The 56782-nt window shown below is 59.4% G+C and carries 57 protein-coding genes, 1 tRNA gene and 3 pseudogenes (1 of these 61 cut by a window edge); 18 read left to right on the forward strand and 43 right to left on the reverse strand.

Features of this window, described 5'->3' with window-relative positions; genetic code table 11:
* The 3 genes from iscR to trmJ all read right to left on the reverse strand — a co-directional run.
* Positions 1-391 (reverse strand): Fe-S cluster assembly transcriptional regulator IscR (gene iscR / locus UW3_RS27120; protein WP_036995730.1); only part of this gene is annotated, 391 nt, incomplete at its 3' end.
* Between the two features lie 153 nt (positions 392-544).
* Entirely contained in the window at positions 545-1327 is a 783-nt protein-coding gene (cysE, locus tag UW3_RS0115715; RefSeq protein ID WP_010223467.1) for a serine O-acetyltransferase, read from the reverse strand.
* Positions 1328-2101 carry a tRNA (cytosine(32)/uridine(32)-2'-O)-methyltransferase TrmJ gene (gene trmJ, locus UW3_RS0115720; protein ID WP_010223468.1) on the reverse strand — a complete coding sequence of 258 codons (774 nt, stop codon included), beginning with the start codon at positions 2099-2101 and terminating at the stop codon, positions 1328-1330.
* Positions 2102-2246: 145 nt separating this feature from the next.
* On the opposite strand from trmJ, the gene suhB reads away from it, so the two are divergent.
* Complete coding sequence (gene suhB / locus UW3_RS0115725) at positions 2247-3065, forward strand: type III secretion system regulator SuhB (RefSeq protein WP_010223469.1); 819 nt, start codon at positions 2247-2249, stop codon at positions 3063-3065.
* A 186-nt stretch (positions 3066-3251) separates the two neighbouring features.
* Here suhB and UW3_RS0115730 read toward each other — a convergent pair whose 3' ends face one another.
* The 6 genes from UW3_RS0115730 to queA form a co-directional block, all read right to left on the reverse strand.
* Positions 3252-3800 (reverse strand): glycine zipper 2TM domain-containing protein, encoded by a 549-nt coding sequence (locus UW3_RS0115730; RefSeq protein ID WP_010223470.1) that lies wholly within the window; start codon positions 3798-3800, stop codon positions 3252-3254.
* 119 nt (positions 3801-3919) lie between these two features.
* Positions 3920-4831 carry a protein translocase subunit SecF gene (secF, locus tag UW3_RS0115735; protein ID WP_010223471.1) on the reverse strand — a complete coding sequence of 304 codons (912 nt, stop codon included), beginning with the start codon at positions 4829-4831 and terminating at the stop codon, positions 3920-3922.
* Positions 4832-4840: 9 nt separating this feature from the next.
* Entirely contained in the window at positions 4841-6706 is a 1866-nt protein-coding gene (gene secD, locus UW3_RS0115740; RefSeq protein WP_010223472.1) for a protein translocase subunit SecD, read from the reverse strand.
* 63 nt (positions 6707-6769) lie between these two features.
* A complete protein-coding gene (yajC, locus tag UW3_RS0115745; protein ID WP_010223473.1) occupies positions 6770-7105 on the reverse strand; it encodes a preprotein translocase subunit YajC in 336 nt (111 codons plus the stop codon).
* Positions 7106-7152: 47 nt separating this feature from the next.
* The gene (gene tgt / locus UW3_RS0115750) at positions 7153-8268 is read right to left on the reverse strand and encodes a tRNA guanosine(34) transglycosylase Tgt (protein WP_010223474.1); all 1116 of its coding nucleotides are present in this window, start codon (positions 8266-8268) and stop codon (positions 7153-7155) included.
* A 14-nt stretch (positions 8269-8282) separates the two neighbouring features.
* Positions 8283-9332, reverse strand: coding sequence for a tRNA preQ1(34) S-adenosylmethionine ribosyltransferase-isomerase QueA (queA, locus tag UW3_RS0115755; protein ID WP_010223475.1), 1050 nt, complete (start codon positions 9330-9332; stop codon positions 8283-8285).
* A 108-nt stretch (positions 9333-9440) separates the two neighbouring features.
* On the opposite strand from queA, the gene UW3_RS0115760 reads away from it, so the two are divergent.
* The 4 genes and pseudogenes from UW3_RS0115760 to UW3_RS29660 form a co-directional block, all read left to right on the forward strand.
* Positions 9441-9525: transfer RNA gene (locus UW3_RS0115760), tRNA-Leu, on the forward strand.
* A gap of 166 nt (positions 9526-9691) precedes the next feature.
* Positions 9692-10324: pseudogene (locus UW3_RS27125) on the forward strand (tyrosine-type recombinase/integrase); the annotation flags it as partial.
* A gap of 91 nt (positions 10325-10415) precedes the next feature.
* A protein-coding gene (locus tag UW3_RS28255; protein ID WP_085989524.1) for an IS5 family transposase occupies positions 10416-11272 on the forward strand; the annotation gives its coding sequence in 2 pieces (ribosomal slippage) (positions 10416-10764 and positions 10764-11272; 858 coding nt in all).
* Positions 11273-11337: 65 nt separating this feature from the next.
* Positions 11338-11463 (forward strand): annotated as a pseudogene (locus UW3_RS29660) (transcriptional regulator); the annotation flags it as partial.
* Positions 11464-11507: 44 nt separating this feature from the next.
* Here UW3_RS29660 and UW3_RS28740 read toward each other — a convergent pair.
* From UW3_RS28740 to UW3_RS0115795, 5 genes are all read right to left on the reverse strand, one after another.
* Positions 11508-12980: a DNA/RNA helicase domain-containing protein gene (locus tag UW3_RS28740; protein WP_010223479.1), complete on the reverse strand. Its 1473-nt coding sequence runs from the start codon at positions 12978-12980 to the stop codon at positions 11508-11510.
* A 162-nt stretch (positions 12981-13142) separates the two neighbouring features.
* Complete coding sequence (locus tag UW3_RS0115780) at positions 13143-14909, reverse strand: ATP-binding protein (protein ID WP_010223480.1); 1767 nt, start codon at positions 14907-14909, stop codon at positions 13143-13145.
* The gene (locus UW3_RS0115785) at positions 14899-16077 is read right to left on the reverse strand and encodes a hypothetical protein (protein ID WP_010223481.1); all 1179 of its coding nucleotides are present in this window, start codon (positions 16075-16077) and stop codon (positions 14899-14901) included. Before UW3_RS0115785 ends, UW3_RS0115780 begins: the two co-directional genes overlap by 11 nt.
* 19 nt (positions 16078-16096) lie before the next feature.
* On the reverse strand, positions 16097-16516 hold the full coding sequence (locus UW3_RS0115790) for a hypothetical protein (RefSeq protein ID WP_010223482.1): 420 nt from the start codon (positions 16514-16516) through the stop codon (positions 16097-16099).
* A gap of 669 nt (positions 16517-17185) precedes the next feature.
* Positions 17186-17815, reverse strand: coding sequence for a hypothetical protein (locus UW3_RS0115795; RefSeq protein ID WP_010223483.1), 630 nt, complete (start codon positions 17813-17815; stop codon positions 17186-17188).
* A 119-nt stretch (positions 17816-17934) separates the two neighbouring features.
* On the opposite strand from UW3_RS0115795, the gene UW3_RS0115800 reads away from it, so the two are divergent.
* Complete coding sequence (locus tag UW3_RS0115800; RefSeq protein WP_026001346.1) at positions 17935-18618, forward strand: AbiV family abortive infection protein; 684 nt, start codon at positions 17935-17937, stop codon at positions 18616-18618.
* Positions 18619-18802: 184 nt separating this feature from the next.
* On the opposite strand, the gene UW3_RS0115805 is transcribed toward UW3_RS0115800, so the two are convergent.
* Together UW3_RS0115805 and sodC are read right to left on the reverse strand one after the other, a co-directional pair.
* Positions 18803-19108, reverse strand: a complete 306-nt coding sequence (locus UW3_RS0115805; RefSeq protein ID WP_026001347.1) for a HigA family addiction module antitoxin — start codon at positions 19106-19108, stop codon at positions 18803-18805.
* Between the two features lie 72 nt (positions 19109-19180).
* A complete protein-coding gene (gene sodC, locus UW3_RS0115810; protein ID WP_010223486.1) occupies positions 19181-19693 on the reverse strand; it encodes a superoxide dismutase family protein in 513 nt (170 codons plus the stop codon).
* A gap of 139 nt (positions 19694-19832) precedes the next feature.
* On the opposite strand from sodC, the gene UW3_RS0115815 reads away from it, so the two are divergent.
* Positions 19833-20309, forward strand: coding sequence for a GNAT family N-acetyltransferase (locus tag UW3_RS0115815; protein ID WP_010223487.1), 477 nt, complete (start codon positions 19833-19835; stop codon positions 20307-20309).
* Positions 20310-20361: 52 nt separating this feature from the next.
* Positions 20362-20988 (forward strand): annotated as a pseudogene (locus UW3_RS27130) (bestrophin family ion channel); the annotation flags it as partial.
* Between the two features lie 22 nt (positions 20989-21010).
* Here UW3_RS27130 and UW3_RS0115825 read toward each other — a convergent pair.
* Both UW3_RS0115825 and UW3_RS0115830 read right to left on the reverse strand, forming a co-directional pair.
* Entirely contained in the window at positions 21011-21310 is a 300-nt protein-coding gene (locus UW3_RS0115825; RefSeq protein WP_010223489.1) for an addiction module antidote protein, read from the reverse strand.
* 1 nt (position 21311) lies between these two features.
* A complete protein-coding gene (locus tag UW3_RS0115830) occupies positions 21312-21605 on the reverse strand; it encodes a type II toxin-antitoxin system RelE/ParE family toxin (RefSeq protein WP_026001349.1) in 294 nt (97 codons plus the stop codon).
* A gap of 425 nt (positions 21606-22030) precedes the next feature.
* Between UW3_RS0115830 and UW3_RS28260 the strand changes: the two genes are divergently transcribed.
* The 5 genes from UW3_RS28260 (at position 22031) to UW3_RS0115855 (ending at position 27387) form a co-directional block, all read left to right on the forward strand.
* Positions 22031-22267 carry a hypothetical protein gene (locus UW3_RS28260; protein ID WP_081492801.1) on the forward strand — a complete coding sequence of 79 codons (237 nt, stop codon included), beginning with the start codon at positions 22031-22033 and terminating at the stop codon, positions 22265-22267.
* 334 nt (positions 22268-22601) lie between these two features.
* Positions 22602-23282 (forward strand): hypothetical protein, encoded by a 681-nt coding sequence (locus tag UW3_RS0115840; RefSeq protein ID WP_145959264.1) that lies wholly within the window; start codon positions 22602-22604, stop codon positions 23280-23282.
* Between the two features lie 64 nt (positions 23283-23346).
* Positions 23347-23874 (forward strand): RNA polymerase sigma factor, encoded by a 528-nt coding sequence (locus UW3_RS0115845; protein ID WP_026001351.1) that lies wholly within the window; start codon positions 23347-23349, stop codon positions 23872-23874.
* Complete coding sequence (locus UW3_RS0115850; protein ID WP_010223493.1) at positions 23867-24838, forward strand: FecR family protein; 972 nt, start codon at positions 23867-23869, stop codon at positions 24836-24838. The genes UW3_RS0115845 and UW3_RS0115850 overlap by 8 nt, the downstream gene beginning before the upstream one ends.
* Positions 24839-24945: 107 nt before the next feature.
* Positions 24946-27387 (forward strand): TonB-dependent siderophore receptor, encoded by a 2442-nt coding sequence (locus tag UW3_RS0115855; RefSeq protein WP_010223494.1) that lies wholly within the window; start codon positions 24946-24948, stop codon positions 27385-27387.
* Positions 27388-27424: 37 nt separating this feature from the next.
* Here the strand turns inward: UW3_RS0115855 and phnE are convergent, their stop codons facing one another.
* From phnE to UW3_RS0115875, 4 genes are read right to left on the reverse strand one after another with little or no spacing between them, the layout of a single operon-like run.
* Entirely contained in the window at positions 27425-28192 is a 768-nt protein-coding gene (phnE, locus tag UW3_RS0115860; protein WP_010223495.1) for a phosphonate ABC transporter, permease protein PhnE, read from the reverse strand.
* On the reverse strand, positions 28189-29016 hold the full coding sequence (locus UW3_RS0115865) for a PhnE/PtxC family ABC transporter permease (protein WP_010223496.1): 828 nt from the start codon (positions 29014-29016) through the stop codon (positions 28189-28191). The genes phnE and UW3_RS0115865 overlap by 4 nt, the downstream gene beginning before the upstream one ends.
* Entirely contained in the window at positions 29010-29804 is a 795-nt protein-coding gene (locus UW3_RS0115870) for a phosphonate ABC transporter ATP-binding protein (protein WP_010223497.1), read from the reverse strand. Before UW3_RS0115870 ends, UW3_RS0115865 begins: the two co-directional genes overlap by 7 nt.
* Positions 29801-30652, reverse strand: coding sequence for a putative selenate ABC transporter substrate-binding protein (locus tag UW3_RS0115875; RefSeq protein WP_010223498.1), 852 nt, complete (start codon positions 30650-30652; stop codon positions 29801-29803). The genes UW3_RS0115870 and UW3_RS0115875 overlap by 4 nt, the downstream gene beginning before the upstream one ends.
* A 122-nt stretch (positions 30653-30774) precedes the next feature.
* Here UW3_RS0115875 and selD point away from each other — a divergent pair, with 122 nt between their 5' ends.
* Both selD and mnmH read left to right on the forward strand, forming a co-directional pair.
* Positions 30775-31809, forward strand: a complete 1035-nt coding sequence (gene selD / locus UW3_RS0115880) for a selenide, water dikinase SelD (protein WP_010223499.1) — start codon at positions 30775-30777, stop codon at positions 31807-31809.
* Complete coding sequence (gene mnmH / locus UW3_RS0115885; RefSeq protein WP_010223500.1) at positions 31809-32912, forward strand: tRNA 2-selenouridine(34) synthase MnmH; 1104 nt, start codon at positions 31809-31811, stop codon at positions 32910-32912. The genes selD and mnmH overlap by 1 nt, the downstream gene beginning before the upstream one ends.
* Before the next feature lie 2 nt (positions 32913-32914).
* Here the strand turns inward: mnmH and UW3_RS0115890 are convergent, their stop codons facing one another.
* The 6 genes from UW3_RS0115890 to alaC all read right to left on the reverse strand — a co-directional run bounded on the left by UW3_RS0115890 (position 32915) and on the right by alaC (position 36895).
* The gene (locus tag UW3_RS0115890; protein WP_010223501.1) at positions 32915-33298 is read right to left on the reverse strand and encodes a lysozyme inhibitor LprI family protein; all 384 of its coding nucleotides are present in this window, start codon (positions 33296-33298) and stop codon (positions 32915-32917) included.
* Between the two features lie 48 nt (positions 33299-33346).
* Complete coding sequence (locus UW3_RS0115895; protein ID WP_010223502.1) at positions 33347-33898, reverse strand: hypothetical protein; 552 nt, start codon at positions 33896-33898, stop codon at positions 33347-33349.
* Positions 33898-34425 carry a hypothetical protein gene (locus UW3_RS0115900; RefSeq protein ID WP_148276801.1) on the reverse strand — a complete coding sequence of 176 codons (528 nt, stop codon included), beginning with the start codon at positions 34423-34425 and terminating at the stop codon, positions 33898-33900. Before UW3_RS0115900 ends, UW3_RS0115895 begins: the two co-directional genes overlap by 1 nt.
* Positions 34426-34494: 69 nt before the next feature.
* Complete coding sequence (locus UW3_RS0115905) at positions 34495-35064, reverse strand: GNAT family N-acetyltransferase (RefSeq protein WP_026001352.1); 570 nt, start codon at positions 35062-35064, stop codon at positions 34495-34497.
* 54 nt (positions 35065-35118) lie between these two features.
* Positions 35119-35493, reverse strand: a complete 375-nt coding sequence (locus UW3_RS0115910) for a YkgJ family cysteine cluster protein (protein ID WP_010223505.1) — start codon at positions 35491-35493, stop codon at positions 35119-35121.
* 181 nt (positions 35494-35674) lie between these two features.
* A complete protein-coding gene (gene alaC / locus UW3_RS0115915; RefSeq protein WP_010223506.1) occupies positions 35675-36895 on the reverse strand; it encodes an alanine transaminase in 1221 nt (406 codons plus the stop codon).
* A 211-nt stretch (positions 36896-37106) separates the two neighbouring features.
* On the opposite strand from alaC, the gene UW3_RS0115920 reads away from it, so the two are divergent.
* The gene (locus UW3_RS0115920) at positions 37107-39293 is read left to right on the forward strand and encodes a TonB-dependent siderophore receptor (protein ID WP_081492802.1); all 2187 of its coding nucleotides are present in this window, start codon (positions 37107-37109) and stop codon (positions 39291-39293) included.
* Positions 39294-39301: 8 nt separating this feature from the next.
* Here the strand turns inward: UW3_RS0115920 and UW3_RS0115925 are convergent, their stop codons facing one another.
* From UW3_RS0115925 to UW3_RS0115970, 10 genes are all read right to left on the reverse strand, one after another.
* Complete coding sequence (locus UW3_RS0115925; protein WP_010223508.1) at positions 39302-40435, reverse strand: hypothetical protein; 1134 nt, start codon at positions 40433-40435, stop codon at positions 39302-39304.
* Between the two features lie 109 nt (positions 40436-40544).
* The gene (locus UW3_RS0115930; protein WP_010223509.1) at positions 40545-42305 is read right to left on the reverse strand and encodes an isocyanide synthase family protein; all 1761 of its coding nucleotides are present in this window, start codon (positions 42303-42305) and stop codon (positions 40545-40547) included.
* Between the two features lie 27 nt (positions 42306-42332).
* Positions 42333-43037 (reverse strand): HAD family hydrolase, encoded by a 705-nt coding sequence (locus tag UW3_RS0115935; RefSeq protein ID WP_036993883.1) that lies wholly within the window; start codon positions 43035-43037, stop codon positions 42333-42335.
* Positions 43037-44032 carry an isocyanide synthase family protein gene (locus tag UW3_RS0115940; protein ID WP_010223511.1) on the reverse strand — a complete coding sequence of 332 codons (996 nt, stop codon included), beginning with the start codon at positions 44030-44032 and terminating at the stop codon, positions 43037-43039. The genes UW3_RS0115935 and UW3_RS0115940 overlap by 1 nt, the downstream gene beginning before the upstream one ends.
* Positions 44033-44306: 274 nt before the next feature.
* Positions 44307-45194: a heme o synthase gene (gene cyoE, locus UW3_RS0115945; RefSeq protein WP_010223512.1), complete on the reverse strand. Its 888-nt coding sequence runs from the start codon at positions 45192-45194 to the stop codon at positions 44307-44309.
* An 11-nt stretch (positions 45195-45205) separates the two neighbouring features.
* Entirely contained in the window at positions 45206-45538 is a 333-nt protein-coding gene (cyoD, locus tag UW3_RS0115950; protein ID WP_010223513.1) for a cytochrome o ubiquinol oxidase subunit IV, read from the reverse strand.
* A complete protein-coding gene (locus UW3_RS0115955; RefSeq protein ID WP_026001353.1) occupies positions 45539-46168 on the reverse strand; it encodes a cytochrome o ubiquinol oxidase subunit III in 630 nt (209 codons plus the stop codon). It lies immediately after the preceding gene.
* 3 nt (positions 46169-46171) lie between these two features.
* Positions 46172-48190: a cytochrome o ubiquinol oxidase subunit I gene (cyoB, locus tag UW3_RS0115960; protein ID WP_010223515.1), complete on the reverse strand. Its 2019-nt coding sequence runs from the start codon at positions 48188-48190 to the stop codon at positions 46172-46174.
* 3 nt (positions 48191-48193) lie between these two features.
* Positions 48194-49138, reverse strand: coding sequence for a ubiquinol oxidase subunit II (gene cyoA / locus UW3_RS0115965; protein WP_010223516.1), 945 nt, complete (start codon positions 49136-49138; stop codon positions 48194-48196).
* Between the two features lie 563 nt (positions 49139-49701).
* Entirely contained in the window at positions 49702-50208 is a 507-nt protein-coding gene (locus UW3_RS0115970) for a disulfide bond formation protein B (protein WP_010223517.1), read from the reverse strand.
* A 226-nt stretch (positions 50209-50434) separates the two neighbouring features.
* Between UW3_RS0115970 and UW3_RS0115975 the strand changes: the two genes are divergently transcribed.
* Positions 50435-50698 carry a YebG family protein gene (locus tag UW3_RS0115975; RefSeq protein ID WP_010223518.1) on the forward strand — a complete coding sequence of 88 codons (264 nt, stop codon included), beginning with the start codon at positions 50435-50437 and terminating at the stop codon, positions 50696-50698.
* Between the two features lie 6 nt (positions 50699-50704).
* Here UW3_RS0115975 and UW3_RS0115980 read toward each other — a convergent pair whose 3' ends face one another.
* Positions 50705-51724 (reverse strand): Leu/Phe/Val dehydrogenase, encoded by a 1020-nt coding sequence (locus UW3_RS0115980; protein WP_010223519.1) that lies wholly within the window; start codon positions 51722-51724, stop codon positions 50705-50707.
* A gap of 125 nt (positions 51725-51849) precedes the next feature.
* Here UW3_RS0115980 and UW3_RS0115985 point away from each other — a divergent pair, with 125 nt between their 5' ends.
* Positions 51850-52656 carry a SirB1 family protein gene (locus tag UW3_RS0115985; RefSeq protein ID WP_010223520.1) on the forward strand — a complete coding sequence of 269 codons (807 nt, stop codon included), beginning with the start codon at positions 51850-51852 and terminating at the stop codon, positions 52654-52656.
* Here UW3_RS0115985 and UW3_RS0115990 read toward each other — a convergent pair.
* The 4 genes in view from UW3_RS0115990 to hmgA are tightly spaced (at most 48 nt apart) and all read right to left on the reverse strand, a layout consistent with a single transcriptional unit that may run on beyond the window.
* Complete coding sequence (locus UW3_RS0115990; RefSeq protein WP_010223521.1) at positions 52577-53971, reverse strand: MFS transporter; 1395 nt, start codon at positions 53969-53971, stop codon at positions 52577-52579. The genes UW3_RS0115985 and UW3_RS0115990 overlap by 80 nt on opposite strands.
* Before the next feature lie 48 nt (positions 53972-54019).
* Entirely contained in the window at positions 54020-54646 is a 627-nt protein-coding gene (gene maiA / locus UW3_RS0115995; protein ID WP_010223522.1) for a maleylacetoacetate isomerase, read from the reverse strand.
* A gap of 12 nt (positions 54647-54658) precedes the next feature.
* Positions 54659-55951 (reverse strand): fumarylacetoacetase, encoded by a 1293-nt coding sequence (gene fahA / locus UW3_RS0116000; protein ID WP_010223523.1) that lies wholly within the window; start codon positions 55949-55951, stop codon positions 54659-54661.
* 3 nt (positions 55952-55954) lie between these two features.
* Positions 55955-56782, reverse strand: the 3' portion of a protein-coding gene (gene hmgA / locus UW3_RS0116005; protein WP_010223524.1) for a homogentisate 1,2-dioxygenase. Its footprint extends 474 nt past the window's final position; 828 of the gene's 1302 nt are visible here — the last part of the coding sequence; its start codon lies beyond the right edge, outside the window; the stop codon is at positions 55955-55957.

The raw sequence follows: 56782 nt of genomic DNA on the forward strand, positions 1-56782 counted from the left end.
TGACAAGGTCAGCCAGGCTGATGCCGCTGAGGAATTCGTGAATCTGCTGGCTGAGGTCGCACCACAGGTGGTGGGTCAGGCAGGGGTCGCCGGCGTGGCAATCACCCAGGCCCTGACAACGCGTGGCATCGACCGATTCGTTGACCGCGTCGATGACCTGGGCGACCTGAATGCTCTCCATGCTTCGCGACAGCTGATAGCCGCCGCCGGGGCCGCGCACACTGGAAACCAGACTGCTACGGCGCAGCTTTGCAAACAGCTGCTCCAGATAAGAGAGGGAAATGCCTTGGCGCTCGGAAATGTCGGCCAGAGACACCGGCCCATTCTGCGCATGCAACGCCAGGTCGAGCATGGCGGTCACGGCGTATCGGCCTTTTGTAGTCAGTCGCATGGCTAGTAGGTACCACGGGGTTACGGAATGGGAGCGAGTATGCTATTCCCGAGCGTTTAAGTCAACTATAAGACCTAGTGCTTTAGTCGGGTTTACCGCAAGAGGGCGGCCGAATGATAGCAAACTAAGGGGCGCTTGCGCACGCCCCTTCTGTCAATGCGTCGACGCGTCGCTACGGGCCTCGTCCTTGATCTGGGCGAAGTCTTCTTCACGCAGGGCCGGCAGCTCCTTGGCGCAGTAGTCGCTGCCCAGTTTCTTCAGCGCGCCGCACATGTCCTCCAGGCGCCCGTCGACGGCCTGCAGGTGGTCGAGCAGCTGACCAATGGCGCGAGCCACCGGGTCGGGCATGTCCTCGCTGACGCCATAGGCATCGAAGCCGATCTTCTCGGCCATGGCCTTGCGCCGGGCTTCGACTTCGGCATCGGTCTTGACGATAATCCGCCCCGGAATACCCACGGCAGTCGCACCGGCCGGCACCGCCTTGGTCACCACCGCATTGGAGCCGATCTTGGCCCCGGCGCCGACGGTGAACGGCCCCAGCACCTTGGCCCCGGCGCCCACCACCACGCCGTCTTCCAGGGTCGGATGACGCTTGCCCTTGTTCCAGGTGGTGCCCCCCAGGGTTACGCCCTGGTACAGGGTGACGTCGTCGCCGATTTCAGCGGTTTCGCCAATAACGATGCCCATGCCATGGTCAATGAAAAATCGCCGGCCAACCTTGGCGCCGGGGTGGATCTCGATCCCGGTCAGCCAGCGCCCGAAGTTCGACACCAGCCGGGCCAGCCACTTCCAGTCCCGCAACCACAGGGCGTGCGCCGCGCGATGCAGCCAGATCGCATGCATGCCCGGGTAGCAGGTCAGCACTTCAAAGGCATTGCGCGCCGCCGGGTCACGGTGGAAAACGCTCTGGATATCTTCACGCAGACGCTCGAACATCTATTGATCCTTCCGCTTATGCGGTTCGCCACGAGCCACTTTCTGGGTTTCCGTGAGAATGCCGCGCAAAATACTCATTTCCGAACGATTGACCGAGCTGCGCCCGTACAGCCGACGCAGACGCGGCATCAGGTGCCTGGGCTTCTCCGGGTCGAGAAAACCGATGTCGACCAGGGTCTTTTCCAGGTGTTCGTAGAACAGCTCCATTTCATCCATGGTCGCCAGCTCGCTGCTGCGCTCCGGCGCCACTTCAGTGTTTTCCGTCTTCGACAGCTGCCCCTCCAGCGCCAGCCAGGCCATGCGCACTTCATAGGCCAGCACCTGCACCGCAGCACCGAGGTTCAGCGAGCTGAAGTCCGGATTCGAGGGGATGTGCACATGAAAATGGCAGCGCTGCAGTTCTTCGTTGGTAAGGCCCGCATGCTCGCGACCAAACACCAGGGCGATCTCCTCGCCCTGAACGGCATGCTCGATGACCTTGCTCGCGCACTCGCGCGGGTCGACCAGCGGCCAGGGGATGCGTCGCTCGCGGGCACTGGTGCCGAACACCAGGTTGCAGCCGACCAACGCGTCTTCGAGGGTGGCGACCACTTGCGCACCGGCGAGCACGTCATCGGCACCCGACGCACGGGCATCGGCCTCGTGGGACGGAAAATCCTGCGGGTCGACCAGCACCAGCCGCGACAAGCCCATGTTTTTCATGGCACGCGCTGCGCCGCCGATATTGCCCGGGTGGCTGGTATTGACCAGAACAACACGAATATTTTGCAGCAAGGCGAGCGCTCACAGACGTTGCGAAGGGGGAGCAAATCTTACAGAAGCGACCGACTTTACGCTACGAAAGCAAATGTCACCCTTCTTCGCGCAAAGTTTTCTGCTAGAATGTTCGGCTTTCTTTAACGACCCAGGTGAAACGTCCATGCAGCCCATGCTGAATATCGCGCTGCGCGCCGCCCGCAGCGCCAGTGAATTGATTTTCCGCTCCATCGAGCGCCTGGATAGCATCAAGGTTGATGAAAAAGACGCCAAGGATTACGTCTCCGAAGTCGATCGCGCCGCAGAGCAGAAAATCATCGATGCCCTGCGCAAGGCCTACCCGAACCACTCCATCTACGGCGAAGAGACCGGCCTGCATGCCGGTAGCGGCGAAGAAGGCAAGGACTACCTGTGGATCATCGACCCACTGGATGGCACCACCAACTTCCTGCGTGGCGTTCCGCACTTTGCTGTCAGCATTGCCTGCAAATACCGTGGCCGCCTTGAGCACGCCGTGGTGCTGGACCCTGTCCGCCAGGAAGAATTCACCGCCAGCCGTGGCCGTGGCGCCCAGCTGAACGGCCGCCGCCTGCGCGTCAGCCCTCGCACCAGCCTGGAAGGCGCCCTGCTCGGTACCGGCTTCCCGTTCCGTGACAACCAGATGGCCGACCTGGACAACTACCTGGGCATGTTCCGCGCCCTGGTCGGCCAGACCGCCGGCATCCGCCGCGCCGGCGCTGCCAGCCTGGACCTGGCCTACGTTGCCGCTGGTCGTTTCGATGCCTTCTGGGAATCGGGCCTGTCGGAGTGGGACATGGCTGCAGGCGCCCTGCTGATCCAGGAAGCCGGCGGTCTGGTGAGCGATTTCACCGGCGGCCACGACTTCCTCGAGAAGGGTCACATCGTTGCCGGTAACACCAAGTGCTTCAAGGCCGTCCTGACTGCTATCCAGCCGCACCTGCCTGCCTCGATCAAACGCTGAGTTTCGACCGGGCACAAAAAAGCACCCTTCGGGGTGCTTTTTTTTGGCCTTATGGACCACCTTCTCTCTGTGGGAGCTGGCTTGCCAGCGATGAGGCCGGTATAGCCAACACTGTAGCCGGCACCTGGACTGCGACCGCTTCGCGCTCGATCGCCGGCAAGCCCAGCTCCTACAGAGACCGCGCCGTTACTGACCGGGCTGGGCCTGGCCGAGCACCAGCTTGCCTTCTTTATCCAGCGGAATCTGCGAACCCGGATCACGGTCCATGCGCACCTGACCGACCTTGTCGCCGATCGAGTACTTCACGTCATATCCGACAACTTTCTCGCTCAGGTCATTGACCGTGTTGCAGCGGGTTTGCGTGGTGGTATAGGTATCACGCTCCTGCATGCCCTCCTGCACCTTGTTACCGGCATAGCCACCACCGACAGCACCTGCCACGGTAGCGATTTTCTTACCGGTGCCGCCGCCAATCTGATTACCCAGCAGGCCACCCGCCAGCGCGCCAACCACAGTACCGGCGATCTGGTGCTGATCCTTTACCGGCGCCTGACGCGTCACGGTGACATCCTTGCACACTTCACGAGGTGTCTTGACCGTCTGCTTGACCGGCTGCACCGCCAACACTTCGGCGAACTCCGGTCCACCCTTGACCAGGTTGTAGGTGGCAACAGCACCTCCGGCTGTTACACCGACAGCACCCAGAACCGCACCCACCAGCATCGACTTGTTCACCTGAACCTCCTGATCGTACCTGCAGGACAAAGCCCGCCTTCTCCCTGCCTTGGAGCATAAAAAAAGGCGCGAGTTCAACACTCGCGCCTTTTTGTACGGCCAACCGCGTGGGAAAACCCTTATGGACGGTCGTCCACGCCCTCGGCTTTTACGGTCGGGATCAGGTCTTCGCTGCTCAGGTTCAGCCAGATCAGCACCACGTTGGCGATGTAGATCGACGAGTAGGTACCCGCCATGACGCCGATGAACAGCGCCAGGGAGAAGCCCCACAGGTTGTCGCCACCGAAGAACAGCAGCGCGGCAATGGCCAACAGGGTCGATACCGATGTTGCCACGGTACGCAGCAGGGTCTGGGTGGTCGAGATGTTGATGTTCTCGATCAGCGAAGCCTTGCGCAGTACCCGGAAGTTCTCCCGCACCCGGTCGAACACGACGATGGTGTCGTTGAGCGAGTAACCGATGATCGCCAGCACCGCCGCCAGTACCGTCAGGTCGAAGGTGATCTGGAAGAACGAGAGGATCCCCATGGTCACGACCACGTCGTGGATCAGCGACAGGATCGCACCCAGGGCGAACTTCCACTGAAAGCGGAAGGCCAGGTAGATCATGATGCCGCCAAGAGCCAGCAACATGCCCAGGCCGCCCTGGTCGCGCAGCTCTTCACCGACTTGCGGGCCAACGAACTCGACGCGCTTGACCACTGCAGGGTTGTCGGAACTGACCTTTTGCAGCGCCTCGGACACACGATTACCCAGCAGCGGGTCATCGCCTGGCATGCGCACCAGCAGGTCGGTGGTAGCACCGAAACTCTGCACCACCGCATCCTCGAAGCCGGCCTTGACCAGCTCCTCGCGGACCTCGCCAAGGTTGGCCGGACGCTCGTAGGTCAGCTCGATGAGCGTACCGCCGGTGAAGTCCAGGCCGAAGTTGAGGCCCTTGTAGAACCAGCTGAACAACGCCAGCACGGTCAGTAGCAGGGTGATGCCGAACGCAACGTTGCGCACACCCATGAAGTTAATGGTACGTAACATGGCAGCCCCTTATACCCACAGCTTCTTGATATCACGCCCGCCGCAGGTCAGGTTGACCATTGCGCGGGTAACCATGACGGCCGTGAACATCGAGGTGAAAATCCCGAGGGACATGGTAACCGCAAAGCCCTTGACCGGGCCGGTACCCATGGCGAAGAGGATGCCACCGACCAGCAAGGTGGTCAGGTTGGCATCGACAATCGCCGTGTAGGCACGGTTGAAGCCTTCGTGGATGGCGCGCTGCACCGACATGCCGTTGGCCAGCTCTTCGCGGATCCGCGAGAAGATCAGCACGTTGGCGTCGACCGCCATACCCATGGTCAGCACGATACCGGCGATACCCGGCAGGGTCAGTGTCGCCCCCAGCAGGGACATCAGCGCCAGCAGCATGACCATGTTACCGGCCAGGGCGATGGTCGCGATTAGACCGAAGAAGCGGTAGATGGCCATGATGAACAGCGAAACGAACAACATGCCCCACAGGGAAGCATCGATACCCTTGGTGATGTTGTCGGCACCCAGGCTCGGGCCAATGGTGCGCTCTTCAGCGAAGTACATCGGCGCCGCCAGACCACCGGCACGCAGCAGCAGGGCCAGTTCCGACGATTCACCCTGACCGTTCAGGCCGGTGATACGGAATTGGCTGCCCAGTGGCGACTGGATGGTCGCCAGGCTGATGATCTTCTTCTCTTCGGTGAAGGTCTGCACGGCAACGTCTTTTTCGACGCCATCGACCATCTGCTTGACGTAGCGCGTGGTAGGACGCTGCTCGATGAAGATCACCGCCATGCTGCGACCGACGTTGCTACGGGTAGCACGGCTCATCAGCTCGCCGCCATGACCATCCAGACGGATGTTCACTTGCGGACGGCCTTGCTCGTCGAAGCTGGCCTGGGCGTCGGTGACCTGGTCACCGGTGATGATCAGGCCACGCTCGACCGCAGCCGCACGACCGCCCTCGCGGAATTCGAAGGTTTCGGTGGTGGCTTTCGAGGCACCTGGCTCAGCACCCAGGCGGAATTCGAGGTTGGCGGTCTTGCCGAGGATCCGCTTGGCTTCGGCGGTGTCCTGCACGCCTGGCAGCTCGACCACGATGCGGTTGGCACCCTGGCGCTGAACCAGTGGCTCGGCTACACCCAGTTCGTTGACCCGGTTACGTACCGTGGTCAGGTTCTGCTTGATCGAGTATTCACGGATTTCCGCGACCTTGGCCGGGGTAATCGCCAGACGCAGCACGGACAAGCCGTTACGCTCGGTGGTGGTCAGCTCGAAATCGTTGAAATTCTTGCGGATCAGGCTACGGGCCTGTTCGCGGGAGTCATCATCGGAGAAGCCCAGCTGAATGCCGCCATCTTGTTGCGGCAGGCTGCGGTAGCGCACGCGCTCTTTGCGCAGCAGGCTTTTGACTTCACCTTCGTAGACTTTCAGGCGGGCCGACATGGCCTTGTCCATGTCCACTTCAAGCAGGAAGTGCACACCACCGGAAAGGTCCAGACCCAGCTTCATCGGGCTGGCGCCCAGGTTGCGCAACCATTGCGGGGTAGTCGGGGCCAGGTTGAGCGCTACTACATAGTCGTCGCCCAGTGCCTTGCGCACTACATCCTTGGCTGGCAGTTGGTCTTCCTGTTTGGTCAGGCGCACCAGCCCAACCTTGCCCTTCTCGCCCAGGCTCGCGGCCTTGACCTGGATTCCGGCCTCAACGAGCGCTTTGCTCACGCGGTCCAGATCAGTCTGATTGACCTGCAGCGCCGTGCTGGCACCACTGACCTGAACGGCCGGATCATCAGGGTAGAGGTTGGGAGCGGAATAAATAAAACCGATCGCCAGTACCACCAGGATCAGTGCGTATTTCCACAGAGGGTATTTGTTCAGCATCACGCCGCCCGTTCAAGACGCGGGGCGCCTTGCGCGCCCCGTCGATTGGTAAAAAACTGAAACTTAGATCGCTTTGAGCGTGCCTTTAGGCAGGGTCGCGGCTACGGCGCCCTTCTGGAACTTCAGCTCGACGTTGTCGGACACTTCCAAAACCACGAAGTCGTCGGCAACTTTGACGATCTTGCCGGCGATACCGCCGTTGGTGACAACTTCGTCACCTTTTTGCAGGTTGCTCAGCAGGTTTTTCTGCTCTTTGGCACGTTTGGCCTGCGGGCGCCAGATCATCAGGTAGAAGATGACCAGGAAACCGACCAGGAAAATCCACTCGAAGCCAGTACCGGCTGGGCCGGCGGCTGGGGCAGCTGCGTCCGCGTATGCGGCAGGGATCAGAAAGCTCATTTAGCACTCCAGTTGCAAATCAGTACTTGTTAGGGATCGACAATACATCAATCCAAGGGCGGCACAGGCAGCCCGCGCTTGGCGTAAAAGGCATCGACAAAGGCGGCCAATGTACCTTGTTGAATAGCCTCGCGTAAACCAGCCATCAACCGCTGGTAATGGCGCAAGTTATGGATCGTATTCAACATACTGCCCAACATTTCGCCGCATTTATCCAGGTGATGCAGATAAGCACGGGAGAAGTTCTGGCAGGTATAGCAATCGCAGGTCGGATCCAGGGGCGAATCATCGTGGCGATGGAACGCGTTACGGATTTTCAGCACGCCGGTATCGACAAACAGATGACCGTTGCGCGCGTTGCGCGTGGGCATCACGCAATCGAACATGTCGACGCCGCGGCGCACACCCTCAACGAGATCTTCCGGCTTGCCTACCCCCATAAGGTAACGAGGTTTGTCAGCCGGCATGCGCCCTGGCAGGTAATCCAGCACCTTGATCATTTCGTGCTTGGGCTCGCCCACCGACAGGCCGCCGATGGCCAGGCCGTCGAAACCGATCTTTTCCAGGCCTTCGAGCGAGCGCATGCGCAGGTTTTCGTGCATGCCGCCCTGGACAATGCCGAACAGCGCCGCAGTGCTGTCGCCGTGGGCGTTTTTCGAGCGCTGGGCCCAGCGCAGGGACAGCTCCATGGACACGCGGGCGACGTCTTCATCGGCCGGGTACGGGGTGCATTCGTCGAAGATCATCACCACGTCCGAGCCCAGGTCGCGCTGGACCTGCATCGACTCTTCCGGGCCCATGAACACCTTGGAGCCGTCGACCGGCGAGGCAAACGTCACGCCCTCTTCGCGGATCTTGCGCATGGCGCCCAGGCTGAACACCTGGAAACCACCGGAGTCGGTGAGAATCGGGCCCTGCCACTTCATGAAGTCATGCAGGTCGCCATGGGCCTTGATCACCTCGGTGCCCGGGCGCAGCCACAGGTGGAAGGTATTGCCAAGGATCATGTGCGCGCCGATCGCTTCGATGTCGCGCGGCAGCATGCCCTTGACCGTGCCATAGGTACCCACCGGCATGAACGCCGGGGTCTCGACCACGCCGCGGGGGAAGGTCAGGCGGCCGCGACGGGCCTTGCCGTCGGTGGCCAGCAATTCGAAGGACATACGACAGGTGCGACTCATGCTTGATCCTCGGGGCCGCGTGGCGCCGGATTGCGGGTGATGAACATGGCATCACCGTAACTGAAGAAGCGGTATCCGTTCTCGACCGCCGCCGCATAGGCAGCCATGGTCTCGGGATAACCGGCGAAGGCCGAAACCAGCATCAGCAGCGTGGATTCAGGCAAATGGAAGTTGGTCACCAGGGCATCGACCACATGGAATGGCCGGCCCGGGAAGATAAAGATATCGGTATCGCCGCTGAACGCCTTGAGCACACCATCACGGGCGGCGCTTTCGAGCGAACGCACGCTGGTGGTGCCCACGGCAATCACCCGCCCGCCACGGGCGCGGCAGGCCGCCACGGCATCGACCACGTCCTGGCCGACCTCCAGCCACTCTTTATGCATGTGGTGGTCTTCGATGCGCTCGACCCGCACTGGCTGGAAAGTACCAGCCCCCACGTGCAGGGTGACGAAGGCGGTTTCCACGCCTTTGGCGGCGATCTTGGCCAGCAGCTCTTCATCGAAGTGCAGGCCGGCGGTCGGTGCGGCCACGGCCCCGGCGCGCTCGGCATATACCGTCTGGTAGCGCTCGCGGTCGGCGCCCTCGTCCGGACGATCAATGTACGGCGGCAGCGGCATATGGCCGACGCGATCGAGCAGCGCCAGCACCTCTTCGGCAAAGCGCAGCTCGAACAGCGCGTCGTGACGGGCGACCATCTCGGCCTCGCCACCGCCGTCGATGACGATCAGCGTGCCCGGCTTGGGCGCCTTGCTCGAACGCACGTGGGCCAGCACCCGGTGACTGTCGAGTACGCGCTCGACGAGGATCTCCAGCTTGCCGCCGCTGGCCTTCTGGCCGAACAGACGCGCCGGAATCACCCGGGTATTGTTGAACACCATCAGATCGCCCGGGCGCAAATGCTCGAGCAGGTCGGTGAACTGGCGATGCGCCAGTGCCCCGCTCGGCCCGTCCAGGGTCAGCAGCCGGCTGCTATGGCGCTGCGCCAGCGGATGGCGAGCGATCAGGGAATCAGGAAGCTCAAAAGAAAAATCGGCGACGCGCATGATGGTGTTCGGTTCGACAGGGCCGGAAAGTTTAGCCGAAACCGTGAAAATTGACCATGAAACCTGATTGACCAACGGTAGGCGCCTCTTTATACTTCGCCGCCACAAGCCCTGATGGCGGAATTGGTAGACGCGGCGGATTCAAAATCCGTTTTCGAAAGGAGTGGGAGTTCGAGTCTCCCTCGGGGCACCATATAGCAGTATCTGAAAGTCTCTACCAGACTCTCAGACCCAGAGAAACCGGCCACTTGAGCCGGTTTTTTTTGTGTCTGGCTATCTACCTCTGTATCCCCTTATCCGTTGTATCCCTGTATCCCTGCTTGTATCCTGAGAAAAATGCCGAACTTTGGGATACAAGGATGAAGCGCGCAGATATCAAGCGCCGCCCTCTCGCAGACACGACGCTTGCGGGGCTGGAGCCAGAATCAAAGGAATACAGGGAGCTGGACGGAAGCGGCCTCTACTTCAGGGTCAAACCTGATGGTGGGAAATCCTGGCAGCTCCGCTACAAACGTCCGGCAGGCAATTGGGCCTGGATGGGGCTCGGGGGTTACCCGGAAGTAAGCGGTGCATTGGCACGGGACAAAGCTGCTGAACTACGCAAGGTAGTTAGCAGCGGCGCCGATCCTCTCGAACAGAAACGCTCCGCCAAAGCTGCCATTGACGCTGCCAGGACTCGGACCTTCCGAGCTGCTGCTGAAGCTTGGCTCAAGGCCAAAGAAGAAAAGGGCCTCGCTCCCTCCACTCTTAACAAAATCCGCACTTACCTCGACAAAGACATCCTCCCGGCATTGGGAGATAAGCCCCTCGACGAAATCACGCGTACCGACTGCGCAGAACTCCAGGCATCCCTCGAAGCGCGAAACGCACACAACGTGGCGGAAAAGTGCCGCACGTGGATCAATCAGATCTTCGGCCGAGCCATCGGCCTAGGGCTCACCGAAAACGATCCAGGCAGCCGCCTGCGTGACATCGCAGCACAAGCTCCTAGGTTCTGTACGAAATCCCGAGAAACCCAATCGACGTCCCTCGGAAGCTGAAGTTTTGTAGAGTTTCCAGCCATCTACGGAAAGGAATCCTGTGATGGCAAAGCGTTACGAACTCTCGGATGAGGCTTGGGCTGTGGTCGCTGATCTCTTCACCGAAACCCATGGCCGGGGGCGGCCCCGCCTGAGTGACCGCCTGATGCTCGATGGCGTGCTCTGGGTGCTCTGCTCAGGTGCAGCGTGGCGAGATATGCCGGAACGCTTCGGCCCGTGGTCAACGGTGTATCAACGGTTTCGGGGCTGGCGAAACCAGGGGGCATTCGATCAGATGCTCAAACGCTTGCACCTGAGATTGAATGAGCAAGGCTTGATCGATGTGCAAACCTGGATGATCGACTCAACCGCAGTACGTGCAACCCGAGCCTCTTCTGGCGCCGGGAAAAAAGGGGGCCTGACGAGCCTGCCGATCACGCTCTAGGCCGCAGTCGCGGTGGCCTGACAACCAAAATCCACATGCTCTGCGACGCCAACGGGACACCATTGCGCTTCCTCCTCTCTGGAGGTCAAGCCAGTGACATCAGCTATGCCCAACCCCTGTTGGACGAGGTTAGCATTCCATCGAGCCAACGTGGCCGCCCGCGTAAGCGCTGTAAATGGCTGCTTGCCGACAAGGGCTACGACGCCGAAGCGCTACGCCGTTACTGCGACCAATATCGAATGCAACCCGTCATCCCGCTGCGTTCGATGAAACGCAAACCCAAGCCTGGCTTACCAAGACTGTTTGATCGGCCCAAGTACCGACAACGCAACATCATCGAGCGCATGTTTGGCTGGCTGAAAGAGAACCGACGGATCGTGACGCGCTTCGACAAGCTCGCGAAAAGCTATGCCGCTATGGTCTCGCTGGCTTGTTCCATGCGGTGTTTGCGACATCTCTTTTCGTACAGAACCTAGATCCGCAAAGCGGCAAGCGCACTCAAGTTTTGACTGCGACGTCCGCCCCTCGTAAACCTCGTTAGCTCAAGACTTACAAAAACCCTCACACTGGTTAAGTCGTAGAAACCAAAGGTGGTAATCACAGCACGCTAAAAGAGTGGAAAATCAAACACGGTTCTGATGAGGTGGAAAACAGGCTAAAAATGTAAAAACGACTCATCAGAAAGGGCCCAAAGGGCCCTTTTTTATTGGATTAGCGTAGGACAGACATACACCTATTTAATATCTCCTGATTACCTATGATCACAACATTTAATCTTTTCCTTGCGCGAGTAATATTTTGGAACAGCATTTTAGTCATATTATAATACGCCGAACCCTTATAATATAATTCGCCGTCAGAATTATAAGAAAAATACTGATCTATCGGTATCGCAACACTGTCGAACTCTTGCCCAATAACTCGATGCGATGTTTTTTTGGCAACGGCACAATATTTTTCATGATGCTCATTTCCGTATTGCGACGGAGTAAACCTAAGTACTTCCCAGCCACACTCATCCAGCGTAGCAAGATAGGACCTTGCATCCTCCAAGCTATTGAAATAGCTAAGCTCAATATTGTTCGTACTTGACAAGGGTAGATTTCTTTTATTATTAAAAAGAACCCTAATAAAATTTGCAATTTCTTTGTTTGTACGAATTTTTTCGGATAGCTTGTGCACGACCAAATTTTTTATAGAACTTATCGAAGCATCAATATCGCTTCTTTCTTCCCAGTTAGCTAACGTCTGAAGTTTGTCATAGGAAAAAATGCAACTCCCGCTCGACGCCTGGACCTTAGCAATAATATCGTTTAATTGATGAGGACGAACACGCTGCGACTCGTCAACAATGACCAAATCATATTTCGCCAAATCATAGGATAAGTAGCTTTTTATAGGAATAATATCCCAACCACATCCCATTAGCTCAACATGCCCCTCATTCAACTGTCCACAATGGATGATAAGATTACTTTTTTTCAGCTTTGTATATTGTTTCGAAATATCATATACAAGCAGAGTCTTGCCCGTACCCGCACTGCCTATCACCGAAATAAATTTCACCATTTTCGGCCCAGTCAAATACTGCAAAATTCGACTTCTAATTTCTTCCTGCTGATGAGTTAAAAAATATTCGTCACGCAAAAATTTTTGAGTTGAGTTGAAGGGCGAAACCAAATAATCAGAGGGATTAAAAAGATCATCAACAATTTCTTCGCGATTAATCTCTTGGGAAGCGAGCAAATCCCTCAAGGAACTAAGATCAACCTTTACCAGACAATTATCATCTTTTAGATAATACAGCGCCTTCACATCCGACACATAGGTGAAGCAATATACATATCTACCAACACAAGATAGATAATACCGATTCCTCACCAACTGATCTTTTATTTTTTCCTCTGAGCAAGTTTTTTTAAGCTCAATGTTGACAACGTTATCCTTCCCAAATCTTAACAAATCAAACTCTTTACCTATTTGGGGAATTTGATAACCAACGTAAAACGCAGAAAAAACACTAGCATTACCAGATAAACCATACAACCCGCCAACCAGCCCTTTAAGATCTTCGACTTCTGCTGGCTTTATTTTTATATTATGGTGCGTTAAAAACTCGTCAAACATAGCAGGCGTTAACGAGGTATTTGCTTGCACCAAAGACAGGATGTTTATGTATTTCACGTTATACACCGACTAAGTCCAATTAAAATTTAACTCAATTTTCTTAATCTAACGACCCTGGCCATCCGAGGTCAGGGTCGGGATTCGATTGAACGGCAATACCTGCTACCGGACTAAAGCAGTGCTTCAATGAGGCACTGCAATTAAGAGCAATTCAACTTCTTACTTTCTCCAACGCTCAATGACCTGAGCGAAGACAACATCGCGCCATGGCGTTTTCCACTCACTATGAACCCTAACGCTTTGGGAATGTGGTTCTGGAACCGGTAGCGGCATCTTGATCACAGCTGGCAACAACACGGCGTCACCAACCACAACGCACTCGCCAGGAGCCAGGTTAGGCAGGATCTCTGTGATCGCATTGGCGTTGTCGGGGAATAGCCGTCGTACGTAGGTCTGATCTGCGTCGTTCGTAAGGCGCAACGAAATGAAGTTGTTGCACTGGGCGAATATTGTTTCCGACACTTCCGAGGGTCGTTGGCTCACCACCATCAGGCTCAAGCCGTATTTTCGTCCTTCCTTTGCAATGCGTTCGATGGATTTTCGGGATGCACGGTAGGCTGCGTGACTGTCCCGCGGTACATAGTTGTGCGCCTCTTCACACACGAGCATGACAGGGATGTCGTTGAGTTTGCCTTCGGCATGCTGCAGTTTGGAATAATGAAAGCAAAAGTCAAAGATGAGGCGAGAGATCAGGCTTACCGTGACGCTAAGAACTTCGAAAGGAACTCCGCTCAAGTCCACAATGGTGACGTTCGCCTTGTGGAGATAGCCGATGAATTGCTTCATCAACGTCTCAAAATCCTCGGTAACATGTGCCTGCCCATCAGCTTTCTTTGAGTTCAAAAGGAACCGGAGGCGCTTATCAGCCAATTTCGCCTCCAGTCGCGAAACGAACCTATTGAACTCTCCATTGAATGGTCCATTAGTAGCCTTGCTTGCTGCTGCAGTTGAGTTGGCAACAAAATCGTGGACTTTCTCAAAATAAATTTTCCGATCAGCCACCAAATCTCCGTTGGCTAGCTTTGGCTTGTCTTCTCCGGGCAGCCGACCAATTACCTCTCGATTCAGGTTTTCAATGAAGTTGTAAACTTCCTTAATCGAAAAATAAACTGGGGTGTCGTAAGTCACCTCCGGAACATCTGGATTGTGCATTTCTTTATTCAAAACAACAGCATACTTAAACTGACTAACTTGATTATGAGAGTTCGACTCATTACTCTCGATAAACATGCTTTCCAGTTCTTCTGAATTCATCAGCCAATAAGGAAGCTGTAGAGTATCAATATCTAGCCGACTCAGAGTAAATAACTCTTCCGCCTGCAAAGTAAACGCAGCGGTATATTCATCATGAATATCAAATATCACAACATGCGAGTTATTTTGCATGTCCTTGTTATTGTTTTTACGCTGAGATATCCCAACGATACCTTGGAGCACGCTCGCAACAGTGCACGACTTACCGGAGCCAGTAGAACCCACAACGGCAATATGCTTACTGAAGAATCTATTGCCGCTGATCATAAGATCAATGGCTTTATTCATTGAGAGTTTGCCAAGAGGAAAATCGTGATCACCATCTGCCGAAAATATCTTGTCTAAAGTATCGTTTTCTGCAATGAATGCATGCTCAGTTGGTACCGGCAAGAGGAGACTACTACGGTCAAACGTTTTGTCATCTACCAGGGTTCCTATCGCCTGGCACTCAATCTGGAAGCTCCATGCTGGCTTCCCGTCTGGAGTGGTCGTATTTGTGCCTTTGATATTTCGGATGGTGGCAATTGTAAAATCATGGTTGCCTTGTGCAATTTTTAGAAAGCGGCCAACCTGCAGCCCCTCTTTATTTCTCTCGAAAGTTTCAAGACTATCCACCGCAACGATGACGGCTTCTGGCGCACACGAGAGCACAGCTCCAATTTTAATAGGCATTGCTCATCCCCATCATATATTTGATTTCATCAAATTTTTCGGCACCTAGGGCTTCCAGATTTACATCCTTGAGATCTAGACTCGTAATATCTCCATCTCCAATTACAAAAAAATCATCCGCTTTAATTTTAAGCTGAAGTTTTTTGTAATCATCCCAACGAATAAACCTTAGAACAAACTCTTTTTTATCTTTTAGAACCATCGGCTCACGGAAAAAACTGATCTCGGAAAACGTTTTCACTGGGCGTCCGAGGTTTGGCACCACATCCTTCCCGATCAGTCGCTCCGCAATTTCATCAAATAAATCTTGAGTAACGTCCAGCGCAAAGAGGGGTGTATGCGCATGTGCCTGTTTGAAATGGTACTTATCAATAAATGACTTGATAAAAAGAACAATCTGGTCATCGAACTGCTCTAAAAACGCAGGAAAAATAACCAAGAAGCGCAGGCGAACATTTAAACTCAAGTTTTCTTTTAGCTGTTTACGTCGTATTTCCAAAACCTTCTGTCGAGTCTTTAACGCAAGTGTCCACTGGGAAACCGCTGTAGATCTGATTCGGCGTAATGCTTCTAAAAAATTCTTCTTGGTGATTTTTCTAAGATCTTCCTCATGCTTGATACTCAGATCAGCAATGATTTGAATGGAATTTGGATAGAAGAGAGTTTCTACTTCACCCTTGTTGAAACCGTGGGCCTCAAGTAGCTTTGTGTTTTCCTCCATTAAGTCGTCGTATTTAGGTGTTACCGTAATTGCGAATAATTTCAGGAATTCATCAACATCAACACCGGCAACCTCTGCAATCAAGCCTTGCAGGTCTTTATTTTTAGAGTTGAGCGCACTCTTCAGCTCTACAGAGGAAATGACGATTTCTGGATTATTCGGAAAATGCGCGAACAGATGATATTTTATCTTTGCGGTTGGATTAGACTTAAAATGCTTCATCATCTGAAGCAAAGGATCATATAGAATGCTCGGCGTATACTTATCCTGCGCCTCGTGATACTTACACTGAATCGCTTTAATTCCCGAAAATGTTGCTACCTCAATATCTTCAACAATACCTTCGATAGTAATTTCTGCCTCATCCGCCGCTTTCAGAAGTTCAGCGAGCGTCTGATTAAATTGGTACAAGAACCCTTGTATTGTGTAGTCGGCCGAACGTCCCATTTTGACCTCTGCAGTTTTTTTACGTTGTTAATTTCGGGAGGCCGGCCTCGCTGAGCACTGCTCGAAGTATGTTGCGCTCCTCGCTGTAGGTCCAGGCACTTGGATGATGAATTGCAATGTGCCGCGCCGACTCCTCCCATGACGCATACCAATCATCTTTTACAGCGATGAATACTGGGGGGCGGCCATCGAACTGGTCGCTGGTAATGTCAATAACTACATCGTCGAGCTCAAGCCAAGCATGGGAGCCGCCGTCACGCTCGCCACACACGTATTCAACCCGCAAACCTAGCTGGGTATTGAGATAGTCCCCGAGCAGCTCCGAAACGACACCACAACAGCCCCGTGGGAATGTCTGCAGGTGTGTCGGGAGCTGGCCTCGAAATTTTTGTGCATCAAACCCTTTACGAAAAGAATGAGTGACGACAATAAAATCCAATATCTTCCTCCTCGTTTTCTGATGCGCCCTACGTTCTGTATCGGCCCCAGCTTAGTAGGCGCTTTGAATGTTTGCTATTTTGGCCGACGGCTACTTGGCACAAAATGGACCTGGTAGCCTGCTGTCCGCACTAGACAGGCTGCTGATAATACTACTGGGCAGATGACGATCCAAACGGCCTACATCATAGCGCACATTCATTCTTCTGAAGCGTTACACCAGTTAGCCTAGTAACATTTCCAACTGCTGACGCACAACGACAGTGTTACTTAATAAATACCCAATAAATACAGTCGGTTAGATAACATCGTTACACCAGTAACATGGGTAACACGGTTTTTAGGGGCAACGTAACCCCAGCTCCCCGGACGCATCATTCCCTCCAGCGAATGTCACGTGCATGGTCCAAAGTACGCCGGGGTCCCTGAGGCGTTCATTGGGACGCGGGGTCGGAAACCCGCGAGACTTTGTTAGCAGCAGGGCGTCCAGCTTAGTGAACAGGTGAACTGGGTTAACACACCCGTCTGGGTGGTGAACCCAATCAATCATTCTCTAGCCTACTGACCCTTCTCATCGGGAGGCCGTCAACCTCGTCAACTGTCAACCATCGTCAACCGGCCGCCCGCTAGCAAGACGGCGCGGGTTTCCGACCCCGTGTAACTGCAAAGCTCACAGGGTCCCCGGCACCGTTTTAGAGCTCAAGATCGGATGACCTCGGAAATCAAACCCCGGTAGGGCCCGCTCCAAATAGCCAACGGTGCGAGACTCTAAAAGGGCTTTGGCATCCGGCAGCAGTGCGTGTACCTCACCCAGCGTGGGCGCTCTGTCCAACCGCTTGTCCTTCACCAGTTTAACCAGCTCATGACGAAGTCGATTAGCTGCCTGTTTTGGACCAATCCTCGCATAGACCGAAGCTCGAACCAGAAATGTCGGGAACGCCTCTTGGTAGATTTCAATCAACGCGCTCCAGCGGGGATCATGAAACTCTTTACCCACTAGTTCTTTCACCATTGCAAACGCCTGCTTGTGCTTCTCCTGTGAAGCGTCCATTGCGGCGTAGCTGTCGGCCATGTACTGCGCATCCTGCTCCTCCGCTAGCTGACGACTACGGTTAATGCTGGCGAGAACCTCTTGTGCTTGGGCGATCAGTAAGGAGTCATTCGTAATAATCCCGACGTCCAAAGCAAGAAGAGCGGCGCCATGAGCGATGTCTTCACTTTCGTAATCATCCTTGTCGTGCCGTTCGAAAGCGGCGAACCTAATTTGCAAAGCTTGGCTTACTGCCTGGTTGGAATGCATTGCTGAACACTCTTATCTTGATAATTGACAAGCGCCACACCGGCTGTGACCGGTTATAGCAGAACCTCCCACCGGCGCCGCTACATTCGTCCATCCCTATAACGCACGAGGGGCCCACCTTGCAGAAAAAACTCGACAGCTACAAAGGCCCACTTTCCATTTCTCAAATAGCGAATGGAATGAACGCCGCGTTACAAAACGCGGCACGGCTTGCCAAGGATGCCAGATTGCTTCTTGACTCTGATCGGCTTCCGTCAGCCGTATCGCTAGCAATCCTATCCATTGAAGAGGCCGGAAAGATTTCCATTCTTCGCGGGTTGGCATTTGCCGAAAACGAGCAAGATCTGAAAATGGAGTGGAGGAGATATCGGTCTCATACCAGCAAGAATCTACAGTGGACTCTTCCACAACTGGTGGCCGCTGGAGCTCAATCTCTCGATGACATGCGCCCACTGTTTGACGAGGAGTCGGATCACCCACAGCTTCTGGATCAACTGAAACAGATAGGTTTCTACACTGACTGTTTGGGGAGCAAAGCTCATTGGTCACTCCCGGATGAGGTCATCGACCTCGATCTGGCAAAAATGCTCGTCAATACAGCAGAGACCTTAAGCTCTGGCGCCTTGACGACTGAGCGAGAGATCGCATTGTGGGTTGAGCATCTTGGGCCTGTTTGGAAACAGAGTGACCGACAAATGAAGCAGGCCTTGATCGATTGGTATGGAGCTATGCAAGCGGAAGGCTTGAAAGATGCCGGACCAAACAAAATGGAGCAGTTCGCTCGCGGTGGCCTGGACAATTGACCTGTTCTCCCACCCAGCTTACCCTTTTGTGAAGCACAGCACTTACGACCGTGTATCCCTACATGTATCCTTTGTCGCATAACAGAGCTACACGTCACGGATTATATGGAACGCTCGAGTCTCCCTCGGGCACCAAACGCAAAAAGAAACCGACCCTAGGGTCGGTTTTTTTGTGCCCGGCGAATCAAGCGCAAGCCACCAGGCGCTGCACCTGCCGGTGGATTTCCTCACCGTGATTGAGCTCGGCAGTGCGCAGGTCAAACGCCGTCTGCAGGTTGAGCCAGAACTCGGGGGTGGTGTCCAGGCAGGTGGCGAGGCGCAAGGCCATGCCTGCCGATACACCGCGACGCCGAGAAAGAACGCCATGGATCGAAGTGGCAGATACGCCGAGCGCACGAGCCAAAGCGGCAGCGCTAACACCCATCTCGCTTTGGAAGTCCTCGCGCAAGACCTCTCCTGGGTGGACCGGACGCATGGCGTTCTTGCAGATCATGATGCACCTCAGTGGAAGTCCGTAGTTTCAACACTTACAGGCTTAGCGCATTGCGCAATGGATTGCCCGTCACTGCACCACCCCACACGCAATCCGCGCCCCACCACCACCCAACGCCTGTGGGTGATCGCTGTGGTTATCACCGCCGCCATGCACCATCAGCGCATGGCCCTTGAACTCTTCGGCCTTCAGGCGTGGCGCCAGGACCGGATAACGGGCAGTGCCGTCGGCGCTGACATACAGGGCCGGCAAGTCGCCTTTATGCCCGGCATCGTCGTATGGGCCCAGGTGTTTTTTACTCTGTTGCGGATCCCAGTGCCCGCCCGCGGCACCTGCCGGTGTGGTCTTGCCATCGGCGGTTGCCGGTGCACAGGAAGGCTGTTCGTGCAGGTGAAAACCGTGTACGCCCGGCGGCAAGTCGCGCAGGTCAGGCGTGAGCAGGGTGCCGTATTGGTTCTGCTCGAGGGTGATGGTACCGACCGGTTTGGCGCTGCCGTCGGCGCCCACCAGGGCCAGTTCCACAGTCTGGGCCTGGGCGGCGCCCGCTGTTGCCAGGGCGGCAGTGAACAAGAGTGCTTTCATGGTGTTGCTCCTTGTGGGTCGATGCAGCCGAAGGGCACCTTATCAAGGAGACCCTTGGTCCGGCGTGGGGATTGCATTACCGGCTTTGTCAAAATGTGTAGGATCACTGTCCCCCCTCATTTGCAGATCGAGTCGCGCCATGCAATTGACCCACCGCCCCGTCCAGCCCCACGACATCGCTGCCATTTGCTGCTTCCCCCAGGGCCCGGACGAGCTGTTCTACATGTTCCCCAAGGCCAGGTACCCGCTGACACCCGCGCAACTGAGCGAGGCCATCGCCCAGCGCAACGGCTCGACCGTGGTCGAGGGCGACGGGACCGTGCTGGCCTTCGCTAACTTCTACAAGGCAGAGCATGGTGGCGTTTGCGCCCTTGGCAATGTGGTGGTGGCCCCCGCCGCGCGCGGCCATGGCGTAGCGCGCTATCTGGTGCAGAGCATGATCGAGCTGGCGCGCCGTCAGTTCGAGGCTCGCGAGGTGCAGGTGTCATGTTTCAACAGCAACACCGCCGGGCTGCTGCTTTATCCACAGCTGGGCTTTGAGCCCTTCGCCATCGTCGAACGTGAGGGCCCCGGCAATACGCGGGTCGCACTGGTGCAGATGAAGCAGGCGCTGTAGCCGATCGATGGGCTGCAACGAACCTTGAGCGTGCGACGGTGTTCGATCCCGTGCGCTGGTGGTGCTGGTCAGCTTTCGCAACAGCAGCGCCTACAACCGCTGGTGGGAAGCGCGCACCTTGTGGGGCGGGCTGGTCAACAGTTCACGCAGCTTTGCCCGCCAGGTGCTGACGCTGATCGATGATTTGGATGACGGCGTCAACCCAATCAAGACGACATTGCTGCGCCGCCATATCGCCTATGTGAACTGCCTGGCCGCACACCTTCGCGGCGAACCGTGCCCGGATGAACTGATGGCCTTCATCCCGCCCGAAGAATTCGACCGGCGCAGCCGCTCGAACAACTTCGCCAACGACATCCTCACCGGCTCTGCGGCGCTGCTAACCCGCGAATACAAGGCCGGGCGCCTGGACAGCATTCGCCTGGCGCGGCTGGAATCGACCCTGGTCGACCTGTCCAACAGCCAGGGCGGCATGGAGCGCATCGCCAACACGCCCCTGCCCTACCCTTACGTGTATTTCCCGCGGCTGTTTATTTCGCTGTTCTGTTTGCAGAGCCCGTTCCGGATCAGTGAGCATCAGATTCAGATGGATGCGATTTGTGAGACCATCGAAAGGAATTTGGAGTCGATGCAACGGGATGCGCAGTGTGGGGAGCTGGTTGGCGAATCTACCCATTGACGTGCAATCGAGTGCGGGCGACTCAGAGTCTCGACGAAGCATGAGGGTGGGCCAGAAGATCAATCCCTAGCGCCCGGATGACCTTCAGTACAGTGTCAAAACGAGGCTTCGCACCGGGGGTCAACGCCTTGTACAGGCTCTCGCGCCCCAATCCACTGGCAGTTGCGATCTGGCTCATGCCGCGAGCCTTGGCGATATAGCCGAGGGCGCGAATCAGTTCGTCATGATCACCATCCGCCAGCACTTGAGAAAGGTACTCGCTGATTGTCTCATCGCTATCGAGCAACGCGGCCATATCAAACGTAGTAAGTGACAAACTCATATCAAATTTCCTTGGCCAGCTTCCTGGCCAGTTGGATATCAACAGATTGCGATGACTTGTCACCACCTGCCAACAAAACAATGACTACACCGTCCCGAGCCGTGAAATACACCCGATAACCCGCCCCCACATCGATGCGCATCTCGCAGACCTGACCACCGACGGACTTCACATCTCCCAGATTTCCCGCCGTTACACGCTCTATTCGCCGTGCGATTGCCACCCTTGCATGCATGTCGCGTACGGAAATCAACCAAGAGGTGAATCTGGGCGTTTGCAAAACACTGTATTTCAAGGCTCACACCAATGTATCCCCTTGGATACAAGCAAGCAACCAGCAACCCACACCTCTCATCGCCTGGCCAGAAATTTGGCCGGGTTATGCAGATGCCTGAAGATGGCAACAATGACACCGAGAGAAAGGTTGCTGGATACCGCTGCTTCGCTGTTTCGTGTAGTCCATTTCCCAAGCATAATCCCCAAGCACTTCAGCTGTTGCGCCTGCATCGCTAGCTGCCTAGTCTTGGCCGGTCGTTGCCAAATCAACGACCGGTTTTGACAGACCGCTGTTGATACAGTCGCACTGCTCTATGGCAGCTGTGCGTGGGGCACATTCGTGTGCGCCGGTTCCTGTATCACCGGTCTGTCAACCCACGTACTGCTGCCACCCTCCTGTTTGACAGCGGGTTTGTGGCGGCTCGACCGATACAGGAGCTGACCATGCTGAAAATAGTCCCCGATCCCCCGCTTCTCTCCACCGATTCCCCTCATTGCCTTGAAGACATCCTGGTTCATGCCGGCGAGCATCTGGCCTGTGCCCTGGCTGTCGGCCAGCAAGCGGTGTTGTTGCATCCCGATAGGCATGGGCAGGCGCTGGTGCGTACTGCCCTGCACGAGATGGAAACGGCGCGCTGGCGGGTTGAACAGGCGCTGGCCTGCGTTCAGGTAGCCCACTGATTACGAGCGCTTTGCGCTCGATCGCTGGCAAGCCAGCTCCCACAGGGTTCGGCGCATGCCGATCGTTTGTGGGAGCCGGACTTGCCGGCGATGGGCGGCGCAGCCGACCCGGGCATCCCCAGCGAACAGGCACTGGAGCACGCCTCGCTAGGTGCCAGCGAAGAAGACCCCACCCTGGCCTGGGCCGCGCACCTTCTGGGCGAGATGGCAAGGCGATTGTTGATGACATGGGCCTGGGTTTGCAGCAGGCCGAGCACGCAACAGGTAAAACCCAGTGAGGATTTCGCCCGCGCGGCCGTTATCCTCAAGGTAAGACCCTGCGCCCGAGGTAACGATGTTTCAACAATGGAGCGAAATGCTGCAGCTCTACAAACGCAGCCGCCCGAACTATTGGCACGCGATTCGCCACAATCCGCTGGCAGCGCACCTGTTGCCGACCTGGCTGGTGGTGCTGGCAATCATTCTGGTGGTCAGCGCGTCCTTCAGCGTGCAACAGCACCCGCTGGGACCGGTTACGGTGATGTTCAGTACCAGCCTGTGCATGTGGGCGCTGTTGCTGGCCCGTGAGTACTTTGTCGCCGAGCAGTTCAAAAGCCTGTATCAACGCCACGCCATCGCCAGCCAGCCGCTGCTGCAGCGCGACAGCTACCTGCGCTATGCACATTTCCTGCAGATGCTTGAACAGAACGCTGTCAGTGCGGCCCAGGCGGCCGAGATCGTAGCGTTTGCGAAGATTTCCGAGAACCCGCCCAAGTCGTTGAACCTGACCCAGAACGCGATGTTCGTGGCGATCATGACCTTCCTCGCCACCATTGCCGCCGAAAAGGCCAAATTGACCGAGCTGTGGGCGTTCGGCAAAGGCAACCTGGTCATCCTGCTGACCTTCGCCGTCCTACTGGTGCTGTGGCTCGGATTGATAGTGGTGCGCGATCACCTGCATTACAAGGAACGGATCATCCGCTACCTGGAATGGGCCAGCCATGATCTGCCCGCTCGTGAAACCCCTTGGAAATGAGACTCACTCTTATTAGTATGCGCGACTCGCGTGGGGCGAAATCAGGGTGGCGGGGGCTGTGGCCGTGGAGACGAATCAACAAAAGCTCAGCACGCTTTTTATCGGGCAGCGCAGTGCCTTGATCCGCATGCTGTCGCGAGTCGTCGGCTGCGCCAGCCTGGCCGAGGACCTGGCGCAGGAAACCTATCTGAAAGTGGCTAAAGCGCTGAACACCCGACCGATCGAGCATTTGCACCCGTTCCTCTACCAAACCGCCCAGTACCTGGCATTCGATCACTTGCGCAGTCAACGAAGCAAGCGTCGCTTCGAAGACCCGTACGCGGATGAAAACCTTGTGGTGGAAGTGCCGACCAGCGCGCCTGGCCCGGACAGTCACGCCCAGGGCCAGCAACAGTTGCAACAGTTTCAGCAAGTGCTCGCAACCTTACCCAAACGCCAGCAACAAATCCTGATATTGCATAAACTGCATGGCCTTGCCCAAGCTGAGATTGCCCAGCGCCTGCAGGTTTCTCTGAGCACGGTGGAAAAAGACCTACGCAATGCGCTCACTGCCTGCATTAAAGCCACCGACATGCAGACCGCCCATGACTGAAGCATCCCCCCTCCTCATTCCCGGCGAATCGGCCAGAGAGCAGGCAAGCTACTGGTTCGCCCACCGTGCCCAGATCGCCAGTGATCAGGCAACCCGCCAGCGCTTCGAGCAGTGGCGCGGTGCCGATGCAGAACATGACGCAGCCTATGCCGAGCTAGAAGCACTGTGGAACAACCGCGCGTTCGAGCAGGCTCTGCAAAGCCTGGAAGTCGATCTGGGGTTGCCACCCGCGCCTGTCCAGCGCTCCTGGCGACGCCCAATGCGCCAATACCTGGCCACCGCCGCTGCCGTACTGCTGATGCTCGGTGCCGGCTGGATGGCCGATGTGCCGATGCGCTTGCAAGCCGAGCACCTGACCGCCATTGCCCAGGTCGAACACCTGGAGCTGGCTGACGGTTCGCATATCGTCCTGGGCAGCAACAGCGCAATCAGCACCGCGTTTGACGGTCAATCCCGGCATATTCGCTTGCTGCGTGGCGACCTTTACATCGAAGCCTTTCACGACGCCGCGCGCCCGTTGATCATCGATACCGGCGAAGCCAGGGTAACGGTGGTCGGTACTCGCTTCAGCGTCAGCAAGCGTGACAAGCAAGTCACCGTTGCCGTACGCGAAGGCCGGGTACGCTTCGCCAACAACGCCGGTGACAACAACCTGCTGCTGGCCGGTAACTGGCAACAACTCAAGGCCGGGCACCTGCAACCTGCGCACCAGGAAGGCGGCGAACGGCAGATGGCCTGGATCAATGGCCGCCTGTCGTTCCAGGATGCGCCGCTGGCCGACGTTCTCAGCGAGTTGCGCCGCTACTACCCGGCGCCCATCCTGCTGTTCAACAGCACTGCCGCCACTCAGCGCGTCAGCGGCAATTACCAGTTGGATGAGCCCCTGGCGATTGTCCAGGCGCTGAGCAAAGTTACCGCCACACAGGTCACCCGCCTGCCCGGCGGAACCCTTGTGGTTCGCTGAGCGACACCAGCCGATCACACCGGTGAAAAAAGTTTTACGGCTTTCGAGCTTTCAACCCGTCAAGGTTTTTGCGCTTGCAAATAATTCCTATTCAGAACGGGGCTCGCATGCACCTTCCAGCACTCCACCCAACCCACGCCCATAGCATCCTGGCACTGGCCATCTACCTGGCCTGTAGCAACGCCATAGCCGCCGAGATCATCGACACACCGATTGGCAACCAGGTGCTGAGCACCCACGATTTCGCCATTGCCGCACAACCTCTGGCCAACGCCCTCGATCAATTGAGCGAGCAGAGTGGCTTGCAGATCGCCTATTCGGCAGATCTGGCCCAAGGTGTGCAATCGTCCGGTGTCAGTGGCCAGATGACCAGCCAACAAGCGCTGGCCCAACTGCTGGCAGGCACACAGCTGGGCTTCGAGCCCAACGGCGCGAATGCAGTCATGCTCGTGCGCCGCCCTGCCCCGGGTTCGGCACTGGAGCTGGGCGCCACCAGTATTATCAGTAACCAGCTAGGCACGGTTACCGAAGGTACGGGCTCCTATACCCCAGGCACTATCGCCACGGCAACGCGCCTGGTCCTGACACCCCGGCAAACCCCGCAGTCGATCACCGTCATCACTCGCCAGCACATGGATGACTTCGGCCTCAACAACGTTGATGACGTGATGCGCCATACACCCGGTATCACCGTCTCGGCCTTCGACAGCGACCGTACCAACTATTACGCCCGTGGTTTTTCCATCAACAACTTCCAGTACGACGGCATTCCCTCCACCGTACGCAACGTCGCCTATTCGGCGGGCAATACCCTGAGCGACATGGCCATCTATGACCGTGTCGAGGTACTTAAAGGCGCCACAGGACTGTTAACCGGTGCCGGGTCCCTGGGCGCCACCATCAATCTGGTGCGTAAAAAACCCACCGCTGATTTCCAGGGCCACGCCAGCGCCGGGATGGGCTCCTGGGATAACTACCGCAGCGAACTGGACCTCAGCGGGCCCCTGACCGACACCGGCAATGTCCGTGGCCGGGCGGTGGCGGCCTACCAGGACAAGAACTCGTTCATGGACCACTACTCGCGTAAAAGCTCGGTGTACTACGGCATCCTCGAGTTTGATCTGTCACCTGACACGATGTTGACCGTGGGCGGCGATTATCAGGACAGCAACCCCAAAGGCTCGAGCTGGTCGGGGAGCTTCCCGCTGATCAACTCCGCGGGTGGTCACAACAGCGTCTCGCGCTCGTTCAACAACGGCACCGACTGGAGCGGCTGGGAGCAATACACCCGCACCGTGTTCGCCACCCTCGAACATGAGCTGGGCGATGGCTGGGTCACCAAGCTGCAACTGGACCACAAGATCAATGGCTACCATGCCGCGCTTGGCTCGATTCAGTTCGACCAGCCCAAGCCCGATGGCACCGCCAGCATCAACGCGCAGAAGTACACTGGCGAAACCACCAGCGACTCGGCCGATCTCTATGTCAGCGGGCCCTTCACGTTACTGGGGCGCGAGCATGAGCTGGTGCTGGGTGGTTCGATCGGCACCTCGCACTGGAAAGGCAAGGGCTACTGGGACGTGACCCATCGCGGTCCCAACATTGTCGATTTCAATCATTGGAACGGCAATTTCCCAGAGCCTGACTGGGGCCCGGTGTCCCAACGTAGCGATGATGTGGTGCGCCAGACCGGCGCCTACATGACCACCCGGCTGAACCTCAGCGATGACCTGAAAGTCTTTCTTGGCGGTCGCGTCGTGAACTATCACCTGACAGGCCTGAACCCGTCCTACAAGGAGTCGGGACGCTTCGTGCCTTACGTCGGCGCAGTCTATGACCTCAACGACACCTATTCGGTGTACGCCAGCTACACCGACATTTTCATGCCCCAGGAAAGCTGGAACAAAGACCGCGACAGCAAGCTGCTCGAACCGGACGAAGGGCAGAACTACGAGTTGGGCCTGAAGGCGGACTTTTTCGAAGGCCGCCTGAACAGCAGCCTGGCCTACTTCGAGGTGCATGAAGACAACCGCTCCATGCCCGATGATGACTACAACAACCTGCAACCCACGCCACCCAACTATGCCTTCAAAGGCACCCAGGCGGTGACTAAAGGGTATGAGCTGGAGATTTCCGGGGAGCTCAGCCCGGGCTGGCAGTTGCAGGCCGGCTACACCCACAAGATCGTGCGCGATGACAATGATCAAAAGATCTCGACCTTTGAACCGGAGGACCAGGTCAGCCTGTACACCAGCTACAAGCTCAACGGTCGCCTGGAAAACCTGACCGTCGGCGCCGGCGCGCGCTGGCAAAGCGTGGGTTGGCAATCGATCTACAACGCCCCTCTCGGGCATTACCAAGACATCTCCCAGGAGTCCTACTGGCTGGTGGACCTGATGACCCGTTACCAGTTCAGCGAACACCTGTCGGCAACGCTCAACATCAACAACCTTTTCGACAAGTACTACTACACCAACGTCGGTTTCTATAACTCGGCGGCTTATGGTGAGCCACGCAATTTCATGCTGAGCACCCGCTGGGACTTCTGATCCGGGCACATCGCGGTAAACAAAGCCAGCGGACTGATCAAGCCCGCACAAACCGCTGCCTGAGCACGTCACTCAAGGCATCCACCAGCAACACCAGCACCAGCATGGCGATGATCACCGTGCTGGCCTGGGCTTCCTGGAACAGGCTCAGGGTGGTGTAGAGCATCTGCCCCAGGCCACCGGCACCAACAAAACCCAGTACGCTGGCCATGCGGATGTTGTTCTCCCAGCGGTACAGGCTGTAGGCCAGCAACTGCGGCCAGAGGTTGGGCAAGGTGCCGAAGCAGAACGCCGTGACCTGGCTGCCGCCTTGCAGGCGAATGGCCGCAGCCGGTTCTGGCGGGGTGTTTTCCAGCGCTTCGGCGAACAGGCGGCCGAGTACGCCTGAGGTATGCAAGGCCAAGGCCAGCGTGCCGGCATTCGGTCCAAGGCCCGCGGCCAGGACGGTCAAGGCCGCCCACACCAGCTCCGGAATCGCTCGCAATGCGTTGAGCAGCAGGCGCGCTACGCCTTGCAACGGCCAGCCAAAACGCCCGGCTGCCGGCAAGGCCAGCAACAGGCCGAGCACCACCGCAAGCAAGGTACCCAGCCCTGACATCGCCAGGGTTTCCAGTGCGCCTTTGCCAACCGCCCGCAGGTGATCGGGGCTCAGGTCGGGGCTGAGGAATCGCAGCGCGTATGCACCCATCTGCCCTAACCCGCCATCGCCAAACAGCGCCTGCAGATCAAGACTCAAATAAGCGAACGAAGCTGCCACCGCCGCCAACAGCGCCAGCACCAGCGCCGTGTTGACCAACGCTCTCATGCCAGCCTCCCGCGCAGCAGGCGACTGAGCTGGTCGGCCAGCCATACCAGCAGCAGAAACGTCAGCAGCATGCTTGCTACCTCGGCGCCTGCGAACATGCGCATGGACAGGTCGATCTGCTGGCCCAACCCGCCCGCGCCGACAAAGCCCATCACCACCGAGGCACGGATCGCGCATTCCCAGCGGTACACCGTGTAGGACACCAGCTCCGCCGCCGCAGCGGGCAGGATGCCGTAAAAAAACGCGCTCAAGCGGCTGCTGCCGGCCTGCAACAAGGCATGGGCCGGGCGCTGGTCGACCGATTCGAAGATCTCCGCGTAGACCTTGCCAAGCATGCCGCTGTAGGTAATGGCGATGGCCAGCACCCCGGCGGTCGGGCCCAGGCCGACCGCGCGGACGAACAACAGCGCCCAGACGATCTCCGGCACGCTACGCAGGAAGATCAACAAGGCGCGCACCGGCAGACGCAAGGTGCGCGACCAGAAGCCCAGGCGCCCGCCCCGTGAGGCAGCGCGCAACGACAGCGCCCGGCTGGCCAGCAGGCTGGCCGGGATCGCCAGCAGCAAGGCCAGGGTCATGCCGGCGGTAGCCACTGCCAGGGTCTGCAAGGTGGCATCCAAAAGCAGCCGAAGGAAGTCAGGCTCATGGGCCGGCGGCCAGAAGGCGCTGAGGAAAGTGGCCATCTCCCGGCGGTTGTCGGCCTGCAGCAATACGCCGGGGTTCAGTTCGCTGAGGCGGATGCCCGGCCACAACAGGGCAATCGCCAGCAGCGCCAGCAGCACCCTGGGCAGTGCCGCCGGGTCGCGGCTATCGACCTTCAGCATCGGGGAATCTGCAGGTTCAACGCTGGCAGCGGTAGCGGCGGCGACACCAGATGTTCGTTGGCATACAAGCCATCGAGCATGTCGCTGGAGACCTCGCTCGCCGGGCGATCAAAGACGATCCGCCCTTCTCGAACACCAATCACCCGCGGGAAATGCGCCAGCGCCAGCTCTACCGCATGCAGGCTGGCGATCAGGGTCACGCCGCGCTCATTGGCATGCTGGTTGAGGGTTTTCAGGCTGTGTTCGGCCAGCACCGGGTCCATGGCCGAAACCGGCTCGTCAGCCAGCAGAATCTGTGGTTGCTGATACAGTGCCCGGGCAATGCCGACCCGCTGCAACTGGCCACCGGACAGTTGCCCGCACTGGACAAAAATCTTCTCGGCCATGCCCAGGCTCGTCAGCACTTCGCGTACACCCGGAACGTCCGCCGGGTGCAGCAGATTGAGCAGCCCGCGCAAGGTGCTCCACTGCCCCAGGCGCCCGGCCAGCACCGCCGTCACCACCCGCTGGCGCGGTGGCAGCGGCGGCGCCTGATGGATCAGGCCGATGCGCGCGCGCAGGCGCTGACGCGCCCCGGCCGACAAGCGCCAGGGCGCCACATCGAGCAGCTCGACGGCGCCGGTACTGGGGGCCAGGGCAGTGCCCAGCAACTGCAACAGGCTCGACTTGCCCGCCCCCGAAGGGCCGATGATCGCCACCCGCTCGCCGGCGCCAATCTGCAGGTCGATGCCGTGCAGGGCCTGGACCTGGCCATGGCGCAGGCTGGCGCCGGTCAAACGGATGGTCATTTCAGCAGTTCGGCGGCGCGCGCGGCCTCTTCGATGCCCTTGTAGTTGTCCGGGCTGGTTTCGATAAAGCGGCTGGCGGCCTGCAGGTCGAGGATGGCCTTGTCGGCGGGCTTGGCCGGATCGAGGTCGAGGAACGCCTGTTTGATCTTGTCTTTCAGCGCCGGGTCGAGGCTGCCGCGCACGGTCCAGTTGTAATCGAAGTAGCTTGGGGTGGTGGCGAACACCTTCACCTTATTGGTATCGACCTTGCCCGAGGCCACCAGCTTTTCCCAGACGCTGGCGTTGAGTACCCCACCGTCGGCCTTGCCGGCCTGGACCCACGCCGCCGTAGCATCGTGGGCACCGGAATAGGCGACGCGGCTGAAGTAAGTTTCAGGCTTGATGCCATCCTTGAGCATGAAGTAGCGCGGCATCAGGCTGCCCGAGGTGGACGAAATGGAACCGAAGGCAAAGGTCTTGCCCTTGAGATCGGCGAGGCTCTTCACATCCGGGTTGGCGGTGATGAATTTGCTGGTGAACTTGGCGTCCTGTTCACGCTGTACCAAAGGCGTGGCTGTCGGATCCTTGAGGTGCACCTGCACGAAAGTGAAACCGCCCAGCCAGGCCATATCCAGCTTGTTGGCGACCAGCGACTCGACCACCGCCGGGTAGTCTGCCACCGGCACGAACTCGACTTTCATCCCCAGCTTCTGCTCCAGATACTCACCCAACGGCTTGAACTTACGCAGCAGTTCGGTGGGCGCTTCGTCAGGGATCGCGCTGACCCGCAGGGTATCGGCCGCCTGGGCCAGGTAAGACGTGCAGGACAATAGCAGACCGGCAAACAGCGCCAGGGGACGTTTGAGCATGGGGATTCTCCGGTTCAATAGCGGGGAAAGGGCCGGTACGGGCCACCCCGGAAATTATAAGAGGCATCGGCGCAAAGGCCAGCTTTGCTACACTCGGGCCTTGACGATTTTTCGAGGTGCGTATGAGCGAAACGATTCGCCTGACCCAGTACAGCCACGGTGCCGGCTGTGGCTGCAAGATCTCTCCGAAGATGCTCGAGGTGATTCTCGCCGAAAGCGGTACCCAGGCGCTGGACCCGAAACTCTGGGTCGGCAACGCTTCGCGCGATGACGCGGCAGTTTACGCCCTCGATGACGAACGCGGTGTGGTTTCGACCACCGACTTCTTCATGCCGATCGTCGATGACCCCTATGACTTCGGCCGCATTGCCGCCACCAACGCCATCAGCGATATCTACGCCATGGGCGGCGACCCGCTGATGGCCATCGCCATTCTCGGCTGGCCGGTCAATGTGCTGGCCCCGGAAGTGGCCCGTGAAGTGATCCGCGGCGGCCGTGCCGTGTGCGCAGAGGCCGGCATTCCCCTGGCTGGCGGCCACTCCATCGACGCCCCCGAGCCGATCTTTGGCCTGGCGGTAACCGGCGTGGTGCAAAAGCGTCACATGAAGCGTAACGACACCGCCACGGCAGGTTGCCGTCTGTACCTGACCAAACCCTTGGGTATCGGCATCCTCACCACCGCCGAGAAAAAGGCCAAGCTGCGCGATCAGGACAAGGGCCTGGCCCGCGACTGGATGTGCACCCTGAACACCCCCGGCAGCCGCTTCGGCAAGCTGGCCGCGGTCAAGGCCATGACCGACGTCACCGGCTTCGGCCTGCTTGGCCACCTGGTGGAGTTGGCCGACGGCAGCGGCCTGAGCGCACGCCTGAACTACAACGCGGTGCCCCGCCTGCCGAGCGTCGAGCATTACCTGGCCGAAGGCTGCGTGCCCGGCGGAACCCTGCGCAACTTCGACAGCTACGGCGACAAGATCGCGCCCCTGAGCGATGAGCAGAAGCACCTGCTGTGCGATCCACAAACCAGCGGCGGGCTGCTGGTGGCGGTGACCCCGGAAGGTGAAACGGAGTTTCTCGCCGTCGCCGCCGAACTGGGCCTGAACCTGGCGCCGATCGGCGAACTGGTGGAGCGACAGAGCCATGCGGTTGAGGTGCTTTGATGCGCGACAACTGCACCGACTACCGCCAGCTGTTTCTCAACGATGTAGCCATGATGGACCTGCGCGCCCCGGTCGAATTCACCAAGGGCGCCTTCCCCAATGTCAGCAACCTGCCGCTGATGAACGACCTTGAGCGGCAAAAGGTCGGCACCTGCTACAAGCAGCAGGGCCAGCAGGCCGCCATCGCCCTCGGCCATCAACTGGTCAGCGGCCAGACCAAGGACCAGCGCATTGCCGCCTGGGCCGCGTTCGCCCGGGCCAACCCAGAAGGTTACCTCTACTGCTTTCGCGGTGGCCTGCGTTCGCAGATCGTCCAGCAGTGGCTCAAGGCTGAAGCCGGCATCGACTATCCGAAAGTGGTCGGCGGCTACAAGGCAATGCGCACGTTCCTGATCGAGACCACCCGGCAGGCCGTGGCGGAGTGCGACTTCGTGCTGATCGGCGGCCTCACCGGTACCGGCAAGACCGAAGTGCTACAACTGCTGGATAACACCATTGACCTGGAAGGCCACGCCAACCACCGCGGTTCCAGCTTTGGCAAGCGCGCCACCGGCCAGCCGGGGCAGATTGACTTCGAGAACGGCCTGGCCATCGATGTGCTGAAGAAACGCGCCCGGGGCATCGAGCAGTTTGTGCTGGAAGATGAGGGCCGCATCGTCGGCAGCTGCACGGTGCCGCTAGAGCTGTACCAGGGCATGCAGGGTTACCCGCTGGTGTGGCTGGAAGACAGCTTTGACAACCGCGTCGAGCGGATTCTCGGCGATTACGTGATCAACCTGTGCGCCGAGTTCGTTGCCCTGCACGGTGATGAAAACGGCTTCAGGCTGTTTGCCGAACGCCTGACCCGGAGCATGGCCAATATCCTCAAACGCCTGGGCGGCGAGCGCTACCAGCGACTGTCGGCGTTGCTCCAGCAAGCGCTACAGGAACAACTGCGCAGTGGCGCGGTGGAGCTGCACCGCGCCTGGATCAGCGGCCTGCTCAGCGAATACTATGACCCGATGTACGCCTACCAGCGCGACAGCAAGGCCCAGCGCATCGAGTTTGCCGGCGATCAGCGCGAAGTGCGCGAGTACCTGCGCGAGCGCGCCGCCCGGCGCTGATCTCAGGGCTGCAGCAATGCCTGCAGTTCGTCTGCCCGGTCCCGGGTGCTGCCGAGGATGCACCCGGCGCCATTGAGCTGGTCGATAGTGCCGCCGGTGGGGCTGTAATACAGGTTGCAGTTGGCGTCGCGGTACTTGATCCAGGCCCGCTGAGCCTCACGCAGCTGGGTTTGCTGAGGGCCTTCGAGAGCGGCCATGGCCTTTTTGTAGGCGCTGTTGAGGCGGCTGTCCTGGCGCTTGATCTCGGCGCCGTTGCAGTTGTTCATGGCCAGGGTGGACTCGGCGGTTTTCATGCAGGCTGTGTAGGCCGGGGAGTACTCGTCCTGGGCCTGGGCTATTGAGGAACCACAGACCCATAGGCCGATGAGCAAAAATGGGCGGTTCATGCGGCGGACTCCGTCTTGGGTGGGCGCGGGCTGATCGTGGTCGGCATGCTAGATGGCGCCCTTGTCGATCTGGACCGGCGTCGGTGGCTCGATCATTTTCTTTAGCTGAAAGTGCAGGCTAGGCGTCTGGATCGCGTAGACGATGGCAATGTTGAGCACGATTGCCAGGCCGCCATCAAGCCAGTGCCAACCCGGCATCTGCGCGCCTTTGACCCCCTGTCGGCACCACCAGGCCTGCGCTACGCAGAAGAAGCCGATCGATAGCAGCCAGACGTAATAACCGGGGCCGAAGCCTGTGACGTCGAGAAAACTGTAGCTGTGATTGTCTGGCAGACGCTCGACTTGCAGCGCGCTGAGTGCCAGGTACAGCGCGCCAAGGCCAAGCACCAGGGCCAGCCAGCGCCAACGCCGGTGCATCAGGATCGCCAGCCCCAGCAACGGGTTGGCAAACCAGCCGTAGATCTGCATGACAATGCCCCAAGGCCCGAGCAGCAGCACCTGCAAAGCATGCAGAGAGCCGTCAGCCGACAGGTAGATGGCTTTGAAGCACAGGCTCAACAGGTACAACGCCAGGGTGATTGCAACGTAGAAACGGGCCATCAGTTGCCTCCGCACTCAATGCACGGTACCTGCTCGGGGACCGACCGAAACGGCACTTTACTCCAGGGCGTGAATGCCAGCGGCACACTGACTACGATGCCAGCGACCAGCACCCAGCCCGGCCAGCCCAGCAGCGGTACCCTGCTGCTACCCGCAGGTTCCCGGCGGTAGCGCCACTGGCCAAGGATGAACAGCACCATCGCCAGCAACCACACGTAGTAGCCGATCAGCAGCCCCGGACCGTTGGGCGAATCGGGTACCGGGGTCAAGTTGAACCAGCCCAGCGGCACCATCGAGCCACTGAGCAACAGCGCAGCGCACCCCAGGTACAGGGCCACCCGTGGTTGTTTGCGGTGCATCACCAGGGCGGCGAAATACAGCGGATTGGCATACCAGAAGGCGCCGCCCAAGACCCCCAGGGCCAGGGCGTGCATGCCACGCATCACATCGTGCTCACGGGCACAAGCCTCAAGGAACAGGCAGGTCAGGTAGCAGGCGAGGCTGAGGGTCAGGTAGTTCAGGGGCACCAGTAAATCCATTTGGCTGGTCAAAGAGCGCGCGACAATAGCGCAGACTGCGCTGCCGCGCTTGAGTATTCAACCTTCCATTGGCGCCTGATCGAGCAGCAGCCCGTATAGCCCCGAGTCCGACAGCTCACCGGCGACACACCAGCGCTGGCGCAGCACCCCTTCGAGCACAAAGCCCTGACGCTCCAGGGTGCGTGCCGAACCGTGGTTGCGCGGGTCGATTTCGGCCTCCAGGCGCCGCAAGTGCAGGCCGTGAGCCAGGTAGTCAATGAAACAGGTCAGCGCCTCGTCCATGAAACCACGGCCTTGGGCAGCACTGGCCAGGCAGTAGCCGATTTCCCCGCGGCGCGAAGTGGGCTCCAGGTTGAACAATTGGCTCATGCCGATCAGTTCGCTGTTGTCGCGCCGATAGATGCCCAGCTTCAGCATCTGCCCAGCGGCATAAGCGGCGCGGTCTTCGGCCAATGCCGCCCGTGCCTCGGTCAGCGCTTGCCAGGGACGGTGGTGCCAGTAACGCATGACCTGCGGGTCGGCCATGATGGCAAACCATGCGTCGGCATCCTCGAGCACCATCGGGCGCAGTTGCAAGCGCGGGCTTTCCAGGCACAGGTCAGCGGGAAAACTGTACATGCGGGTCACGCGGGACCTCCTGTCCGATTCATGAACCCGCCAGTGTACCCCTCAAGCCGCGCCTCAGGCGACTTCAGCGCCCTCGTCCGGCCAGATCGGTTCGTTGGCCTCGAGCGGTGGCAGCCCATAGGCGGCGCGGGCCGCATCGCAGCTGGGGTTGGCTTCGCCATTGACCCAGGCCGCGTCGAACTCCCGGCACGGGCTGGAGCGTTGTTCATACAAGGTGCAGCTCACACCTTTGCCGATCTCGCCTTCGAGCCCGATGCAGCGACAGGGCTTGCTGTCGGTGCCGATCATCGCCACGCGGCTGGGGCTGATCTGGACCACCAGATCGTCGGGCACGACACCACCCGCCGACGTGCACTCACCCCAGAAGAAAGACACACGGAAATACCCGCAGCAGGCGCCGCAGTTCAAACAAGGATTATGTTCGGACATGATCAGAAGGGGGGGAGGTTGATTATCGTTATAGGGAGAAACCCGCCGCCATTCTATGCTTTGCCGGATGTTTGAGAAGGGGGGTATTGCAGAAATAAATCGCCGCTGACGGACGGTTGTTTCGCTGCGGCAATCCCGCTCCCACTGTAGGAGCGGGATTGACCCGCGATGGCCTGTACGCTTATTTCTGGGCCGGCTTGCTGCCCACACCATCAGCCCTGAACATCTGCCGGATGCCGCGCACCGCCTGACGGATGCGGTCCTGGTTCTCGATCAGGGCAAAGCGCACATGGTCGTCGCCATAATCACCAAAGCCGATGCCCGGCGACACGCAGACCTTGGCCTCGGCCAGCAGCTTCTTGGAAAACTCCAGCGACCCCAGGTGCGCGTACTCTTCGGGGATTTTCGCCCAGACGTACATCGACGCCTTGGGGTTCTCGACCATCCAGCCCAACTCGTGCAGGCCCTTGACCAGCACGTTGCGACGCTGGCGATACTGCTCGGCGATATCGAGCACACACTGCTGATCGCCTTCCAGCGCGGCAATGGCCGCGACCTGCAGCGGGGTGAAGGTGCCGTAGTCGTGGTAGCTCTTGATGCGTGCCAGGGCGCTGACCAGCTCGGGGTTGCCGACCATGAAGCCGATCCGCCAGCCGGCCATGTTGTAGCTCTTGGACAGGGTGAAGAACTCCACGGCAATGTCCTTGGCCCCCGGCACCTGCATGATCGACGGTGCTTTCCAGCCGTCGTAGACGATGTCGGCGTAGGCCAGGTCGTGGATCACCAGCACGTCGTACTGCTTGGCCAGGGCCACCACCCGTTCGAAGAAGTCCAGCTCGACGCACTGCGCGGTCGGGTTGGAGGGAAAGCCAAGGATCATCATCTTCGGTTTCGGGATGGTTTCGCGGATTGCCCGCTCCAGCTCGTTGAAGAAATCCACCCCCGGAATCAACGGCACCGAACGCACCTGGGCACCGGCTATCACCGCCCCGTAGATGTGAATCGGGTAGCTGGGGTTGGGCACCAGCACGGTGTCGCCATGGTCAAGGGTGGCGAGCATCAGGTGCGCCAGGCCTTCCTTGGAGCCGATGGTGACAATAGCTTCGCTTTCCGGGTCGATCTCGACCTCGTAGCGGTCCTTGTACCAGCGCGAGATCGCCCGGCGCAGGCGTGGGATACCGCGGGAAGTCGAGTAGCCGTGGGTGTCTTCACGCTGGGCGACCTGCACCAGTTTCTCGACGATGTGCGGCGGCGTGGCGCCGTCGGGGTTGCCCATGCTCAGGTCGATGATGTCCTCGCCACGACGGCGCGCGGCCATCTTGAGCTCGGCAGTGATGTTGAAGACGTAGGGGGGGAGACGATCAATGCGCGCAAAGCGGCGCGGCGAACCTTGGTCAGCCATGGCTTCCTCGAAGACGTAAGCGCCCGGAACCGTCCGAGCGACGTTGGCCACTGCGGTGGCCGAGGCAAACCATAGAGCCTTTGCCCGCCGGGTGTCCAGTAACTGCAGAAAAATACCTCGCCAAGCCTTTCTTTTGCATTACAGTCCTGACACCATAATGAGAATCATTTGTATCACATTTATTAATTAGCCAGCATTCAAAGGAACTGCAATGCTTCCCCCCCTCCCCCAGCACCTCCCGTTCACACCGACACTTCTTGCCATCGCGCTATGTGCCGCCAGTGCCGGGCTGCACGCAGCCACGCCAGAAGACGACACTGAACCTGTCGACGTTCATCACCATCATGTGTGGGAACTTGGCGAAACCCAGGTCATCAGTAACCAGCTGGGGACCATCACCGAAGGCAACGGCAGTTACACCCCGGGCACCATCGCCACTGCCACCCGCCTGGTGTTGACCCCCAAGCAGACTCCGCAGTCGATCTCGGTGGTCACCCGCCAGTTCATGGATGACTTCAATCTCAACGCCATCGACGAGGTGATGCGCCATACACCGGGCATCACGGTATCGAGACTGGACAGCGAGCGCACCACCTACTATTCCCGTGGCTATTCGATCCAGAACTACCAGTACGACGGCATTCCCACCCTGGATAACGGCGTCAACGCCGCCGGCAACAACCTCAGCGACACTGCCATCTACGACCGCATCGAGGTAATCAAGGGCGCCAACGGCCTGCTTTCCGGTGCCGGCAAACCTGGTGCAGCGATCAACTTCGTACGCAAGAAACCCACCGCCGACTTCAATGCCCATATCGGCGCCAGCGGTGGCTCCTGGGACAACTACCGCAACGAGCTCGATGTCTCTGGCGCACTCAACGACAGCGCCAGCGTGCGGGCTCGGGCCGTGGCCGCCTTCCAGGACAAACACTCGTTCCAGGATCACTATGAACGCAAGACCAGCGTCTACTACGGCATTGTCGAAATGGACCTGGATGACGACACCCTGCTGACGTTGGGCGCCGACTACCAGGACAACGACCCCAGGGGCTCCAGTTGGGCGGCCATCCCGATATTCAACAGCGATGGCAACCTGAACAAGGTTTCGCGTTCGTTCAATCCGGGGGCGCAGTGGAGCCGTTGGGAGCAATACACCCGTACCGCATTTGCCAGCCTGGAACGGCACTTTGCCAGCGACTGGGTCGCCAAGTTCGAGCTGAGCCACAAGCTCAACGGTTACCACGCAAGGCTCGGCTCTCTCAGCGGCGGTGCCCCCAACCCTCGCACGGGCAGCGGCAGCGCCCTGTACTCGGGCAAGTTCACCGGCGAAACCAAAACCGACACCGCAGAGCTCTATGCCACCGGCCCTTTCGAGCTGTTCGGGCGCGAGCACGAGTTGGTGGTCGGCACCAGCTATTCGCGGGCCAGGTTCGATGCCAAGGCCTATGACGCGGCGGCGGGTTACAACAACCGGGTCGACAACTTCTACACCTGGAACGGCAACATTGCCGAACCGGACTGGAAGCTGTCGCGCACCGACGACCTGACCACCCGCCAGACTGCCAGCTACATCACTGCGCGTTTCAAGCCCACTGATGATCTGGCACTGATCCTCGGGAGCCGGTTTGCCAACTTCACCCGCTCCGGCGACAGCGATCAGAAGGAAAGCGGACGCGCCGTGCCTTACGCGGGCGTGGTCTACGATCTCAATCCGACCTACGCCGTCTATGCCAGCTACACCAGCATTTTCAACCCGCAGTCCAGCCAGGATCGCTTTGGCAAGACCCTGGAGCCCAACGAGGGCGACAACTATGAAGTCGGTCTGAAGGGCGAATGGTTCGACGGGCGCCTCAATGCCAGCCTGGCCTACTTCGAGATCCATGAAGACAACCGCGCCGAACAGGACCGCAGCGGGCAACCGTCACAGGTTCTGAGCCCCTATGTGGCGACCAAGGCCAAGTCCAAAGGCTACGAAGCGGAGATTTCCGGGGAACTGGCCCGCGGCTGGCAGGTGCAGGCCGGTTATACCCACAAGGTCATTCGCGATGACGATGGCGACAAGATCTCTACCTGGGAACCGGAGGACCAGGTCAGCCTGTTCACCAGCTACAAGCTGCCCGGCGAGCTGGAGCGCATGACCGTTGGGGGTGGCGCGCGCTGGCAGGGCAAGTCATGGCAAGCGGTGAACAACCCGGTTCGCGGCCGGGAAGACTACACCCAGGAAGCCTACTGGCTGGTCGACCTGATGACCCGGTATCAGTTCACCGACAGCCTCTGCGGCCAGGTCAACCTGAACAACCTGTTCGACAAGAAGTACTTCACCAACGTCGGCTTCTATAACTCCTACTACTACGGCGACCCACGCAACGTGAGTGTCAGCGCTCGCTACGATTTCTAAGCCATGTCTCAGCGAATTTCCTGGTAGGAAGATGCCTGCCAGGTGATAGGCGCTGCCAACCCGGCAGGCGGCATCAAGGTGCCGCCCTTCACCGCAGAGAAGCCAGCGCCCTGGCTGCCCAGCGAAACAGCCCGCTCGCCCTTCTCCGACTCGGTCAGCACGGTGTAGGAATGCGTGCGCATTGCCTGGTACTTGCTGTCGTCGCGCGCGAGCACCTGGTGATAGGCCTGCAGGTCGCGCTCGCCGAGGTTGAGCATTTTCTGCAGTTTCACTCCCCAACGGGTCAGGCACACTTCAGCAAAATGGCGAACGATCAGGCCCGGCTCGGCCAGCACCTTGCCACCGGCGGCACCATCGGCTGCAGCATTGCCCACCAGAGTGGCATGGCGCCCGGGCATCGGGTAGACATGGCAACGGGTGCTGGCATGGGTCTTGGGGATCACGCAGGAGAAACCTTTGGAGCGTTCGTCGCGGGAGAAGAAGCCAACGTACTGCTTGACGTTTTCGCCCAGTTGCACCCGGTGGTGGTCGAAGTTGCCAATGCCTGGTACCGGATCGATGGCGAAAATATTCACCGCAAGCTTCTTCAACTCACTATCGCCAAGCAGGGCATTGGCCAGCATGTGACAGCTGACGCCGCCTCGGCTCCACCCCACCAGGTTGACCTGGGTGGGGATGATGCCGTCCTTGCGAAATTGCTTGATGATCTGCTCCTGGAGCATTTGCGGCGTAATCTTGCGGTTGCCGTAGTTGTAGGTGCGCCAGAACCAGGAAGCCGTTGCCGTCGAGTTGGGGATTGGGACGCCAGCGGCTTTCAGGCGCTGATACTCCTCCTCACTCAGTTCCGTGCGCTGCCAGTTGCTCTCGCCCTTGATGATCTGCAGTGCATGCTGGACATTTTCCTCCCAGCCTTTGCCAAACAGGGTCTGGTTCCAGTTGTAGTAGCCACCTGGCTCCACGAACAACTCATCGGCCTGCAGGTTGCCACTGCCTGGGCCGTCGACGGCAATCCAGTGGGCATACTCCTTGCCCTGGTCGTTGGAGGCCAGGGTCGAAACCAGCTCGCCATTCCAGAAGTTGGGGTTCTTGTCGTCGAAACGATGAGAGCCGGTGCCACAAAAGTAAACGGTCAAAATGCTCATGTCATGATCCTGTCAGGTTGAGGACCAGCACACGCTATTGCAGCCCGAGCGCCACCGACAGACGGAAAGAAACCCTGACAGCGGGCACCCCGCTGTCAGGGTCAGCGCCTCAGTAGACCTGAACCCGCCAGAGCTCGCGCGAAGCCGAAGCCGGCGACATCGGCAAGCGACCATGCAGGGTCTGGTAGTTGTCGATCAGAACCAGATCGCCCTCGACCCACTCATGGGCGATCAGGCAATCCTCGTCATAGACCAGCGCATTGAGCTGCTCGAGCAAAGCCTGCTGGGCTTGCGCCTCGAACCCGTGCACTTCCTGGCTCAAGGTCTGCAGGGTCGACTCGGTGCCTTCCTGGTAGCGCAAAATACGTTCACCGGTGCGCGGGTGCAGGTCCACCAGGCTGTAGCTACGCGGCGAGCCACCGAAGTAGGTCATGCGCGTGTAATAGGTAATGTCCACGGCCTGCCATTGTCGGGCTACCTGGCTGCCGACCTTGCGCAGGGCATTGCGGCTGTCGACGATGGTGGTCTGGCCTTCACCCGGCTGCGGCGCGGTCTTGCAATAGAGCATGAACTTGCTCGCGCAGAACTTCGGATCACGCTGCACCTGGGCATCGCTGGCCGGCAGCATGTTCAGGTCCCAGTGCAGTGGCGTCTTCTCCAGCGAGTGCACCACGCCCTCGGGCTTGTCCGCCGGCTTGACCACATGCACCTTGCCGAAGGCCCATTGGTAGATGGTGCCGAAACGTTCGCAATCGCGGGCGAAGCTGTCGCGGTCTTCGAAGGTGCAGCCGCGCAGGCAGACAAAACCGAAGGTTTCCACCAAGGCTTCGAGCAATTGCGTCGAGAAACGCTCAAAGCCCAGGCCCAAGGGGGCGCGTACCAGCAAGCCGAACAACGGGCGCTTCTGGAGCTCGAATTCAAAGCCCTGCAGCGCCTCGCCGGTGGTTTCGTGGTACAGCCAGGGGCGCCCCTGGTACTGCACCAGCAGGTGCCGGTCGATATCCACTTCAGCCCGGGTGCGCAGCGTTTGGCTGCCATCCAGATGACGCACCGGCACCGCATGCCAGGGGCTGGAAACCCGTGTCAGGCCATCAGCCAAGGCCAGGGTGAACTTCGGCCCGGCATTGTCGTACTGATGCACCGACAGACGAATGTCGTCCGGGAAGAAGCGATTGACCGCGGCATTCAGCGCTTGCCCGCGGAACATCATCTGATAGGCCTTGTAGCCGATCTGCAGCAGGTGCTCGTCTTCGCTCTGCCCCGCTTCGCGGCACAGACGCAGGTCGTTGTAGAGGTGGCTGCAGAGCTTGTCGTGGGCATGACTGAGGGTCTCGTCATGGCGACTCTGCGCGATCAGCGCCTCGACGTTCTTCCACGGCAGCCGGGCCTGCTTGACCAGCGTGGCGCGCACGGCATCGGCGCTGCTGGCCTGGGGGAACAGGTCTTCCATGCTTACCCAGTTGATCGTGTGGGTGGTGCACAACTCGCGCAATGCCTGGTTGTAGGCTTTGCGCACGTCGTCGGGCACGCCGACGATATCGTTGAAGGTCGTGCCGTCACTCAGGATCGATACCACGCAACCTGGCGCGTACAGCGCCGCGATCTCCTGGCCCAGTTGGTCCAGACGCTCGATGGCCATGGCTTCGCCGTAATCTGGCAGCACACCGAACGTCTGGTCGCGGGCATTCGGCGACTTGCACGGGAAGCCCGGCAACACCAGGCGTACCGGCGCCTGTTGATCGTAGAAGTGGGCAAGGCTGGTGGCCAGGCTGGCCCGACCTGCCCTGTCGAACCGATCGTCGTTGTCCTTGAGCAGATAACCTGCCAGCACATCGCTGACCGCCTTGATCCAGGTGTCCTTGTGTTGCATGACCTTTCTTCCTTGAGAGGTGGTGTATCAGAGCGGGCTGGCAATAGCGCCAGCCACGCAGGTTGGGTTGGCCCGCTGCACGGCATGCAGCAGGTCTGCCGGTTGATCGCAGTACAGGTCCGCCGTCTGTGCTTGCAAGGCATAGGCCCGACCGTAGCCCCAGGTCACGCCAGCGGCGTGCATGCCGGCTGCGCGTGCGGTCATCAGGTCGATGACGGTATCGCCGACGAACAGGCAGCGGGAGGGTTCCACCGCCAGATGCCGGGCCGCTTCCAGGGCAGCATCCGGCTGGGGTTTGAGCGGGTGGCCACGGCGCTGGCCAAGAACGATTTCGAAGGTGTTTGAGGGGAACAGCTGCCCAGCCACCTGCAACGCCATGTCGTGGGCCTTGTTGGTGACGATGGCCATCGGCAATTGCAATTGGCGACAGCCCTCGAGCATTTCCAGCACGCCCTCGAACGGTCGCGAGAACTGCACCAGGTGCTGCTGGTAGCAGGCGATGTAATGGGTATGCAGGGCCTTGTCATCGGCAATGCCCAGGCGCGCGGCGACACGCTCGAGCATCGCCCCGGTTCCACCGCCGACATAGGCGCTGATGGTCTCCCGTGGCAGCGGCTGATAGCCCTGATCCTGCAGCACCCGGTTCAGGCACCAGACGATGTCCGGCAAGGTATCGACCAAGGTACCGTCGAGGTCGAAAATCACGGCATCTGCCGTCAATGCTGGAAGCATCATTGCGCACTGGCGTAGTGGCAGGGGCGGCCCTGGCGGAACACCAGGCGGCTGTAGCGCTCGTCGATATTGCTGCGCTTGTCGAGCATCACCACCCCGCGGCGCTTGATCGCTACCGAGTGCCAGGGCGTACGCCACAGGTCGCTGGTGGGCACCAGGCGGATGCCGATCTTCTGTGACACGGCCAACTGCGGGTGAATCGACAACCGCAGGCACTGTGGGTAGCGCGCCTGCAACAGCGCGCTCCAGGCTTCGCTGCGCTGGATCACCCGTTGCGACGCCGGCTTGGCGATCTTCTTCACGGCGTTGAGGCTCATGCCGGCGAACTCGGCAAGCCCCGAGTAATCCTCGGACAGAAAACGGTGAATACCGCAGTACATCAGCATCATGTGTGGCTCATCCTGAAAGCGCTGGCCCAGTGCGATCAGCGACTGGCCATACTCGATCATCAGCTCCTCGCGCATGGAGTCCAGGCAGCCCAGTTGCGGGTAGGCATCCTTGAGATCGAACAAGGCGAAGCTGTGCGGATAATGCTGCTCGGCGTAACGCTGGATTTCGTCGGTGTAAGCCTTGACGTGGGCATCGGGCACACGCACCAGGTCGGAAAACACGTAGCCGTCGGAACAGATGTGAATCAACGCGCCCGGCGCATACAGCGCCTGGATTTCAGCGCACAGGTGCTGCAGTTCGTCGATGGCGTGACGCTCGGCAAGGTCCGGTAGGTGGCTGAGGGTTTTCTGCCGGTTCGGCGACTTGCCCGGGAAGGCTGGCAGGACCATTTCGATGCGCTGGCCGGCCTCGATCGCGCTGAGGACTTTATCCAGATGCGGCTCGAGCACTTCAGCCGACAACTCGTCGTCCTGGCCCGGTGCCAGGCTGCGGCGGCGGAACAGGCAGTCGAGCACCTGCAAGGCGGTATCGAGGTGCGCAGAGGTATGGCGTTCGCGCAGCAGCGCGAGGCACGCCCGTTGAGCAACGGCGTTTGGCTCGGTCATGGACAATCCCTTGTGTGGTCAATCACGGCCAGCATCCTCTGGCCATACGCAGATACTCCTTACCCGCGCCGCGCTAAAATCCGGCAAACCCCGGGTACTTGTCAACAGCAGATTCGGTCGTTGTGGCGTTCACTATCGATCGCGGGACAAGCCCGCTCCTACAGGGTTGATGCAATTCCTGTGGGAGCGGGCTTGACCCGCGATGAGCCCACCGGCACAAACAAAAACGCCCCGGGCTCTGCAGCCTGGGGCGTTTTTGTTACACGCGGATGAATCAGTGCGCGTAAGTCAGCAACAGCTCGGTCGGCACCTTGGTGTCCAGCGACATCATCACGCTCAGGGCAGTGATGGTGAAGATCGAGAACACGAACAGCTTGCGTGCCCACAGGCGATCGTCCACTGCCTTGTAGCCGGTCCAGGCCATGTACAGCCAGTACATGCCCATGGCGGCGGCAACGGCCATGTAGCTCATGCCCGCGTAGCCACCCAGGGTCAGCATCAGGGTCGCGACCAGGAACGCCACGATGTACCAGAGGATGTGCTTCTTCGCCACCAGGATCCCACGCTTGACCGGCAGCACCGGAATCGATGCGGCCAGGTAGTCGTTGAAGCGGAAGATCGCAATGGCGTAGGAATGCGGCATCTGCCACAGGCTGAACATCACCAGCAGGGTCAGTGCAGCCAGGTCGAAGCTGTTGCTCACCGCGCAGTAGCCGATCACCGGAGGCATGGCACCGGACAGGCTGCCCACCAGGGTGCCGTGCACCGATTTGCGCTTGAGGTACAGGCTGTAGAAGCCGACGTAGATGACAAAGCCGATCAGGCCGAACAGCGCCGCCAGGGCATTGGCCTGCACATACAGCAGGCCAAGGCCGGCCACCCCGAGCAGGGTGGCGTAGGCCAGCGCGACGTTCAGCGAGATCTGGCCCTGGACCATCGCACGGTTCTTGGTGCGCTCCATCTTGATGTCGATGTCACGGTCGATGCAGTTGTTGAACACGCAACCGGACGCCACCACCAGCGAAGTGCCAATCACCGTGGCCAGGAACAGCATGAAGTCGACATGCCCTTGCGCGGCAAGGAAAAAACCGCCTGCCACAGAAAGCACGTTACCGAAAATGATCCCCGGTTTGGTGATTTGGATAAAGTGCTTAACGGACATGTCGTCTTACCTCACTTCGCCATCATGCTGGTGTGGATGCTGAACATGATCCACAGCGACAGGCCGACCAACAGTGCAATGACCATCGCTGTAAACAGGAAGGTCGACACGTTGGAGCGCTGCTCGGCGGAACGGTCCATGTGCAGGAAGTACACCAGGTGAACCACGACCTGAATGACCGCCAGGGCCACCACGATCATGATCGTGATGTCCTTCGGCATGCTCGGGAACATCACCAGGCCGAACGGAATCGCCGTCAGGATCACCGACAGGATGAAACCGATCACGTAGGACTTGACGCTACCGTGGTTGCCCTCGGCGTGGCTGTTATGTGCGTTAGCCATTTACAGAACCCCCAGCAGATACACGACGGTGAACACGCAGATCCAGACCACGTCCAGGAAGTGCCAGAACAGGCTCAGGCAGCTCATGCGGGTCTTGGCGGTACCGGTGATACCGTGCTTGTTGATCTGGTACATCATCACCGCCATCCAGATCAGACCTGCGGTCACGTGCAGGCCGTGGGTACCGACCAGCGCGAAGAACGCCGACAGGAAGCCACTGCGCTGCGGGCCGAAGCCCTCGGCGATCAGGTGATGGAACTCATAGACTTCCATCGCGATGAAGCCGGCACCGAACAGGAAGGTGACAGCCAACCAGCCCAGCACGCCGCCCTTGTTGCCTTTGAACATCTGCAACATGGCGAAGCCGAAGGTGATACTCGAGAACAGCAGCAGTGCGGTTTCGACCGCGACAAAGTCCAGCTGGAAAATGTCGTGACCCGACGGGCCGCCGGCAAAACTGCCGGACAGCACCGCGTAGGTGGCGAAGAGCGACGCAAACAGGATGCAGTCGGTCATCAGGTACAGCCAGAAACCGAATACGGTCATCTGGCCCGAGTCGTGGTGGTGGTCGTCATGCCCATGGTCGTGACCATGAGCATGAGTATCAGCGTTAATTACATGACTGGACATTGATTAAACCCGTTCAAACGATTCGACACGTGCGCCAACCGGGGTACCGGTAGCCAGGCCCAGGGACTTCATGCGCTCACCTTCGATGCGCGCCACTTCCTCGGCTGGAACCATGTAGCCCTGGTCGTCACGAGCAGCGTGGGCGACGAAGACCGCGATGGTACCGATCAGGCTTGCGCCGACCAGCCACCAGATGTGCCAGATGAAGGCGAAACCGAATACGGTGAGCAAGGCACCCATGAACACACCGGTAGAGGTGTTGTTCGGCATGTGGATCGCTTCGTACTTGGCTGGAACCTTGTAAGCCTTACCGGCTTGCTTGGTTTCGTGCCATGCATCCAGATCGACATTCTCAGGCATGCTGGCGAAGTTGTAGAACGGCGGTGGCGACGAAGTCGACCATTCCAGGGTACGGCCGCCCCATGGGTCGCCGGTCACGTCCATGTTGTCCTTGCGGTCGCGGATCGAGACGTACAGCTGGATCAGCTGGCAAGCGATACCGAACAGGATCAGCACGGCGCCGAACACGGCTACGTACAGGTAGGGTTCCCACAGTGGGTTGTCGGAGTGGTTCAGACGACGGGTCATACCCATGAAGCCCAGTGCGTACAGCGGCATGAAGGCCACGTAGAAACCGGAGATCCAGAACCAGAAGGCAGCTTTGCCCCACTTCTCGTTCAGGGTGAAACCGAAGGCTTTCGGGAACCAGAAGGCGAAGCCGGCAATGTAGCCGAACACCGCACCACCGATGATCACGTTGTGGAAGTGAGCGATTACGAACAGGCTGTTGTGCAGGACGAAGTCAGCACCTGGAACAGCCAGCAGTACGCCGGTCATACCACCGATCGAGAAGGTCACCATGAAGCCCAGGGTCCACAGCACCGGTGCGGTGAAGCGCAGACGGCCCTGGTAGATCGTGAACAGCCAGTTGAACAGCTTCACCCCGGTCGGAATCGAGATCAGCATGGTCGCCAGACCGAAGAAGGTGTTGACGCTGGCGCCCGAACCCATGGTGAAGAAGTGGTGCAGCCATACCGCAAAGCCCAGTACCGCGATCGCGCCCGAAGCGTAGATCATCGACTTGTGGCCAAACAGGCGTTTGCCGGCGAAGGTCGAGGTGACTTCCGAGAACACACCGAAGGCCGGCAGGATCAGGATGTAAACCTCAGGGTGACCCCAGGCCCAGAACAGGTTGACGTACATCATCGGGTTCCCACCAAGCTCGTTGGTGAAAATGTGGAAGTCCAGATAACGGTCAACAGTCAGCAGAGCCAGTGCAGCGGTCAGGATCGGGAACGAAGCGACGATCAGCACGTTGGCCCAGGTGCAGGTCCAGGTGAAGATCGGCATGTCCATCAGCTTCATGCCAGGGGCGCGCATTTTCAGCACGGTGGCGAGGAAGTTGACACCCGTTAGCGTCGTACCCAGACCCGATAGCTGTAGCGCCCAGATGTAGTAGTCGACACCCACGCCAGGGCTGTACTGGATACCCGCCAGCGGTGGATAGGCGACCCAGCCGGTCTTGGCGAACTCACCAACACCCAGGGAGACGTTGACCAGCACGACGCCGGACACCAGCAGCCAGAAGCTCAGGGAGTTCAGGAACGGGAAGGCAACGTCACGTGCACCGATCTGCAGAGGCAGGGCCAGGTTCATCAGGCCGGTGAAGAATGGCATTGCCATGAAGATGATCATGATCACACCGTGAGCGGTGAAGATCTGGTCATAGTGTTCGGGAGGCAGGTAGCCCTCGGAACCTCCGGTGGCCATGGCCAGCTGCGTGCGCATCATGATGGCGTCGGCAAAGCCGCGCAGCAGCATGATCATCGCGACGATGATGTACATCACCCCGATTTTCTTGTGGTCGACCGAAGTCAGCCACTCAGACCACAGGTAGGTCCATTTCTTGAAATAGGTGATTGCACCGATCAACGCAATACCGCCGAGCGCGATCATGGCAAGTGTCACCATGACTATCGGCTCGTGATACGGAATCGCATCCAGACTTAGTTTACCGAACATCTCTTACTCCTCTGCCCCAGCAGCTGAATGCATAGTCACGTCCATCCCTTCGGTACCGGCCGCTTCTTTGCTCTGCTCTTTTTCGTGGACCGGCCGACCGCGGTTCATGCCTTCGTACTTGTCGACGATGGACTGGAACTGCTCAGGCGAGGCCACGCTGTACAGCGCGACTGGATTGTTTTCGCTCGTTTTGGCCAATGCCGCGTATTCAGCCGCATCCAGCTGTTTAGGCGATTGCTTGACTTCGTTCACCCATGCTTCGAAATCAGCCTGGGAGGTGGCGGTTGCCTTGAACTTCATACCGGTGAAACCAGCACCGCTGTAGTTGGCGGAGATACCGTCGAACTCACCGTTCTCGTTGGCGATCAGGTGCAGTTTGGTGGTCATGCCAGCCATTGCGTAGATCTGCCCGCCCAGGCCCGGGATGAAGAAGGAGTTCATCACCGAATCGGAGGTCACGCGGAAGTTGACCGGGGTGTTGGCCGGGAAGACGATCTTGTTGACCGTGGCAATGCCTTGTTCCGGGTAGATGAACAGCCATTTCCAGTCCAGGGCGACCACGTCGATCTGCACCGGCTTCACGTCGGAAACCAGCGGACGATACGGGTCCAGCTCATGGGTGGTCTTGTAGGTGACGTAACCCAGGGCAATGATGATCAGCACCGGGATGGTCCAGACCGCCACTTCGATCTTGGTCGAGTGCGACCAGTCCGGGGTGTAGGTGGCTGCCTTGTTGGAAGCGCGATACTTCCAGGCAAACGCCAGGGTCATGAAAATGACAGGAATCACCACCAGCAACATCAAGCCGGTAGCGATCAGGATAAGGTTCTTTTGCTCAATGCCGACCTGGCCCTTCGGGTCGAGCAGGGTCCAGTTGCACCCACTGAGTAAAAGCATGCCTAAAAAGGGCAGAATGCCAAACAGTCTGGGGTAACGCTTTTTACTCATCTCACGACCTCTAGAGCAGCTTGCTTCAATGCAATTTGTGTTTTGGTCGCCAACACTTCGTCCTGCCAAGCGTCAGCATTTATGGGATCGAATACGGTCATGCCTTGAGGCCAGCTGCGGCGGCTCGGCATAAACCGGGTATTACGGTGTTTATTGTTTTGACTTCAGTAGGCAACAGGCCTGTCTTCAGACCAATTCCATTTGGTGCGGGAAATCACGGAGGGGGGTCAGCCCGGCATCGCCGCAGGCGATGCTCGTCAGAGTCAGCGAAAAGAGCCTGGGCTCCTTTAATCCTGCGACTCGCAAGCGGTGCCGAACGGAAATTGGGGGCGATTGTAGATAGGTAACCAATCGTTGACTATGACTTATTGAGCAACAGTCCTTTACCGATTACGTAACAATAGCGCCTGAAAAATCAGTTTCGCGACAGTTTGTCGCACCCCTTCCAATACCCCTGGAACGCCCGTTTTACAAGGGCCGAGACTTGATCAGGATCAAGTCTGGTGCGACAAACTTTGCAAATCTCATTGCGCAACGGACTTGCGTCAACACATGACTTTTGTCTAAGCCTGGCGGCGGTTGCGGTAGATGCCCAGAGGCACCAGAACGGCGGTCAGGATAAAGGCCGCCAGGGCCCATTGCGCCAGGGACAGGCCCATGACCGGCGGGTACGGCGTGGAGCAGAAACCATCGACCTGGAACACCAGTGGCAGCACCGACGCCAGCGGCAGGCCGTCGACGATCGGTTGCAGGGTATCGATGCCGCAACTGACCGCTGGATTGGCCAGAATGTACACATGATTACCGGCAGCGGCGATACCGCCGATGGCGCTGAGCACCACCAGGCCTTCGAGCACGGTCAGGCTGCGTTTGCCGGGCATGGCCGCACCGATGAAGGCAAACAGCGCGATCAGCAGCAAGGCATAGCGTTGCAGGATGCACAGCGGGCATGGCGCCTCGCCCAGCACGATCTGCATGTACAGCGCCCCGCCGATCAGGGCCAGGCAGATCACCCCCAGCAGTACCAGAAAGCGCCGTTCCCGATTCAGGCGCGATGTTTGCTCGTTCATTGCTGTTCCTTCGTAGACTGGATGGCTCGACTGCCGATACGCAATTCTACACGCTGAAGCAGACCATAGAGAGCGGCAAAAGTGCCGCGCCAGGCCCTCGTGGAGAGAAGCGAAGAGCAGAATACTGATTTGCCACTATCTTAGTCCTGTGGATTACCCTATCATTAACACTGTACAAATAAACAGTATCGAATACATCGATTACCAAAGGCATGTGAGGTGATGAATGGCCGTCGAAGTGGTATACCGCAGCAGCCGCGACCTGGAGCGCTTGTTCATGGATAAAGCCGAAGCAGACCGTCACGACAAGATGCTCGAGCTGGCCGAGCTGTTGGCCGAGGTCCTGAAGAAAGCCGTGCCTTCGCTGAGCGAACAGCAGGTCGAGGATGCCGGTATCTATATGGCGAAAAACCGTGATGTGTTCGCCAAGGCCTTCAAGAGCCAGCCCGACGCCCTGTCCGAGTTGCTCAACGACAGTACCGCCGAGTAACCGTCTTCAGTTGTAGATCAACTGCTCGGCCAGCATCTGCGCCACCCGCGCCGGCGAGCGCTTCTCGGCCTGGGCATGAGCGAAGACCTCGGTCAGGCGCAAGGGGATGCGCGCCAGGTGCGCGGTAATGGTGCTCAGGTCCTCGCCACGGTGCCTGAGCGCCACGTAGATCAACCCGCCGGCATTGATCACGTAATCCGGGGCATAAAGGATGCCGCGGCTTTCCAGCTGATCGGCCACCTGCAAGGTGGTCAACTGGTTGTTGGCCGCCCCCGCCACCGCCGCACAGCGCAACTGCATCACGCTCTGCCCCGTGAGCACCGGCCCTATCCCGCACGGGGCAAAGATGTCGCAGGGTGTGCTGATCAACATCTCGTTGGCCACCGGCCGGGCATTGAACTGCTCAATGGCCAGTTGCACCCGCCCCGGGTCATGATCACTGACCAGCAACTCGGCACCCGCTGCATGCAACTGCTCAGCCAGCGCATAACCGACATTGCCCAGGCCCTGCACGGCAATACGCAAACCTTCGAGGTTATCGCTGCCCAGGCGTGCCATCGAGGTAGCGCGAATGCCGGCGAACACACCCATGGCCGCATGCGGCGAGGGGTCGCCGGCAGCGGTGGTGCTGGTGACATGCTGGGTGGTCTGGGCGATGCAGTCCATGTCCAGGGTCGAGGTGCCGCTGTCCACGGCCGTAATGAAGCGCCCCTGCAGGGTATCGACAAAGCGCCCGAACGCCTCGAACAAGGCTGCACGGTTTTCCACATGGGGGTTGCGAATGATCACCGCCTTGCCCCCGCCCAACGGCAACCCTGCCAGCGCAGCCTTGTAACTCATGCCCTGGGCCAGGCGGATGGCGTCGATCATGGCGCTGTCGTCGTCCGGGTAAGCCAGGTAGCGGCAACCTCCCATGGCCGGGCCCAGGTGTTCGCTATGAATGGCGACCACTGCTTTGAGGCCGGTCGGCGGATCGATGCACAGGTGCAGCGACTGCGTGCGGGTGCTTTGCATGAGAGCGAACATCAACGGGCTCCTCGATGAGGTGCTGATCCCAGTATAGGTCGCGCTTTCACGCCTGATGACAACACTCGGACCACTGGACGAAAAGCCGCGCCAGCGCTACAACAGAAGCTTGAGCGGAGATTGTCATGAACCCACGTAGCGCCTGCCTGGCTTGCCTTGAACGTGATCCGGTCGCCTTGCTGGAAGCGGCACTGTGGATTGCTGCCGAGCACGATGAGAGCGTGGTGCCGGCGCAGGTCCTGGCCGAGGTTCAGGCATTGCAGCAGGAGGTCAGCGCCGGGCTGCCGATGCTGCCGCTCAGCGAACTGGCCCAACCCTTGTTGCGCCGCCTCAACGCCCTGGGTTTCCAGCAGGACGAGTACCACCCCCTGCGGCCCCAGTCGGCGCTGCTCGACAAAGTCATGCAGCGTCGCCGCGGTCAACCATTGGCCCTGGCCCTGCTGACCCTGGAACTGGCCCGTGGCCTGTCGATCCCCCTTGAGGGCGTGAACTTCCCCGGGCATTTCCTCTTGCGGGTGCCAGGCGCCGATCACCTGCTCGATCCTTGTGGCGGGCGGCGCCTGTACCCGGCCGATTGCCGCGAACTGCTGGGCCGTCAGTTCGGCCCGCAACTGGCCCTGAGCGCCGACCACCTGCTGACCGCCAGCCCTATGCAGATGCTCCAGCGCCTGTCACGCAACCTGCGCCAATTGCACGCCAGCCACGATGACTACCTCGAAGCCCTGAAGGATGCCGAACGGGTGTTGCAGCTGGGCCCGGGCACGGCTGCCGACTACATGGCACGCGCCACCCTGTATCAGCACCTGGAATGCCCCCAGGCCGAACGCTTCGACCTGGAGCACGCCCTGCTGCTCAGTGACGATCCAATCCAGCGCTTGCGCCTGACGGAACGCCTGAGTCATTTGCCACCGGCGTCGCCATCGGTGCATTGACCGCCTCGGCCGGGCTGCGCACCTGAATGATCAACAACGCTGCCAGCACCGCCGGAATCGCGCAGAAGAAGAATATCTGCTCGACCGGCAGGTGCATGGCCAACAGCAGGCTGCCGAACAGCGGCCCGAGGATCGAACCAAAGCGCCCTACCCCCAGCGCCCACCCCGTGCCGGTGGCGCGCACCTGGGCTGGATAGAAGTTGCTGGTAAAGGCGTTGAGCGTCAATTGCCCGCCGATGATGCAGAAACCGGCGGCGAACACGCAGACCACCAGCCAACGCGGGTTGCTGTGGTTCAGGCCGACCAGCACGGTAAACACCGCCGCCGCCAGCAGCACGGCACTGAGCAGGCGCACCTTGCGCTTGAGGCGGTCGGCGAACCAGGCCATGAACACCGCACCCAGGGTGCCGGCAAACAGGAACATCGAGGTCACCAGGTTGGCCTGATTCAGGGCCAGACCGCTTTCAAGCAGCAGCGAGGGCAGCCAACTGATCATGAAGTACAAAAGGATCAGGCTGACGAAGAAGGTCGACCAGATCAACAGGGTCGGCCTGGCGTAGCCATCACGAAACAGCGCCACGACAGTGAGTTTGTTCTGGTTGTCTGCCATGGCCTGCGCACTGGCTGCAGGCGGCTGCCAGCCCGGGAGCATCTTCGCCGTGATCTTGAGCAGGCGCGCATAGGGCGGCGCATCACGCAGCAAGCGGGGCAAGGATTCAGGCAGGTACAAGACCAGGAACGGAAACAACAGCAGCGGCGCAATACCGCCGGCGAGGAACACCGCCTGCCAGCCGAAGCTGTCGATAAACCCGGCAGCGACGAAACCGCCCGCAGCGCCCCCCAGCGAGAAACCGCAAGCGGCCAGCGTGACCATCAGGGTACGCAAGCGCGGCGGCGCATACTCGGACATCAGCGCCATGGCACTGGGCATTGCCCCGCCCATGCCGATGCCACACACAAAGCGCGCCAGCATCAGGCTGTTGAGGGAGTTGGCGAACACCATCATCACGGTCAGGCTGGAGTACAGCAGTACACAGCACAGCAGCACCCGACGCACACCAAAACGATCCGCCAGCGGCGTCACCGCCAGCGAACCGAGGGTCAGGCCCAGCAGGTTGGCGCTGAACACCGGCCCGAATGCGGCCTTCTCCAGGCCCCAGTCCTGGGCCAGAGAAGGAATCACATAGCCCAGCACCTGAGCATCATAACCATCGGTAACCAGCAATAAGGCGAGTAACAACAGCAATAACCACTGATAACGCGACACGGGCCGGGCATCCAGCGCCGTGCGAAAGCTGGCAATCTGATTGTGCATCGCAAGGTACCTTTTATTGTTATGGGTATCAGGTGCGGGCAGCGGGGTTTATGGCGTATCGGGCTGCCTCGACGGATGAGCCTGGGCGAACGCCGCATGTTGCTCGGCCAGCGCGGCGACCCGGCGAATGCGCGGGAAGCCACTGAGGTCGATGTTGAAGCGTTCGGCGGCATACAGTTGCGGAATCAGGTAGACATCAGCCAGCCCCGGCTCGTCGCCAAAGCAGAAGCCTTCATCGCCGATCAACTGCTCGACAGCAGCCAGGCCCTGGCTGATCCAGTGGCCGATCCACTGGTTGACCTGGGCGTCATCGTGGCCCAGGCCACGCAACTGGTTAAGCACACTGACGTTGTGCAGCGGATGAATATCGCAGCCGATCAACGCCGCAACACCACGGGCCTGGGCCCGCCGAAGCGGATCTTGCGGCAGCAGCGCCGGCTGTGGATAAACCTCTTCCAGGTATTCGATGATCGCTGGCGACTGCACCAGCACCTCACCGGAGTCGACCTTCAGCGCCGGCACCCGCCCTTGCGGGTTGAGGGCCAGGAAGTGCGCCTCGCGCTGCTCGCCCTTGAGCAGGTTGACCGGCAGTTGCCGGACCTCCAGCTGCTTGAGCGCCAGGGCAATCCGCACCCGGTAGGACGAGGTCGAGCGGTAGTAGGTAAAGAGTTCCATGGCCCTGCCCTCTCAGTGAGCCGCAAGGATCTTGCCGCGGCATTCACCGAAGCCGATCGAGGCCACGCCATCGCGCTTGCAACGGGCGCGCAGGATGATCTCGTCACCGTCTTCGAGGAACTTGCGCACCTCGCCCGACGCCAGTTCGACCGGCTCCTTACCGCCCTGGGTGATTTCCAGCAGGCTGCCGAACTGGCCCGGCTGGGCACCGGACAGGGTGCCGGAACCGAACAGGTCGCCCGGCTGCAGCTGGCAACCGTTGACGCTGTGGTGGGCAACCATCTGCGCCACGGTCCAGTACATGCTCAGGGTGTTGCTCAGGGTCAGGCGATGGGCCGGCAGCTTCTGCTCGCGCATGCGCTCGGTCAGCAGCAGCACTTCCAGCTCGATATCGAAGGCGCCGTTGGCCTGGTCGCGCTTGTCGAGCAGGTACGGCAGTGGCTGCGGATCACCTTCCGGGCGCGCCGGCTGGGCGCAGCGGAACGGTTCCAGGGCTTCGGCGGTGACCACCCACGGAGAAATGGTCGAGATGAAGCTCTTGGACAGGAACGGACCCAACGGCTGGTATTCCCAGGCCTGGATATCGCGTGCCGACCAGTCGTTGAGCAGGCAGAAGCCGGCGATGTGTTCAGCGGCTTCGGCGACCGGGATCGAATCGCCCATGTCGTTGCCCTGGCCGATCCAGATGCCCAGCTCCAGCTCGTAATCCAGGCGCGCGCACGGGCCGAAGCTCGGTTCGCTCTGGCCGGCGGGCAGGGTCTGGCCTTTTGGCCGGCGCACGTCGGTACCGGACGGGCGAATGGTCGACGCGCGGCCGTGGTAGCCGATCGGCACGTGCTTGTAGTTGGGCAGCAGCGGGTTATCGGGGCGGAACAGCTTGCCGACATTCTTGGCGTGTTCGATGCCGACATAGAAGTCGGTGTAGTCGCCGATACGCGCCGGCAGGTGCAGTTGGCACTCGCTGGCCGGATACAGCAGCGGCTTGAGCGCGGCCTGGTGCTCGCTGTGCTCGCCGAGCAACTCCAGCAGGCGTTCACGCAGGGCGACACGCGCACTACGGCCGAGGGCGAAGAAAGCGTTCAGCGCACCGCCGCGGGTGGCTTCAACCGCAGCGCGTGCCTGGCCGTCGAACAGACCGGCAGCCAGCACGGCTTCCAGGTCGAGAATGGCATCACCGATAGCCACGCCACAGCGCGGCGCCTGGTCCTTGCGGCTGAAGATCCCCAGAGGCAGGTTCTGCAGCGGGAAGTCGCCGTGGCCGTTGGCGTGTTCGACCCAACTGCGGGCAAGGGCGGACTGATTCATGGGTTATCTCCGATTCGGGGTAAAGGTGCTCGGCAACGAGGCCCAGCAACTATCGTAGTCGGCCTGCAATTGCGGGCATTCGAGCGCATGACGGCTCGGGCGCAGCACCTGGCTGGTCTCGAACATGAAGGCCATGGTGTTGTCGATCTTGTTCGGTGCAAGCTCCACGGCAATGGCCTTGCTGCAGGTCTCGGCATCCGGGCCATGGGCGCTCATGCAGCTGTGCAGCGAAGCGCCGCCGGGCAGGAAGCCTTCGGCCTTGGCGTCGTACTCGCCCTTGATCAGGCCCATGAACTCGTTCATCAGGTTGCGGTGGAACCACGGCGGACGGAAGGTGTTCTCGGCCACCATCCAGCGCGGCGGGAAAATCACGAAGTCGAGGTTGGCCATGCCTGGCACGCTGGTCGGCGAGGTCAGCACGGTGAAGATCGAAGGGTCCGGGTGGTCGAAGCTGACCGTGCCGATGGTGTTGAAGCGGCGCAGGTCATATTTGTACGGCACGTTGTTGCCGTGCCAGGCGACCACGTCCAGTGGCGAGTGGTTGAGTTGGCAGCCCCACAACTCACCGAGGAATTTCTGCACCAACTGCACCGGGCCGTCGATTTCTTCGTAATGGGCCACCGGCGCCAGAAAATCGCGCGGGTTGGCCAGGCCGTTGCTGCCGATCGGCCCCAGGTCCGGGATGCGCAGCGGCGCACCATGGTTTTCGGCCAGATAACCACGGGCCTGGGCGTCGAGCAGTTCGACGCGGAACTTCAGGCCACGGGGCAGTACCGCGATCTCCAGCGGCTCGACGTCCAGCACGCCCAGCTCGGTGACGATGCGCAGGCG

This window comes from Pseudomonas donghuensis, assembly GCF_000259195.1.
Lineage (GTDB): Bacteria > Pseudomonadota > Gammaproteobacteria > Pseudomonadales > Pseudomonadaceae > Aquipseudomonas > Aquipseudomonas donghuensis.

Coding starts and splice junctions, on each gene's coding strand:
- cysE (WP_010223467.1), bottom strand. CDS start 1,327: ATGTTCGAGCGTCTGCGTGAAGATATCCAGAGCGTTTTCCACCGTGAC.
- suhB (WP_010223469.1), top strand. CDS start 2,247: ATGCAGCCCATGCTGAATATCGCGCTGCGCGCCGCCCGCAGCGCCAGT.
- secF (WP_010223471.1), bottom strand. CDS start 4,831: ATGTTACGTACCATTAACTTCATGGGTGTGCGCAACGTTGCGTTCGGC.
- secD (WP_010223472.1), bottom strand. CDS start 6,706: ATGCTGAACAAATACCCTCTGTGGAAATACGCACTGATCCTGGTGGTA.
- yajC (WP_010223473.1), bottom strand. CDS start 7,105: ATGAGCTTTCTGATCCCTGCCGCATACGCGGACGCAGCTGCCCCAGCC.
- tgt (WP_010223474.1), bottom strand. CDS start 8,268: ATGTCCTTCGAATTGCTGGCCACCGACGGCAAGGCCCGTCGCGGCCGC.
- queA (WP_010223475.1), bottom strand. CDS start 9,332: ATGCGCGTCGCCGATTTTTCTTTTGAGCTTCCTGATTCCCTGATCGCT.
- UW3_RS0115780 (WP_010223480.1), bottom strand. CDS start 14,909: ATGCCTATTAAAATTGGAGCTGTGCTCTCGTGTGCGCCAGAAGCCGTC.
- UW3_RS0115785 (WP_010223481.1), bottom strand. CDS start 16,077: ATGGGACGTTCGGCCGACTACACAATACAAGGGTTCTTGTACCAATTT.
- UW3_RS0115795 (WP_010223483.1), bottom strand. CDS start 17,815: ATGCATTCCAACCAGGCAGTAAGCCAAGCTTTGCAAATTAGGTTCGCC.
- sodC (WP_010223486.1), bottom strand. CDS start 19,693: ATGAAAGCACTCTTGTTCACTGCCGCCCTGGCAACAGCGGGCGCCGCC.
- UW3_RS0115815 (WP_010223487.1), top strand. CDS start 19,833: ATGCAATTGACCCACCGCCCCGTCCAGCCCCACGACATCGCTGCCATT.
- UW3_RS0115825 (WP_010223489.1), bottom strand. CDS start 21,310: ATGAGTTTGTCACTTACTACGTTTGATATGGCCGCGTTGCTCGATAGC.
- UW3_RS28260 (WP_081492801.1), top strand. CDS start 22,031: ATGCTGAAAATAGTCCCCGATCCCCCGCTTCTCTCCACCGATTCCCCT.
- UW3_RS0115840 (WP_145959264.1), top strand. CDS start 22,602: ATGTTTCAACAATGGAGCGAAATGCTGCAGCTCTACAAACGCAGCCGC.
- UW3_RS0115850 (WP_010223493.1), top strand. CDS start 23,867: ATGACTGAAGCATCCCCCCTCCTCATTCCCGGCGAATCGGCCAGAGAG.
- UW3_RS0115855 (WP_010223494.1), top strand. CDS start 24,946: ATGCACCTTCCAGCACTCCACCCAACCCACGCCCATAGCATCCTGGCA.
- phnE (WP_010223495.1), bottom strand. CDS start 28,192: ATGAGAGCGTTGGTCAACACGGCGCTGGTGCTGGCGCTGTTGGCGGCG.
- UW3_RS0115865 (WP_010223496.1), bottom strand. CDS start 29,016: ATGCTGAAGGTCGATAGCCGCGACCCGGCGGCACTGCCCAGGGTGCTG.
- UW3_RS0115870 (WP_010223497.1), bottom strand. CDS start 29,804: ATGACCATCCGTTTGACCGGCGCCAGCCTGCGCCATGGCCAGGTCCAG.
- UW3_RS0115875 (WP_010223498.1), bottom strand. CDS start 30,652: ATGCTCAAACGTCCCCTGGCGCTGTTTGCCGGTCTGCTATTGTCCTGC.
- selD (WP_010223499.1), top strand. CDS start 30,775: ATGAGCGAAACGATTCGCCTGACCCAGTACAGCCACGGTGCCGGCTGT.
- mnmH (WP_010223500.1), top strand. CDS start 31,809: ATGCGCGACAACTGCACCGACTACCGCCAGCTGTTTCTCAACGATGTA.
- UW3_RS0115890 (WP_010223501.1), bottom strand. CDS start 33,298: ATGAACCGCCCATTTTTGCTCATCGGCCTATGGGTCTGTGGTTCCTCA.
- UW3_RS0115895 (WP_010223502.1), bottom strand. CDS start 33,898: ATGGCCCGTTTCTACGTTGCAATCACCCTGGCGTTGTACCTGTTGAGC.
- UW3_RS0115910 (WP_010223505.1), bottom strand. CDS start 35,493: ATGTCCGAACATAATCCTTGTTTGAACTGCGGCGCCTGCTGCGGGTAT.
- alaC (WP_010223506.1), bottom strand. CDS start 36,895: ATGGCTGACCAAGGTTCGCCGCGCCGCTTTGCGCGCATTGATCGTCTC.
- UW3_RS0115920 (WP_081492802.1), top strand. CDS start 37,107: ATGCTTCCCCCCCTCCCCCAGCACCTCCCGTTCACACCGACACTTCTT.
- UW3_RS0115925 (WP_010223508.1), bottom strand. CDS start 40,435: ATGAGCATTTTGACCGTTTACTTTTGTGGCACCGGCTCTCATCGTTTC.
- UW3_RS0115930 (WP_010223509.1), bottom strand. CDS start 42,305: ATGCAACACAAGGACACCTGGATCAAGGCGGTCAGCGATGTGCTGGCA.
- UW3_RS0115935 (WP_036993883.1), bottom strand. CDS start 43,037: ATGCTTCCAGCATTGACGGCAGATGCCGTGATTTTCGACCTCGACGGT.
- UW3_RS0115940 (WP_010223511.1), bottom strand. CDS start 44,032: ATGACCGAGCCAAACGCCGTTGCTCAACGGGCGTGCCTCGCGCTGCTG.
- cyoE (WP_010223512.1), bottom strand. CDS start 45,194: ATGTCCGTTAAGCACTTTATCCAAATCACCAAACCGGGGATCATTTTC.
- cyoD (WP_010223513.1), bottom strand. CDS start 45,538: ATGGCTAACGCACATAACAGCCACGCCGAGGGCAACCACGGTAGCGTC.
- UW3_RS0115955 (WP_026001353.1), bottom strand. CDS start 46,168: ATGTCCAGTCATGTAATTAACGCTGATACTCATGCTCATGGTCACGAC.
- cyoB (WP_010223515.1), bottom strand. CDS start 48,190: ATGTTCGGTAAACTAAGTCTGGATGCGATTCCGTATCACGAGCCGATA.
- cyoA (WP_010223516.1), bottom strand. CDS start 49,138: ATGAGTAAAAAGCGTTACCCCAGACTGTTTGGCATTCTGCCCTTTTTA.
- UW3_RS0115970 (WP_010223517.1), bottom strand. CDS start 50,208: ATGAACGAGCAAACATCGCGCCTGAATCGGGAACGGCGCTTTCTGGTA.
- UW3_RS0115975 (WP_010223518.1), top strand. CDS start 50,435: ATGGCCGTCGAAGTGGTATACCGCAGCAGCCGCGACCTGGAGCGCTTG.
- UW3_RS0115980 (WP_010223519.1), bottom strand. CDS start 51,724: ATGTTCGCTCTCATGCAAAGCACCCGCACGCAGTCGCTGCACCTGTGC.
- UW3_RS0115985 (WP_010223520.1), top strand. CDS start 51,850: ATGAACCCACGTAGCGCCTGCCTGGCTTGCCTTGAACGTGATCCGGTC.
- UW3_RS0115990 (WP_010223521.1), bottom strand. CDS start 53,971: ATGCACAATCAGATTGCCAGCTTTCGCACGGCGCTGGATGCCCGGCCC.
- maiA (WP_010223522.1), bottom strand. CDS start 54,646: ATGGAACTCTTTACCTACTACCGCTCGACCTCGTCCTACCGGGTGCGG.
- fahA (WP_010223523.1), bottom strand. CDS start 55,951: ATGAATCAGTCCGCCCTTGCCCGCAGTTGGGTCGAACACGCCAACGGC.